The sequence below is a fragment of the Haloferax sulfurifontis ATCC BAA-897 genome, assembly GCF_000337835.1.
Taxonomy (GTDB): Archaea; Halobacteriota; Halobacteria; order Halobacteriales; family Haloferacaceae; genus Haloferax; species Haloferax denitrificans.
On record NZ_AOLM01000025.1, the window covers coordinates 56243 to 113913 of the forward strand.

At 65.7% G+C, this 57671-nt stretch carries 55 protein-coding genes and 1 pseudogene (2 of these 56 running past the window's edge); 23 read left to right on the plus strand and 33 right to left on the minus strand.

What is annotated here, in order from left to right:
- Window positions 1–1463, minus strand: the 5' portion of a protein-coding gene (locus C441_RS14950) for an ABC transporter substrate-binding protein (protein ID WP_007275834.1). Its footprint begins 364 nt before the window's first position; the window shows 1463 of its 1827 coding nt (coding positions 1–1463); its start codon is at window positions 1461–1463; the stop codon falls past the left edge of the window.
- A gap of 234 nt (window positions 1464–1697) precedes the next feature.
- Here C441_RS14950 and C441_RS20025 point away from each other — a divergent pair, with 234 nt between their 5' ends.
- The 4 genes from C441_RS20025 (at window position 1698) to C441_RS19580 (ending at window position 9519) form a co-directional block, all read left to right on the plus strand.
- Window positions 1698–1865 (plus strand): DUF7556 family protein, encoded by a 168-nt coding sequence (locus C441_RS20025; protein ID WP_004968802.1) that lies wholly within the window; start codon window positions 1698–1700, stop codon window positions 1863–1865.
- Window positions 1866–1939: 74 nt separating this feature from the next.
- Window positions 1940–2359 carry a PPC domain-containing DNA-binding protein gene (locus C441_RS14955; RefSeq protein ID WP_004968803.1) on the plus strand — a complete coding sequence of 140 codons (420 nt, stop codon included), beginning with the start codon at window positions 1940–1942 and terminating at the stop codon, window positions 2357–2359.
- 2 nt (window positions 2360–2361) lie between these two features.
- Window positions 2362–7458: a DNA polymerase II large subunit gene (locus C441_RS14960; protein ID WP_007275835.1), complete on the plus strand. Its 5097-nt coding sequence runs from the start codon at window positions 2362–2364 to the stop codon at window positions 7456–7458.
- A gap of 180 nt (window positions 7459–7638) precedes the next feature.
- Entirely contained in the window at window positions 7639–9519 is a 1881-nt protein-coding gene (locus tag C441_RS19580; protein ID WP_152420738.1) for a pentapeptide repeat-containing protein, read from the plus strand.
- Between the two features lie 413 nt (window positions 9520–9932).
- On the opposite strand, the gene C441_RS14965 is transcribed toward C441_RS19580, so the two are convergent.
- The 3 genes from C441_RS14965 to C441_RS14975 form a co-directional block, all read right to left on the minus strand.
- Window positions 9933–10400: a hypothetical protein gene (locus C441_RS14965; protein ID WP_007275836.1), complete on the minus strand. Its 468-nt coding sequence runs from the start codon at window positions 10398–10400 to the stop codon at window positions 9933–9935.
- A gap of 56 nt (window positions 10401–10456) precedes the next feature.
- Complete coding sequence (locus C441_RS19735; RefSeq protein ID WP_007275837.1) at window positions 10457–11125, minus strand: hypothetical protein; 669 nt, start codon at window positions 11123–11125, stop codon at window positions 10457–10459.
- Window positions 11126–11190: 65 nt separating this feature from the next.
- Entirely contained in the window at window positions 11191–11415 is a 225-nt protein-coding gene (locus C441_RS14975; RefSeq protein WP_007275838.1) for a MarR family transcriptional regulator, read from the minus strand.
- A gap of 124 nt (window positions 11416–11539) precedes the next feature.
- Between C441_RS14975 and C441_RS19140 the strand changes: the two genes are divergently transcribed.
- The 6 genes from C441_RS19140 (at window position 11540) to C441_RS15000 (ending at window position 18643) form a co-directional block, all read left to right on the plus strand.
- On the plus strand, window positions 11540–11992 hold the full coding sequence (locus C441_RS19140) for an HNH endonuclease (protein WP_204365682.1): 453 nt from the start codon (window positions 11540–11542) through the stop codon (window positions 11990–11992).
- A 516-nt stretch (window positions 11993–12508) separates the two neighbouring features.
- Window positions 12509–14437, plus strand: coding sequence for a hypothetical protein (locus tag C441_RS14980; protein WP_007275839.1), 1929 nt, complete (start codon window positions 12509–12511; stop codon window positions 14435–14437).
- A 319-nt stretch (window positions 14438–14756) separates the two neighbouring features.
- Window positions 14757–15044 carry a DUF7130 family rubredoxin-like protein gene (locus C441_RS14985; protein WP_007275840.1) on the plus strand — a complete coding sequence of 96 codons (288 nt, stop codon included), beginning with the start codon at window positions 14757–14759 and terminating at the stop codon, window positions 15042–15044.
- Window positions 15045–15180: 136 nt separating this feature from the next.
- Window positions 15181–16449 (plus strand): histidinol dehydrogenase, encoded by a 1269-nt coding sequence (gene hisD / locus C441_RS14990; protein ID WP_007275841.1) that lies wholly within the window; start codon window positions 15181–15183, stop codon window positions 16447–16449.
- An 81-nt stretch (window positions 16450–16530) separates the two neighbouring features.
- Window positions 16531–17310: an SDR family NAD(P)-dependent oxidoreductase gene (locus C441_RS14995; protein WP_007275842.1), complete on the plus strand. Its 780-nt coding sequence runs from the start codon at window positions 16531–16533 to the stop codon at window positions 17308–17310.
- Window positions 17311–17458: 148 nt separating this feature from the next.
- The gene (locus tag C441_RS15000; protein ID WP_007275843.1) at window positions 17459–18643 is read left to right on the plus strand and encodes a glycerol dehydrogenase; all 1185 of its coding nucleotides are present in this window, start codon (window positions 17459–17461) and stop codon (window positions 18641–18643) included.
- Here C441_RS15000 and C441_RS15005 read toward each other — a convergent pair.
- Window positions 18621–19817, minus strand: coding sequence for an extracellular solute-binding protein (locus C441_RS15005; protein ID WP_229722508.1), 1197 nt, complete (start codon window positions 19815–19817; stop codon window positions 18621–18623). The two genes, C441_RS15000 and C441_RS15005, sit on opposite strands and share 23 nt — an antisense overlap.
- 372 nt (window positions 19818–20189) lie before the next feature.
- Between C441_RS15005 and C441_RS15010 the strand changes: the two genes are divergently transcribed.
- Both C441_RS15010 and C441_RS15015 read left to right on the plus strand, forming a co-directional pair.
- Window positions 20190–20840: a helix-turn-helix domain-containing protein gene (locus C441_RS15010; protein WP_049920625.1), complete on the plus strand. Its 651-nt coding sequence runs from the start codon at window positions 20190–20192 to the stop codon at window positions 20838–20840.
- Between the two features lie 71 nt (window positions 20841–20911).
- Window positions 20912–22030 (plus strand): ABC transporter ATP-binding protein, encoded by a 1119-nt coding sequence (locus C441_RS15015; protein WP_239640836.1) that lies wholly within the window; start codon window positions 20912–20914, stop codon window positions 22028–22030.
- Window positions 22031–22102: 72 nt separating this feature from the next.
- Here the strand turns inward: C441_RS15015 and C441_RS15020 are convergent, their stop codons facing one another.
- From C441_RS15020 to C441_RS15035, 4 genes are all read right to left on the minus strand, one after another.
- Complete coding sequence (locus tag C441_RS15020) at window positions 22103–23086, minus strand: C-terminal binding protein (RefSeq protein ID WP_229722512.1); 984 nt, start codon at window positions 23084–23086, stop codon at window positions 22103–22105.
- Between the two features lie 67 nt (window positions 23087–23153).
- Window positions 23154–24305 (minus strand): pyridoxal phosphate-dependent aminotransferase, encoded by a 1152-nt coding sequence (locus C441_RS15025; RefSeq protein ID WP_007275848.1) that lies wholly within the window; start codon window positions 24303–24305, stop codon window positions 23154–23156.
- 54 nt (window positions 24306–24359) lie between these two features.
- Window positions 24360–24803: a RidA family protein gene (locus C441_RS15030; RefSeq protein WP_007275849.1), complete on the minus strand. Its 444-nt coding sequence runs from the start codon at window positions 24801–24803 to the stop codon at window positions 24360–24362.
- Window positions 24804–24864: 61 nt separating this feature from the next.
- On the minus strand, window positions 24865–26112 hold the full coding sequence (locus tag C441_RS15035; protein ID WP_007275850.1) for a Zn-dependent hydrolase: 1248 nt from the start codon (window positions 26110–26112) through the stop codon (window positions 24865–24867).
- A gap of 114 nt (window positions 26113–26226) precedes the next feature.
- On the opposite strand from C441_RS15035, the gene C441_RS15040 reads away from it, so the two are divergent.
- The 3 genes from C441_RS15040 to C441_RS15050 all read left to right on the plus strand — a co-directional run bounded on the left by C441_RS15040 (window position 26227) and on the right by C441_RS15050 (window position 29945).
- Window positions 26227–26733 carry an LUD domain-containing protein gene (locus C441_RS15040; protein ID WP_007275851.1) on the plus strand — a complete coding sequence of 169 codons (507 nt, stop codon included), beginning with the start codon at window positions 26227–26229 and terminating at the stop codon, window positions 26731–26733.
- On the plus strand, window positions 26730–28940 hold the full coding sequence (locus C441_RS15045; RefSeq protein ID WP_007275852.1) for an LUD domain-containing protein: 2211 nt from the start codon (window positions 26730–26732) through the stop codon (window positions 28938–28940). Before C441_RS15040 ends, C441_RS15045 begins: the two co-directional genes overlap by 4 nt.
- 102 nt (window positions 28941–29042) lie before the next feature.
- On the plus strand, window positions 29043–29945 hold the full coding sequence (locus C441_RS15050; RefSeq protein WP_007275853.1) for a carbohydrate kinase family protein: 903 nt from the start codon (window positions 29043–29045) through the stop codon (window positions 29943–29945).
- A 42-nt stretch (window positions 29946–29987) separates the two neighbouring features.
- Here C441_RS15050 and C441_RS15055 read toward each other — a convergent pair whose 3' ends face one another.
- Window positions 29988–30797, minus strand: coding sequence for an ABC transporter permease (locus tag C441_RS15055; protein WP_007275854.1), 810 nt, complete (start codon window positions 30795–30797; stop codon window positions 29988–29990).
- Complete coding sequence (locus C441_RS15060) at window positions 30794–31753, minus strand: ABC transporter permease (protein ID WP_239640837.1); 960 nt, start codon at window positions 31751–31753, stop codon at window positions 30794–30796. Before C441_RS15060 ends, C441_RS15055 begins: the two co-directional genes overlap by 4 nt.
- A 288-nt stretch (window positions 31754–32041) precedes the next feature.
- Between C441_RS15060 and C441_RS15065 the strand changes: the two genes are divergently transcribed.
- Window positions 32042–32938 (plus strand): ketopantoate reductase family protein, encoded by an 897-nt coding sequence (locus tag C441_RS15065; protein ID WP_007275856.1) that lies wholly within the window; start codon window positions 32042–32044, stop codon window positions 32936–32938.
- A 39-nt stretch (window positions 32939–32977) separates the two neighbouring features.
- Here C441_RS15065 and C441_RS15070 read toward each other — a convergent pair whose 3' ends face one another.
- The 4 genes from C441_RS15070 to C441_RS15085 form a co-directional block, all read right to left on the minus strand.
- The gene (locus C441_RS15070) at window positions 32978–34519 is read right to left on the minus strand and encodes a sulfatase (protein ID WP_007275857.1); all 1542 of its coding nucleotides are present in this window, start codon (window positions 34517–34519) and stop codon (window positions 32978–32980) included.
- A 77-nt stretch (window positions 34520–34596) separates the two neighbouring features.
- Window positions 34597–34974: a NifU family protein gene (locus C441_RS15075; protein WP_004045112.1), complete on the minus strand. Its 378-nt coding sequence runs from the start codon at window positions 34972–34974 to the stop codon at window positions 34597–34599.
- Window positions 34975–35018: 44 nt separating this feature from the next.
- Window positions 35019–35336: a DUF5783 family protein gene (locus tag C441_RS15080; RefSeq protein WP_004968824.1), complete on the minus strand. Its 318-nt coding sequence runs from the start codon at window positions 35334–35336 to the stop codon at window positions 35019–35021.
- Window positions 35337–35493: 157 nt separating this feature from the next.
- The gene (locus C441_RS15085) at window positions 35494–35715 is read right to left on the minus strand and encodes a DUF7557 family protein (protein WP_004065778.1); all 222 of its coding nucleotides are present in this window, start codon (window positions 35713–35715) and stop codon (window positions 35494–35496) included.
- A 463-nt stretch (window positions 35716–36178) separates the two neighbouring features.
- Between C441_RS15085 and C441_RS15090 the strand changes: the two are divergent.
- Together C441_RS15090 and ppk2 are read left to right on the plus strand one after the other, a co-directional pair.
- Window positions 36179–36877 (plus strand): annotated as a pseudogene (locus C441_RS15090) (potassium channel family protein).
- A 71-nt stretch (window positions 36878–36948) separates the two neighbouring features.
- Entirely contained in the window at window positions 36949–37779 is an 831-nt protein-coding gene (gene ppk2, locus C441_RS15095) for a polyphosphate kinase 2 (protein ID WP_007275859.1), read from the plus strand.
- Here the strand turns inward: ppk2 and C441_RS15100 are convergent.
- The 5 genes from C441_RS15100 to hemC form a co-directional block, all read right to left on the minus strand.
- Window positions 37776–39206 carry a DHH family phosphoesterase gene (locus C441_RS15100; RefSeq protein ID WP_007275860.1) on the minus strand — a complete coding sequence of 477 codons (1431 nt, stop codon included), beginning with the start codon at window positions 39204–39206 and terminating at the stop codon, window positions 37776–37778. The genes ppk2 and C441_RS15100 overlap by 4 nt on opposite strands.
- Before the next feature lie 162 nt (window positions 39207–39368).
- Window positions 39369–40562, minus strand: coding sequence for an MFS transporter (locus tag C441_RS15105; RefSeq protein WP_007275861.1), 1194 nt, complete (start codon window positions 40560–40562; stop codon window positions 39369–39371).
- Window position 40563: 1 nt separating this feature from the next.
- The gene (locus tag C441_RS15110; protein ID WP_007275862.1) at window positions 40564–41307 is read right to left on the minus strand and encodes a uroporphyrinogen-III synthase; all 744 of its coding nucleotides are present in this window, start codon (window positions 41305–41307) and stop codon (window positions 40564–40566) included.
- Complete coding sequence (cobA, locus tag C441_RS15115; protein WP_007275863.1) at window positions 41304–42158, minus strand: uroporphyrinogen-III C-methyltransferase; 855 nt, start codon at window positions 42156–42158, stop codon at window positions 41304–41306. Before cobA ends, C441_RS15110 begins: the two co-directional genes overlap by 4 nt.
- A 1-nt stretch (window position 42159) precedes the next feature.
- A complete protein-coding gene (hemC, locus tag C441_RS15120; protein WP_007275864.1) occupies window positions 42160–43233 on the minus strand; it encodes a hydroxymethylbilane synthase in 1074 nt (357 codons plus the stop codon).
- A gap of 124 nt (window positions 43234–43357) precedes the next feature.
- Between hemC and C441_RS15125 the strand changes: the two genes are divergently transcribed.
- Together C441_RS15125 and C441_RS15130 are read left to right on the plus strand one after the other, a co-directional pair.
- Window positions 43358–43747, plus strand: a complete 390-nt coding sequence (locus tag C441_RS15125) for a hypothetical protein (protein WP_007275865.1) — start codon at window positions 43358–43360, stop codon at window positions 43745–43747.
- Between the two features lie 135 nt (window positions 43748–43882).
- Complete coding sequence (locus tag C441_RS15130; RefSeq protein ID WP_188423386.1) at window positions 43883–44068, plus strand: hypothetical protein; 186 nt, start codon at window positions 43883–43885, stop codon at window positions 44066–44068.
- Between the two features lie 34 nt (window positions 44069–44102).
- Here the strand turns inward: C441_RS15130 and hemL are convergent, their stop codons facing one another.
- From hemL to hemB, 7 genes are all read right to left on the minus strand, one after another.
- Window positions 44103–45440 (minus strand): glutamate-1-semialdehyde 2,1-aminomutase, encoded by a 1338-nt coding sequence (gene hemL / locus C441_RS15135; protein ID WP_007275867.1) that lies wholly within the window; start codon window positions 45438–45440, stop codon window positions 44103–44105.
- Window positions 45441–45578: 138 nt separating this feature from the next.
- A complete protein-coding gene (locus C441_RS15140; protein ID WP_007275868.1) occupies window positions 45579–46286 on the minus strand; it encodes a CPBP family intramembrane glutamic endopeptidase in 708 nt (235 codons plus the stop codon).
- A gap of 154 nt (window positions 46287–46440) precedes the next feature.
- Window positions 46441–46812 (minus strand): P-II family nitrogen regulator, encoded by a 372-nt coding sequence (locus C441_RS20330; RefSeq protein ID WP_007275869.1) that lies wholly within the window; start codon window positions 46810–46812, stop codon window positions 46441–46443.
- A 3-nt stretch (window positions 46813–46815) separates the two neighbouring features.
- On the minus strand, window positions 46816–48186 hold the full coding sequence (locus tag C441_RS15150) for an ammonium transporter (RefSeq protein WP_007275870.1): 1371 nt from the start codon (window positions 48184–48186) through the stop codon (window positions 46816–46818).
- Window positions 48187–48565: 379 nt separating this feature from the next.
- Complete coding sequence (locus tag C441_RS15155) at window positions 48566–48931, minus strand: P-II family nitrogen regulator (RefSeq protein ID WP_004968839.1); 366 nt, start codon at window positions 48929–48931, stop codon at window positions 48566–48568.
- Window positions 48928–50346 carry an ammonium transporter gene (locus C441_RS15160; protein WP_007275871.1) on the minus strand — a complete coding sequence of 473 codons (1419 nt, stop codon included), beginning with the start codon at window positions 50344–50346 and terminating at the stop codon, window positions 48928–48930. Before C441_RS15160 ends, C441_RS15155 begins: the two co-directional genes overlap by 4 nt.
- A 366-nt stretch (window positions 50347–50712) precedes the next feature.
- Window positions 50713–51696: a porphobilinogen synthase gene (gene hemB / locus C441_RS15165; RefSeq protein WP_007275872.1), complete on the minus strand. Its 984-nt coding sequence runs from the start codon at window positions 51694–51696 to the stop codon at window positions 50713–50715.
- A 103-nt stretch (window positions 51697–51799) separates the two neighbouring features.
- On the opposite strand from hemB, the gene C441_RS15170 reads away from it, so the two are divergent.
- On the plus strand, window positions 51800–52312 hold the full coding sequence (locus tag C441_RS15170; protein WP_007275873.1) for a DedA family protein: 513 nt from the start codon (window positions 51800–51802) through the stop codon (window positions 52310–52312).
- Window positions 52313–52392: 80 nt separating this feature from the next.
- Here C441_RS15170 and C441_RS20030 read toward each other — a convergent pair whose 3' ends face one another.
- Together C441_RS20030 and C441_RS15175 are read right to left on the minus strand one after the other, a co-directional pair.
- Window positions 52393–52557, minus strand: coding sequence for a DUF6757 family protein (locus C441_RS20030; RefSeq protein ID WP_004045157.1), 165 nt, complete (start codon window positions 52555–52557; stop codon window positions 52393–52395).
- A 75-nt stretch (window positions 52558–52632) separates the two neighbouring features.
- Window positions 52633–53427: a PHP domain-containing protein gene (locus C441_RS15175; protein ID WP_007275874.1), complete on the minus strand. Its 795-nt coding sequence runs from the start codon at window positions 53425–53427 to the stop codon at window positions 52633–52635.
- Window positions 53428–53559: 132 nt separating this feature from the next.
- Here C441_RS15175 and C441_RS15180 point away from each other — a divergent pair, with 132 nt between their 5' ends.
- On the plus strand, window positions 53560–53844 hold the full coding sequence (locus C441_RS15180; RefSeq protein WP_004968845.1) for a DUF5789 family protein: 285 nt from the start codon (window positions 53560–53562) through the stop codon (window positions 53842–53844).
- 145 nt (window positions 53845–53989) lie between these two features.
- Here C441_RS15180 and C441_RS15185 read toward each other — a convergent pair whose 3' ends face one another.
- On the minus strand, window positions 53990–54997 hold the full coding sequence (locus C441_RS15185) for a DUF5784 family protein (protein ID WP_007275875.1): 1008 nt from the start codon (window positions 54995–54997) through the stop codon (window positions 53990–53992).
- Between the two features lie 167 nt (window positions 54998–55164).
- Between C441_RS15185 and C441_RS20035 the strand changes: the two genes are divergently transcribed.
- Window positions 55165–55341 (plus strand): DUF5786 family protein, encoded by a 177-nt coding sequence (locus C441_RS20035; protein WP_007275876.1) that lies wholly within the window; start codon window positions 55165–55167, stop codon window positions 55339–55341.
- Between the two features lie 30 nt (window positions 55342–55371).
- Here C441_RS20035 and C441_RS15190 read toward each other — a convergent pair whose 3' ends face one another.
- The 3 genes from C441_RS15190 to C441_RS15200 all read right to left on the minus strand — a co-directional run.
- A complete protein-coding gene (locus C441_RS15190; protein ID WP_004968848.1) occupies window positions 55372–56067 on the minus strand; it encodes a DUF7530 family protein in 696 nt (231 codons plus the stop codon).
- Between the two features lie 85 nt (window positions 56068–56152).
- Entirely contained in the window at window positions 56153–57091 is a 939-nt protein-coding gene (locus tag C441_RS15195; RefSeq protein ID WP_007275877.1) for an NAD(P)H-binding protein, read from the minus strand.
- A gap of 111 nt (window positions 57092–57202) precedes the next feature.
- Window positions 57203–57671, minus strand: partial view of a YkgJ family cysteine cluster protein gene (locus C441_RS15200; protein WP_007275878.1) — the 3' portion only. Its footprint extends 416 nt past the window's final position; the window shows 469 of its 885 coding nt (coding positions 417–885); its start codon lies beyond the right edge, outside the window — the gene reads right to left on this strand; it ends in the stop codon at window positions 57203–57205.

Genomic DNA, 57671 nt, shown 5'->3' on the forward strand with positions numbered 1-57671 from the left:
CCGAGGGTGTACGCTTCGAGCTGACCGTTGCGGCCGCGCTCGAGGAGCGTCGAGAAGTCGGCCTTCTGAATCTGCATGTTGATGTGGGCGGACGCGAGCTGGTCGCGGAGGATGCTCGCCATCTCCTCCCACGCGTTGTTGTTGTACTGAGTCCACTGGATCTCGTACTGGTTGTCCGGCCCGTAGCCGGCGTCCTCCATGACCTGACGGGCGGCCTCGATGTCCGTCTCGCCCGCGCTGTACGGGTAGTCGGAGCTGACGAGGTCGCTCGCGGCCTGCGCGCCGCCGGGGAAGATGGTCGGGGGCGTGAACAGTTCCGCCGGGGAGCCGCGGCCCTTGAACACCTCGGAGACCATCTGGTCTTGGTTCAGAACGTAGGCGAACGCCTGGCGGACCGCCTTCGGGACCTTCTCCATGTTGAAGCCGACGTAGTAGATAGACAGCGTCGGGACGCCGACGTAGTTGAGCGTCTTCCCGTTGCGGACGGGGCCGTACTGACCGACTTCACGACCGTACTCGTCGGTCGACTCCACCTGAACGAGACCGGGGTCGTACTGCGCGGTGGGCAGTCCGAAGTAGTCCGCGTTCTCGTTCATCGCGTAGTTGTAGCGGGCCGTGTCGTCCTCGATGACCTGCCAGCGGACGTTGTCGACCTGCGCGACCTGCCCGTAGTAGTCGTCGTACTTGGAGACGGCCGCGGCGGTGCCCTGCTCCCAGAAGGCGAACTCGAACGGACCCGCGCCGATGGGGTTGTTCGAGGCGAACTCGGTGTACTCCATCTCGCCGTCGTACTCCTCGATGTCGCCGAGAATGCCCTCGGGGAGGGCGGCGAAGGAGGTGTAGGCGAACATCTCGAGCGTGTCGTGGAACGGCTCTGCGAGGTTGACGACGAGTTCGCTCTCGCTCTCGCCGACCTCGAGGCCGAGCGTCCCGGGCACGTAGTTGCCCTCGTCGTCTTCCTCGTGTTCGACGCCGACGGAGTCGAGGATGAAGTAGGCGCGACGGCTGTTCTCGGAGGCCGCGAGGCGCTCCCACGCGTAAATGAAGTCGGAGGCGGTGACCTGGTCACCGTTGTGGTAGGTCGCGTCCGCGAGCTCGAACGTGTAGGTCGTGAAGTCGTCGGAGACCGTGTAGTCCGCGGCGAGTTCGTTTTCGACCGTCGGGAGGGCGTTCTGATAGGACATCAAGCAGTCGAAGACCTGCTGGATGAGGATGCCCGACGACGTGTCGGTCGCGGCGACGGGGTCCATCGTCGTGATGGTCCCGTCGAGGATGCGGTTGAACACCGAACCGGACAGCTCCGTGCCCGTGTCCTCTTGGGTGGTCTCGGTCTCCCCGCCACCGGACTCGGTCGTCGTCTCTTCACCGTCACCGCCGGTACAACCGGCGAGGGCGGCGGCCGTGGCGGCCCCCCCCGTTGCCTTCAGAAAACGGCGACGCGAGAGTTTGTTAGTGTCTGGCATTCAGAACAAAATTTTCGCGGCGCGTGGATAAACTTACCGTATTCGATTTGTTTGATATAGTGTAGCGTGGAAAGCACGTAGTTCCATACCCAAGCGGCGAAAACTGCCACGAGACTCCCTACAAAACTCGTTTCAGGTTTCACCCTCTGTTCTGAGGGACTGAACCGGCCGTCCCGGCTCGTCTCGCCCCGTCGTTTCGGTCCACTTATATAGGGGTGTCACTATGTATCATACATGACGCCGGATGCGACGGCTTCCGTCGACGACTCGGGCGCCGAGGTCATGGCCTCGGTGGATCGCTCTCAGACGGGCCAGCGTCTTATTATCGCGGATATCTCCCGCGACGACGCGTGGCTCGCTTCTGACGTAGCCGACGCGCTCGCGCTCGACGAGTGGCGGTAATCGCTCCGGCCCCGTTCGCCTCCCCGGCGAGCAGACCATTCACATTTTAGTCCGACTCGCTCGTGGTACGCTACATGAACGCTCGAGCGGTGACGGTGAGCGAGGAGTACCTCGCCCGTCTCGAACACGGCGCGGACTGGCGCGAGGAGATCGAGGAGTTCTGCGCGCGCAAGGGCATCGAGTCCGCGTGGTTCAACGCCATGGGTGCCGTCCAGGACGCCGAACTCTGGTTCTACGACCAGACGGACCAGGAGTACCAGTCCGTGACGTTCGACGAGCCGCTCGAAGTCGCCGCCTGCGTGGGTAACGTCGCGCTCCTCGACGGCGAGCCCTTCGCACACACGCACGCGATCCTCTCCCGACGGAGCGGCCAGGCGCTCGCGGGTCACCTCGACTCGGCGACCGTCTTCGCGGGCGAACTGAACCTCCGCGCCTTCGAGGAACCGCTCGAACGCGACCACGACGCGGTGACCGACCTCGACCTCTGGCTGTAACCGTGCGCGAGGAGGAAACCCGGTACTTCCGTCGCATCGAAGCCCGCCTCGACGAGGCGTTCGAGCTCGCGGAGGCCGCGAAGGCGACGGGGTACGACCCGAAGACCGAAGTCGAGATTCCGGTCGCCAAGGACATGGCCGACCGCGTCGAGAACATCCTCGGCATCGACGGCGTCGCAGAGCGCGTCCGCGAACTCGAAGGCGAGATGTCACGCGAGGAGGCCGCGCTCGAACTCGTGACCGACTTCGTCGACGGCAACGTCGGCGACTACGACTCCCGCGAGGGCAAAGTCGAGGGCGCGGTCCGAACCGCCGTCGCCCTGCTCACCGAGGGGGTCGTCGCCGCGCCCATCGAAGGCATCGACCGCGTCGAAATCCTCGAGAACGACGACGGCACCGAGTTCGTCAACGTCTACTACGCCGGCCCGATTCGCTCGGCGGGCGGCACCGCACAGGCGCTGTCCGTGCTCGTCGCCGACTACGCCCGCTCGCTCCTCGACATCGACGAGTACAAGGCCCGAAGCGACGAGGTCGAGCGCTACGTCGAGGAGGTCAACCTCTACGACAAGGAGACCGGTCTCCAGTACTCGCCGAAGGACAAGGAGTCGCGCTTCATCGCCGAGAACATGCCTATCATGCTCGACGGCGAGGCCACGGGCGACGAGGAGGTCTCGGGCTACCGCGACCTCGAACGCGTCGACACCAACTCCGCCCGCGGCGGCATGTGCCTCGTCATGGCCGAGGGAATCGCCCTCAAGGCCCCGAAGATTCAGCGCTACACCCGTCAGCTCGACGAGGTCGACTGGCCGTGGCTCCAGGACCTCATCGACGGCACCATCGGCAAGGACGACGGGAAGGCCGCGAAGGCCGACGACGCGGGAGACGACGCTGACGAGGCCGACGAGGCGGACGCCGACCCCGATGCCGACGCCGACGACGCCGAGAGCGACGCCCCCGACGGGCCGACCCGCGTCGAGCCCGCGACCAAGTTCCTCCGCGATCTCATCGCTGGCCGCCCGGTGTTCGGCCACCCCTCCGCGCCCGGCGGCTTCCGCCTCCGGTACGGCCGCGCCCGCAACCACGGCTTCGCGACCGCGGGCGTCCACCCCGCGACGATGCACATCGTTGACGACTTCATCGCCACGGGCACCCAAATCAAGACCGAGCGCCCCGGCAAGGCCGGCGGCGTCGTCCCCGTCGACTCCATCGAGGGGCCGACGGTCAGACTCGCCAACGGCGACGTGCGCCGCATCGACGACCCAGAGGAGGCCGAGGAGCTCCAGAACGGGGTCGAGAAGATTCTCGACCTCGGCGAGTACCTCGTCAACTTCGGCGAGTTCGTCGAGAACAACCACCCGCTCGCGCCCGCCTCGTACGTCTTCGAGTGGTGGATTCAGGACTTCGAGGCGACCGAGGCCAACGTGCAGGCGCTCCGCGACGACCCCGCCGTCGACCTCGAAGACCCCACCGTCGAGGACGCCCTCTCGTGGGCGGCCGAGTTCGACGCCCCGCTCCATCCCGTCTACACCTACCTCTGGCACGACATCTCGGTCGAGCGGTTCGACGCGCTCGCCGACGCCGTCGCGGCCGGCGAGGTCGTCGCCGCCGAGGCCGACGGCGGCACGACTGCCCCGCTCGAACACGACAACGAACCCGAGCGCGGACTGGAGGGCACGCTCGTCCTCGACAACACGCCCGAGATTCGGGAGGCGCTCGAACACCTGCTCGTCGCCCACCGCCAGACCGACGAGACGCTTCGCGTCCCCGTCTGGCGACCGCTCGCCCGGAGCCTCGGTCTCACCGACGACCGCGAGCGAACGTGGGAACTCGATGATCTCTCCGAGCACGCCCGCACGTGGGACGGCGGCGACAACGCCGTCGAGGCCGTCAACGAGGTCGCGCCCTTCACCGTCCGCGAGCGCGCGCCCACCCGCATCGGCAACCGCATGGGCCGCCCGGAGAAGTCCGAGCGCCGCGACCTCTCGCCCGCGGTCCACACGCTGTTTCCCATCGGCGAGGCCGGCGGGAGCCAGCGCGACGTGGGCGACGCCGCCAGACACCGCGGCGAGTCCGGCAAGCGCGGCCAGATTTCGGTCCGCCTCGGCCGGCGCAAGTGCCCCGACTGCGGCGCGTTCGGCTTCAAGTCGAAATGCCCCGACTGCGGCGGCCACACCGAACCCCACTACGAGTGCGACGACTGCGGGACCGTCCTCGAACCCGACGAGTCCGGCCGCGTCTACTGCGAGCGCTGTGACTGGGACGTCGAGAGCGCCGAGTGGCAGGACATCGACCTGAACACCGAGTACCGCGACGCCCTCGAACGCGTCGGCGAGCGGGAGTCGTCGTTCCAGATTCTCAAAGGTGTGAAGGGTCTCACCTCCGCGAACAAGACGCCCGAACCCATCGAGAAGGGCGTCCTGCGGGCGAAACACGACGTGTCGTCGTTCAAAGACGGTACCGTCCGCTACGACATGACCGACCTGCCCGTCACCGCGGTCCGCCCCGAGGAACTCGACGTGACGGCCGACCACTTCCGCGAACTCGGCTACGAGACCGACATCGACGGCGAACCCCTCCGGTTCGACGACCAGCTGGTCGAACTCAAAGTCCAGGACATCGTCCTCTCGAACGGCGCGGCCCAGCACATGATGCAGACCGCCGACTTCGTAGACGACCTCCTCGAACAGTTCTACGGCCTCGAGCGCTTCTACGAAATCGAAGAGCGCGACGACCTCATCGGCGAACTCGTCTTCGGGATGGCCCCCCACACCTCCGCCGCGGTCGTCGGCAGGGTTGTCGGTTTCACGACAGCGGCTGTCGGATACGCGCATCCGTACTTCCACGCCGCGAAGCGCCGGAACTGCTTCCACCCGGAGACGAAGGTCTGGTACCGAGACGAGACCGACCGGTGGCGATACGACGAGGTTCGAACGCTCGTCGAGGAACGACTCGATGAGCCGGAGACCGACGACTTCGGGACGCTCGTTCAGGAACTGGACGGAGACGTGTACGTTCCGTCTCTGACCAGAAGCGGCAGAGAGACCATCAAACCGGTCGAAGCCGTCTCTAAGCACGTCGCACAGAACCACCTCGTACGAATCGAGACTCGTGGTGGGAGAGAACTAACGGTCACTCCGGACCACACGGTGATTCGAGCCGACAAGGGCGGCTTCACCCGGATTCCCGCGCACGAACTCGACGAAGGCGACGCACTTCCGTCGCCTAAGCGCGTCGACATCGACGCGGACCCGGCGCAGTTCGACTTGCTCGCGGAGTTCCTGCACGGCGAGTCGATACCGGCCGAAGACCTGATGGTTCGGGGGCTCGGCGCGGACCGAATCCGTTCGCTCTTCGACGAGCATACCGAAGCAAACGGCTACCTGAAACCGGTCGCCGAGCGACTCGGACGGAGCGAGTCGACGGTTTACAACTGGGTCTCTCGCGACAGCGTTCCGGCATCGGTGTTCGTGGAGGTTCTCGGTGACGTCGAAACGGTCGTCGACGTGCTTCCGCGTGAGCTATCTCTCGGTGTCCGTCGCGATACCGCGACCGTTTCGAGAGTGCTCGATATCGACGAATCATTCGGAACTGTACTGGGGTACTACGCCGCAGAAGGATTCACGAGGGCATCGCACGGAAACCTCTACCAGACGACAATCTGTATCCCGGACGAACTCGCCCGTAAACGTATCCTCGATACCGTTAGCGAAGCACTCGGCGTCGACGCGTTCGAGGAGAACGAGTGGAAGGTCACGGTTTCGAGTCGGCTCGTCCAGTCGCTGTTTGCGGACGTCATCGGATGCGGGTCGCGTGCCGAGGACAAACGCGTCCCGGACTCGGTACTCACCGGCCCCGAGCCGGTGCTTCGGTCCTTCCTGTCGGCGTACTTCTCCGGCGACGGAAGCGCGTCTTCGGACCGCGTGGAGATTCGCGCGCACACCGTGAGCGACGACCTCAAACGCGACCTCGTTGCCGCACTCAAACGCTTCGGCATCGCCTCGAAGACCTACTCCGAGCGCCGAACGCCACAGACGGGTGCGGTGGCGGAGTTCTACGACGGAGACGAGGTCCCGACGTTCGACTCGTGGGTCCTCAAACTCACGTCGGAGAACGCGGTCCGATTCGCCGAGGAGGTCGGATTCCACCCCCCCCGAAAGAGCGAGGCGCTGGCGAGCGCGCTCGACGACACGGGCGTCCGAAGCCAGCGTCTCTTCTCGGACGGCGGGGACACGTGGCTCGACGAAGTCGTCTCGGTCGAATACCTCGAAAGCGACATCGACCACACCTACTCGTTGACCGTCGAAGACACCAACTCGCTCGTCGCCAACGACCTCCACGTCGCGCAGTGCGACGGTGACGAAGACTGCGTCATGCTCCTCATGGACGGTCTTCTCAACTTCTCGAAAGAATATCTCCCCGACAAGCGCGGCGGACAGATGGACGCGCCGCTCGTCATGTCCTCGCGCATCGACCCCTCGGAAATCGACGACGAGGCGCACAACATGGACATCGTGCGGCAGTACCCCCGCGAGTTCTACGAGGCGACCCTGCGGATGGAAGACCCCGACGACTGGGAAGACGAGGTCACCATCGCTGAGGAGTATCTCGGGACCGACCGCGAGTACACCGGCTTCGACCACACCCACGACACGACGGACATCGCCGCCGGCCCGGACCTCTCGGCGTACAAGACCCTCGGGTCGATGATGGACAAGATGGACGCCCAGCTGTTCCTCGCGCGGAAGCTCCGGGCGGTCGACGAGACGGACGTGGCCGAGCGCGTCATCGAGTACCACTTCCTACCGGACCTCATCGGCAACCTCCGCGCCTTCTCGCGGCAGGAGACGCGGTGTCTCGACTGCGGCGAGAAGTACCGGCGGATGCCGCTTTCGGGCGACTGCCGGGAGTGCGGCGGCCGGGTGAACCTGACGGTCCACCAGGGCTCCGTGAACAAGTACATGGACACCGCGATTCAGGTGGCAGAGGAGTTCGACTGCCGCGACTACACGAAACAGCGGCTCGAAGTGCTCGAAAAGAGCCTCGAATCGGTCTTCGAGAACGACAAAAACAAACAGTCGGGTATCGCGGACTTCATGTGAACTTCACTAACGAGTTAATTATAGTTGTTTGAAATTGAATGAATGAATTGAACGATGTGTGACTTCGCATTCTACCCCTCTCTGTATCACAAGGATTGCTCTGCTCTTCAGTCTTGGAAGTGTCCCTACCCATCGTTACCAAATCGCTCTTACTGTGTATTTCATACTCTCCCTCCGGTTTTGGATCAGATCTTCCCAGAGGAAAGTCAGAAAAGAATCGCATATCTGTCAACAATAAACCAAGCCGGTGTCGCAGAACTTGTCTGCACTCACGTTGAGATCAGCCTTCGACTGGATAGTATTCTACAGCTTATTGATGACGATTCACCGATCATTATCGCTGCGACGTATATCTCAGACTTGGATATCCGAAACACCAGTCTAGATCATGATCTTCAAATAATCGGGTGCCGGATCTCAAAAATCCAGGGTAGTAACGCAGATCTCCACCAGGGACTCACTATACTAGATTCGTCTATTCCCCACCTGACGCTAGAAGACTGCACTTTCAATGAGCAATGTAGGTTTACGGGTACTGAATTTGGTGTAGCTAATTTCACAGCGAGTACCTTCCGAAAGACTGCAAACTTCTCTGAACTCCCTCCAGAGGAAGTTAATATACGAGAAATACAACAAAATACTGCTGAAAACGCGGCAAGGTTCAAATCCTCTGCTATCTTCATGGGGACCTCTTTCGAAGAACTGGCTATCTTTACTGGAGTTGATTTTTTTGCGGGTGTCTCTTTCTTTGAGGCTGAATTCTTGAATGGGGGTTCGTTTGAACATGTATTTGCTAAAATTGGCATACAATTTGATTCAGTAACGTTTGATGGTGGAGTGAGATTCCAATCATCAAATATCGGTGTTGCTGGCTTTCGTAGTGCGGAATTCAACGACCGAACTGTTTTCAAATCGGTAACGTTTGGGCGGCGTGATTTTCTCACTCTCCGAGCTGACACCACTCATACTCATGCGGAGGGAATCAACTGTTCTGAGTTAGCAAAATACAATGAGTCACTTGAATTGGAACTGTTCAAAGAACTCCTTGATGCAGCAGAGGGCTTTGCTGCTGTCTTCACAGATTGCGAAGTTAACGGTCGGTTTGAAATCGTAGACTGTGTTGCGACTAACAATATTAATGCAATGGAGAGTCATTTCAACCACTTGGAATTAGAACTGGCCCCTTCATATAGAAATATCACTTGCGTACTTGATGACTCTGTCATAGAAAAGGGACAATTCAATATTCGACAAAAATGCTACATACAACTATCTGAGTCAGTCTTAGGAAGAGTTGACTTACAATCAGAGAATGTTGATCACCCCATTGATTACCTGTTCATAGATAACACCACATTTGACGGGTTTGATTTCTCTAAGCACAGACATCTGTTCCGAGCTAACGACTGGGTTATCGAAGGTGGAATTCTTGATGGCCAACATATTCATTCACCTCATCTAGAGTCCACTTATTCAAAAGCAAAGGAGGGTGCTAAGAAACAAGGGAGCGGCTTGGCGGCGACTGAGTTTTTCATCAAGGAATTACGATGTCGCCGAGATCAATACCTGAACGATATCCAATCACATAGCGATTGGCGTTCAAAACTCAAAGCCGGATATGGGATTGTTACAAATGACATCTTCTACATCACCAGTAGGTATGCTGAGAGTCCAAGTCTTGTTTTCATTTGGTCGGTACTGACCGTAATTGGATTCGCAGTTTGGTATGGCATGCATCCAGTGGACCTCTCATACCAGGAGACGCTGAATATCTCTTATCACCATATTGAGTTGGTGCTGTACCGGACTCAATTACCAAGAACTGATCTTGTTCCCGCTTCGCTATTTGTTCCCACTTACAAACTTACTGAGTCTGAAATCAGCATTGGAGGGATTGAATACCTCATTCTTAGCATCCAGTCTTTCACTGCCTTTCTGGTGACTGGAGGCATTGAAAAGTCTGATTCGACCGTTCGATTAGTTTCTTCCATTCAAAGCTTCTTGGGAACATTCTGGATCGGATTGTTTGTGTCTACTATGGTTCGGAGCTTCCAAAAATAGCCTCACAGATTCTATCTGTTGGCCTGGGGATGTGTTCCTCCACAAAATGTGTCAAAACCCTGTTTCGGCCCGCACAGCTGGGTGTGATGAGAATCACCGTTTGCTCTCGGAATCGTACACCACTAGCCGATTCTGTTCTGTAGCGACCATATATTGCTTCTCGTGCGCGCGAGGACAGGCAAAGCGCGCCGGCCGTTTCGCGCTCCAAGCAGTCGGCGGAATCGCCGGGTCCCGAACGCGGGCTGTGTCCATTCAATCGTATCGACTCGAGACGCGTTTGTCGCACTCTCCACCTATTCGAGATTGGGGGCTGATAACCGTTAGACCATCACGGTTCTACACGTCCGAATTTCGGACAATATTGTCAATCGCCTCTGCTAAGTAACGATGAACCCGGCTGAATTACCAGAATTCTAGAAGGAAGTGAGGTCTGTCTGGCCCTCGTCCACGCCAGTGACGCTTTGCCGTCGCACCCCGCCCGGCCGGACGATCTCCCCGGCCTCCAGGGAGTCCGTGAGCCACGCCGCCCGCTTCCCGACGTCTTCGAGGACGTCGTACGGGAAGCACACCTCGGGGTCAAACCGCTGGAAGACGACTCGGAGGGACCGCCGGAACGCGTTCCGAGTCTCGATGTCCAGCAGCGCGGGCTCTACGAGGATGTACATCTCGTCGTCCTCGTTCCAGTCGCGGCCGCGCGTGGACGTGTAGACGGCGTTCGCCAGTTCCGTCGGCGTCAGGTCGCCAATCTCCCCATCAGGCTCTTCATCGAGGCTGCCGGGCGTGAGGTAGAGCAGCTGGTCGCAGAGGTCAGCCGCGAAGCGGCGCTCACGGGAATGGAGTGTCGAACCGTCTGGCGGGCTGAGAACGGCGTACGTCGTCACAGGTCTGCATGAGCTACCCGTCTCGTCTTATTAGTCGCTTGGAAAACGGTCCGGCCCTACGAAGGGACGTTCCGTGCCGTCCAGGCCAGCACAGCTCCGACAGTAACTCCGACGAGAGAAACCCCGACCAGCGGGGCTATCGATTGGAGAACTACGAGACCGCCCAGAACGACCAGCAGCCCGATTAGAACGACCCCACCCAGCGACGTTACCGCGAACACGGGCAGACCCGCGGTGAACCGTTGAGTGACTGTACCGCCGATGTACGCGCCGCCTGCGAGAAGAACAGCGAGGACGATAATCAACGCTACACCTGGCTGTGCTTCAGAAATGACGAATGCCAAAAGCCCCGCCGCGAGGTATCCTGTGAGGAGCGCTCCACTGTTCTGAATGAGGTACTTGAACCGGGTCGTGTAGTTCATGGCCTCAACCATCATCACTCCCCCGAGCGCGGTCAACAGGATCGGGACGACCCGCAGACTTCGCAGTGTCGGAATCTGAGTGATCAGGTCTACCTGGGTGAACGCAGAACTGAGCCCGCCTAACTGGAGGCCAGAAATAGAAACGAAATGGGCACTGAGGAACACCCAGAGTGTCACCTTCCACCGTGGAAACTCTGTCAGGAGGTCAGAAGGCGTGAGAACGTACGTAATCAACCAACCGACTAAGAACGTAGCTAAACCGAAGACTGTTCCGTACAGGAGCTGTCGCTGGCGAACCCGCATTTGTATGTCGCAACGACAGACTACAGTATTATAACAGTTCCCGGTAAGGGTTCAGAAGAGATTAGCTACTGGTCTTTTGAATCCTGACCCAACCCGTTAGGCAGTTCTTCCAGCTCATAGAGACCGTGCCCGAGGTTGTTCACGTACTCGGCTGCAACGAGTAGCTGGAGGCGCTGGTGGACATACTGCCGGGAGTAATCCAGTTGTTCAGCCAGCCAACTCGGATTCCGGACACCGTTCTCAAGGGCGCGCAGGATACGCTTGTCCGCGCGGTTCAACTCGTGTGGCACTGTGATAGACACGTCTCTGTCCTCTATGTTGATGTTGTCCTTTACGCTTGTATTCTTAACGGTGTAATTGACATCGGACTTTACAACATATAGATTTATAGCGATGGGAACGATTGTGTGGATTATGGCGACGGCCTCAACTAAATCGATGATTGAACGCCCATTCCCGAAAGTGAAGGATCGCCCTACATCTGATGTCCCAGCAATCGCCAGAGACGGTGAATCTGGAATGTATGAGGTTATTGAGTGTCCTGAGTGCGGCTCAGAGGCCTTTGCCTATCTGCAGTTGCGGTATGCTTGCCGCGAGTGCAAAGTTGGCTCAAGAATCCTTCAAAAGGAGGTTAATTACGGTGGGCGATGGGAGCGCGTTCGAGAATGGATTCTGGAGCGAGATAACGACCAGTGCCAGAGATGTGGGGATTCCTCCGTTGGATTACAAGTACATCACAAAGAGAAACTTGTATGGTTTGAATCAATACAGGAAGCAAACACCCCTGAAAACCTCATCTCGCTGTGTGAAGATTGTCACGGGGAAGTTGAAGAACAGCCAGAGATGGCCTGTCTTCCGGTAATGTGAGTATAATGACGTCCGAACACACGCCGAGTTAGAAAGCTCAACCAATTTTAACAAACCATGGTGGATCGGAAAATACTCAAAAGAGCGTTAGAAGCAGAGGAAACGGAACAGACGGAGTGTCCTTTTTGTGGTGAGGTAATTCCAGCGTTTGAACTGAAGACTGACCATGCGCACCCAAGAGAGCAATCCGAATTAATCTTGACCCTTCTGAAGGAGACAGAGGAATGATATTCTGGGGCAGGAGACTTATATACTAACTTGAACTAAAGCCGGCCAGACGTGGTCCAACGAACGCTGTCCTCCTATCAATCGCCCTCCCAATCCTCTTCCTGCGGTCCATCCCCTCCCTCACCTCAGGGTCCGACTCACTATTTCTCACCGGGCCGTGAACTGACTGAGAAAGACGAATTCCGGCACTTAGTGTATCAGACGTACAAAGAGACCTATCAAGACGAAGGACATCATCCCCACCCAATTTTCACGAAGCTTCGGATCAACCGTCCGAAGCACGTGGCAATGCAGATCTACGCCGGGTTGATGAACGGTCACTCTCTCACCGAGTGCGTCGCCACTGCTGGTATCGATCTCGCCCGATTCGAAGACAGGAAATGGAGTGACCACCCCCGGATTCACAGCTTCGAGGCCCTCGTACGCTCGTATATCTGGGGGATGCTCCGCGGCATCGAGTACCGGAGTCACATTGTCTCCGAGCTCTCCGACCGGCCGAACACCCGTCGGGAACTCGGCTACGGAACCTTCAACGGGACGCGTCGGTGTCCACACCAGACGAACTTTAACGAGGCATGGAACGACCGCTTTGGTCCCGATCTCCGCGCATTCGTCACCGAAGTCGTGGCGTACGTACGCGAATGGGCCTACGACAACAACCGCCTCATCGAGACAACCGAGCTCCTGGTGCCCGACGAGCGCGACGAGACGCAGGAACTCACGAAGGACCAGATCCGGCGCATCGTCAACGAGATGGTCGGCTACATCACGCCGAACTACTCGTTCAACCGGGAAGGCGGCGTTTCGCACGACAAGAACGTCTTCTTCAAACTCCTCGCCCACTGCGCGCTCACCAGCTCCAGCGTCCACGGGGGAGGAGACACCTTCGAATGGCAGCAAATCGATGACGACGATCCGCCACACGGTCGGACTGTCCTCGACCTCGTGAAGAGCCTGTCCGCCGGTGAGATGCTCTCCATGTACGCCGACGCTATCGACGGTGTCGTGGAGGCCCTGGACAAGCAGGTCGGTCTCTACGACTCGCCTGTCCCGCTCGCTATCGACACGACGACCATCGAATCCGATGCGAAGTGGAAGCGCGTCACGATCCCTTCCATCGCTGATCCCGAGTACCACGGGTGGAGCGACCGAAAGAAGAAGGACACGTACGCGTACATCGAAGAAGAAGGAATCGAGTGTCTTGTCGGCGAAGACCCCGAGAAGATCCGAAAGGCCAGATTCCACGACGACGAGAAGCGGGAGGCGGCCGAACGAATCAACGACGTGGTTCGGTACGTCCACGGGACGAAGAGCGGTGACGAGTTCAAGTACGCGTGGGAGTTCGGTGCCGCCGCTATCGCGCACCCTTCGTGCCCGCTGATCTACGCGATGGAGCCGCTCGAACGAAAGGACGAGCTGGAGGATCACGTCGAACGCTTCATCGAGCGCGGGCAGGAACTCGTCACTGTCTCGGAAGTCTACATGGACTCGGCGTACTCGCAGGTCGCCGTCCAGCAACTCTTCCACTACGGGAACGCCTTCCGCACGGAAGACCAGTTCAACATCCCGTACGTGATGAACATCCGCGAAGAGGACAGCGTCAAGAAGGCGGTCCTCCAGGAGAAGCCCGGTCGCGGGGACATCACCACGCGGATGGACGAGAGTGAAGGCGACATCTCGGTGGTGAAGAACTACCGCCAGCACAGTCAGGAACACGGCTACGGCGCGACTACGCTGGTCGGCCTCCCGAAGCGGGACTACGAGAACGGCGGAGTCGTGGACGTCAAGGACCCGGTGACCGACCGAGTCGCCTTTTCGACGAGTCGGACGGACATCGATGCCGAGAACGCCATTGAGTTGCTCCGTGGACCCGATTCCGAGTCGTTTAGCGACCCGGTTCGGAGGCGGAAGGCGAAGCACGAGCGCGGCTACACGAATCGGTGGCTGATTGAGATCGGCTTCGAGAAGACGAAGGACTTCCTCGCGTTCACGAAGAGCGGTCACGGCGGTGTGCGGCTGTTCTACGTCCTCTACGCGTCCCTTCTGTTCGACGTGTGGATGACTGTGGACCGCGCCATCAAACACGAGGAGTACGAGCTGGGCTTCGATGTTGAGACCTACGACGAGGATGACTCGGTCGTGTACGCGACCTCGCCGAGAATCTCGGCTGATGTTCTCTCCACGATTGTGGCGAACTACCTGCGGCCGGTGACCTAAGCCGAAACGTAGCTCTCCCCCGTCCGCGACTACTGAGTGACATCTCTTTCTCTCGCTCGTTGTTTTCTTCGGAACGTCTAGTGCAACCATTGATTTCGTGAGAAGTCGATTTTCTGACCGAGTAGCATCGTTTATTTCACCACTTGATGCCGCTTTCTAACGGTTATATTTCGTCAATCTCGAATAGGTGACTCTCAATTCTATATCGCGCTATTTGATTTATTACTTATACCGCGTCCGGAGTGGCCGCGTTTCTTGCGGACGCTCGATATCGATTCGGCCGTTCCATTTTATTCGCTCGCGCGACGAATAGTTGCATATGGCTGACGAGACAGAGCCGACGGTGGGAATGACGGTGTACGCCGAAGACGGAAGCAAACTCGGTAGCATCCGCGGGTTCGACGAGGACGGGTTCTACGTCACGATTCGCGAGGGCCTCGCGGGGATGTCCATCGAACACGAGCGCGCCGGCCACGAGTTCGGCGAGGCCGAGTTGATGTGGCGGTGTAGCGACTGCGGCGAGATGGGCGACCTCGACGAACTGCCCGACACCTGTCCGAACTGCGGTGCCGAACGGGAGCAACTCTACTACTGGACCGAGGACTGAGCGGTCCGGTCGCCGTCTCCTTTTTTAGTGTCCGTGTTCGCCCATCGCCCCCGAGAGTGCCCGACACCGCCTCGAACGCGGATTCCCACATGGCGGGTGTCAATTAATGCGAAAACCGAAGCGAGAGACTACTATCATGGACATCCAGTCACTCGACGCCCTCGACGAGTCCGAGTTAGCGTCGGTTCTCGACAGAGACGCGGGAATCGACGAGATACGGGCGGACGTTCGCGGTATCGTCGAGGAAGTTCGGGACCGCGGGGACGACGCGCTTCGAGAGTTCAGCGAGAAGTTCGACGGCGTCGAGGTCGACACGCTCGACATCACGGCGCGGACGGAGCGGGCGGCGGAGGCGATAGAACCCGAGCTACGCGAGGCTATCGAGGCCGCAATCGACAACGTCCGCGCGTTTCACGAACGGCAGGTCCGGACCGACTGGACGGACTCTTTCGGCGGCGCGAGACTCGGTCGGCAGTTCCGCCCGCTCCGGCGAATCGGTGCGTACGTCCCCGGCGGGAGCGCCACCTATCCGTCGACCTCGATTATGACGGTCGTTCCGGCGAAGGTCGCGGGCGTCGAAGAGGTCGTCGTCGTGACGCCCCCCGCGGAGGAACTCAACCCGGTCACGCTCGCGGCCATCGGCCTCGCGGGTGCCGACGAGGTGTACAGCGTCGGCGGCGCACAGGCCATCGGCGCGCTCGCCTACGGCACCGAGACGATACCCCCGGTCGAGAAGGTCGTCGGCCCCGGGAACCGATGGGTCGCGGCCGCCAAAGCCGAAGTTCGCGGCGACGTCGCCATCGACATGATTGCCGGACCGACCGAGGTGCTGGTCGTCGCCGACGAGACCGCGTCTCCCCGGCTCGTCGCCGCCGAACTCGTCGGGCAGGCGGAACACGACCCGCACTCGTCGGTCGTCGCGGTCACCCCAGACGAATCGCTCGCGCGGGCGGTCGCCGACGAGGTCGAAGCCCAGGTTCCCGACCGCGCTCGCCCCGAGATAATCCGCGAGGCGCTGGCGAACGAGACCAGCGGCGTCTTCGTCGCGCCCTCGATGGACGAGGTGACGGCGTTCGCGGAGGCCTACGCGGTCGAACACCTCGTCGTGATGACCGCCGACGACGAGGCGACCGTCGACGCGATAGACAGCGCCGGAAGCGTCTTCGTCGGGGAGTACAGCCCCGTCGCCGCCGGTGACTACGCCAGCGGGACGAACCACGTCCTCCCAACCGGCGCGGGCGCGAAGACCACCGGTGGCCTCTCCGTGGACAGTTTCGTCCGGTCGCGGACCGTCCAGCACCTCGACCGCGACTCGCTCGACTCGCTGTCCGACACCATCGTCACGCTGGCCGAACTCGAAGGGCTCGAAGCCCACGCCGAGAGCGTTCGGAAGCGATTCGAGTAAGCAACGTCTCCCGACCCGACCCCCATTTGACCCGCCATTCGGCGGCTACCGATTAGTGGTCTCTACCGCGGTACCGTGTGTATGTCTGTCTTGGATGAGTTCACACTGCACGGCAAAACCGCAATCGTAACCGGGTCGAGCAAGGGCATCGGCCGGGCGCTCGCCGTGGCGCTCGCGGAGGCCGGCGCCGACATCTGTCTGGTCAACCGGAGCGAACGCGAGGGACGACTGGCCGCCGAGGAAATCGCCGCCGAGACGGGGGTCGAGACGCTCGCCGTGCCCGCGGACGTCACCGACGAAGACGACGTGGAAGCGATGGTCGAAGCGACGCTCGACGCGTTCGGCTCCATCGACATCCTCGTCAACAACGCGGGTATCGCCCGGACGGCCCCGGCCCACGAGATGTCGCTGGAGACGTGGAACGAGGTGCTCCAGACGAACCTGACCGGCGTGTTCCTCTGTACGAAGCACGCGGGAAAGGCGATGATAGACGGCGGGGGCGGGACCATCGTCAACATGGCCTCGATGTCCGCGTTCGTGGCGAACTACCCGCAGGAGGAGGTCGTCTATCACGCGTCGAAGGGAGGCGTCGTCTCGTTCACCCGCCAGTTGGCCTCCGAGTGGGCGAAGTACGACGTGCGGGCGAACGCGATGGCCCCGGGCTACATCCGCACCGAGATGGTCGACGAACTCCTCGCGGAGAACCCCGACATGGAGTCGGCGTGGCTCTCGGAGATGCTCATGGAGGAGATGGCTCCCCCCGAGGACCTCGGCGGCACCGTGGTCTACCTCGCGTCCGACGCCTCCTCGTATATGACCGGCGAGACGGTCGTCATCGACGGCGGGTACACCGTCAGATAGCGCCGCGCTCCCGGCGTTCGCGGCGGCATCGAACCGGGAGCGCCGCGACGTATATATCGCCCTCCGTATGGCTGTAGTGCGTTGATGCGTTTCTCGGTGCGTGTTCACGCATGAACAGCGACCCCACGACGGTAGTGAGGCACACCCCGTGATTCGAACGTTCAACGCCCCGAGCGCCTACGTTCAGGGGTGTGGCGTGCTCGACTCCATCGGCTCCTACGTCGACGCCGACGGCACCAGCGCGGTCGTCCTCGCCGACGAGACCGTCTTCGACCTCGTCGGCGAGTCGCTTTCGACCGGCCTCGAAGCCAGCGGGTTCACCGTCGACCGAATCGAGTTCGGCGGCGCGTGTACGCACGCGGAGGTCGCTCGAATCGCCGAGCGGGCGGGCGACGCGGACGTCGTCGTCGGTGTCGGCGGCGGGCGGGCGCTCGACACGGCGAAGGCGGTCCGAGCCGAGGCCGGCTCGCGGCTGGTGACCGTGCCGACGATTGCCTCGACCGACGCGCCGACGAGCAGTATCTCGGTCCTCTACACCGAGGCCGACGAGTTCGACGAGTTCCAGTTCCACGGCGCGAACCCCGACCTCGTGGTGGTCGATACCGCCGTCGTCGCGGGCGCGCCGACTCGGCACTTCCGGTCCGGCATGGCCGACGCGATGGCGACGTGGTTCGAAGCCGACACCGCCGTTCGGGCGCACGCGACGAACGTCTTCGAGGGCCACTCGACGCGCACCGCGCACGCGATTGCGCGGACGTGCTACGAGACCGTCCGCGAACACGGACGGAGCGCGGTCGCCGCCGTCGAGCGCGACGCGGTCACCGAGAGCGTCGAAGCCGTCGTCGAAGCCAACACGCTCATGAGCGGCATCGGCTTCGAAAGCGGGGGGCTGGCGGCCGCCCACTCGGTCCACGACGGACTCACGCAGGTGGCCGAGACCCATGGCGCGACCCACGGCGAGAAGGTCAATCTGGGGACGCTCACCCAGTTCGTCCTCGAAGGCCGCGAGACCGACGAACTCGTCGACCTGATAGACTTCTCGCTCGACGTCGGTCTCCCGGTGACGCTCGCGGACGTCCGCCTCGGCGACCGTCCGGAGGTGCGCCTCCGTCGGGTCGTCGAGGCCGACGTGCGAACCCTACGAGACGATTCACAACGAGCCGTTCGAGGTGACGCCGCGGGCGGTCAGAGACGCCCTCGTCACGGCGGACGAACTCGCACGCGAGCGAGTCGCCGAGCGTCGCTGACTTCGCGCTTCGGCTATCGGTTTTTCAAAAGAACTGCACCGGAGCGGGACCGTCGCCGTCTACTTACGCCTGCATCATCTCGTTGACTCTGCTCTCCCACGCGGCTTGGTGCTCTATCAGCAGGTCCAGCGGGACCGTAATCATCTGGTTGAACTGCTCTTCGCTCGTGGGGAACGCGACGGAGTCTCGCATCCAGTCCGGAATCGTCGCGTCGGCGTGGAGCGGCGCGACGCCGAGCTCCGTCGACCACGGGCCGAGGTTCTCCGCGTTCGCGGCGGTGTCGATGAACTTCTGTCCCCAGTAGACGTACCGTTCGTCCTGGTTCGTCGGCGTCCACATCGTGTCTCTCCCCGCGCGAGCGCCCTCCTCGGGAATCGTGTAGTCGACGGGCGCGCCGTCGTCCTGCGCGTTGATGATGTTCGCCGGGAGCATCACCGACATCGCGACTTCTCCCTGCCGAAGGTTCTGCGTGAGGTGCGAGTCGTCGCCGATCGTTCCGACGTTCGGCTTGAGCGCGGTGTACTCGTCCCAGACGGGCGTCATCTCTTCGACCGGCCCGAGTTCGGTCCCGGTCATCTTGGCGATGAGCGGCGTTATCCCGTGACCGCCGGGGTACAGCCCGATGGAGTTCTCCCACTCGTCGTCCCACCAGACGCTCCACGACGTCGGTTCGCTCGAGACGAGGTCGGTGTTGTACGTCAGGGCGTACGTGTACGAGTAGAGGTTGACGAACGGCCACTCCGCGTCCTCTACCTCCGGCTTGCTCGCGCCGAGCAGTCCTTCGAGGTTCGGAGCCACCTCGGTGTCGAGCGGTTCCATCAGGCCCATCTGGTAGGACCGGTAGCTCGTCTTCGACAGCGACCAGTTGACGTTGACCGGCGGGGTTCGGTCCTGCGTAATCGCGGTGCGAATCTTCCCCTGCATCTCCTCTTCGGTCGAGTTGTCGTACTCGACTTCGATGCCGGTCTCGTCGGTGAACGCCTGCGCGATGTGCTTGTCGAGGTTCTCCTGCCACGCGCCGCCCCACGCCCGCACCGTGATGCTGTCCGGCTTCGGCGGCGTCGTGTCCTCGGTTCCGGTCGTGGTCCCCGACGAGGCGTCCCCGCCCGAGTCGCCGTCGGAACCGCCTCCCCCGGTACAGCCCGCGAGTCCAGCGAGCGCCGTCGCGCCCGCGGCCGAGATGAACCGGCGACGAGACCGTCCCGTGGCTCGCGCCGACGGTTGTGAATTGGTGTGCTTTCTCATGCGTAGGTATTCCATGTGGGGTGACGGTCATACATGGCCACCCTCCATATGTGGAGAGCTTTAACAGGAAATCGACACGAACAGTTCGTGTAGTGAGTTGTACCCGAATTATGTGGCTGTTTGTAGTGTATTAGGCACTTCATAGTGTATGTCTACAACTATGTCGAATACGAGCACAACAACTCGGTCGGCTCTGGAATGAAACATGCGGTGAAATCGGTTTCTGTGAGCCTTCAGCTCTGGTTCTGTCGATTCGATGAGCGAGGATACGCGCGGCCGTTTATGTCTTTTCAATGAACATTTCCGAAATCGTGGTGGTGGACAAATGTGCAAATGGAGGTGCCTATAAATAGTATAACGGGTAACAAACTGCCGAATAGGTAGCTAATGTACGAAGCAACTCTCCGAATAGACCACCAAAGCCCGTACGCGGATGTGACGCTCGGAAAAGACGTGCACGTCGAGATGTGGTGCAACCAGTACTGCGACCTCGTCTACGTGAGCGGGTCCGACATCGAGACGCCGGTCGAGACGTTCGACGACACGGTCGGCATTCAGGAAATCGTCTACAAGGACGAAGAAGCGGTGCTCATCACGGACTCGTGTCTTCTCGACTACCGAGACAACCTGTTAGAGGGGTACTTACAGCCGCACCAGTGTCTCTCGTTGCCGCCGTTGACGTACAGCGACGTGGCGCTTTTCGCCCGCGTGCTCGCCCTCACCGAAGAACAGCTTTCGGGCGTTTACCACAGCATCAGCGACAGCCACCGGGTGACCGTCGAGGCCAAACGCGAGATTCGCTCGATCGCGCCCGACATCCCGATACTCATGCTCGACTCCGCGCTCCCGACGCTGTCCGACGGCCAACAGCGCGCGCTCTCGCTCGCGGTCGAGATGGGGTACTACGAGATTCCCCGCGGCTCGACGACGGGCGAAATCGCCGACGAGATGGGCGTCTCCCGGCGCACGTTCGAAGAACACCTCCGGCGCGCGGAGAACAAGATAATCAAGAACCTCCTGCGGTACTTCCTCACATGACTATAACGACACCACCGTGTGGAGGGTCGTCTTTTGTCCCGTCGGGAACGCAGAGGTACGGACAGTAGACGATGGCCACCCAGCAATTCGACTCCACAGTGACCGATTCGAGCGAGACTGTCGTTCGTATCGACGGCGTAACGAAAGAGTACGGCACGCTCCGCGCCGTCGACGACGTGACGATTCCCATCACCGACGGGGAGTTCATCACGATACTCGGCCCCAGCGGCGCGGGGAAGACGACGCTCCTGCACATGATTGCGGGATTCCAGAAGCCGACGTCCGGCGAGATTTACATCGACGGCCGACCGGTGTCGGACGAACCGCCGTACGAGCGGGACATCGGGCTCGTGTTCCAGAGCCACGCGCTGTTCCCGCACATGACGGTCAAGGAGAACATCGCGTTCCCCCTCAAGATGCGGCGCGAGCACACAGACGACATCGACCGGAAGGTCGAAGACGTGCTCGAGCTCGTCCGACTCCCGGTCGACTACGCGGACAAGCCGGTCGACGAGCTCTCGGGCGGCCAACAACAGCGCGTCGCGTTCGCCCGCGCCATCGTCTACGAACCGACGTTGCTCCTGTTGGACGAGCCGCTTTCCTCGCTCGACAAGAAACTCCGCGAGGAGATGCGCGCCGAACTGACGCGCATCCACGAGGAGACGGAGCTCACCATCGTCCACGTCACGCACAACCAGACCGAGGCGCTCTCGATGGCCGACCGCATCGCGGTCATCAACGGCGGCGGACTGGAGCAACTCGACTCCGCACAGGACATCTACGCCTCGCCGAACACGCCGTTCGTCGCCGACTTCATCGGCAACACGACGCTCCTGTCGGGGTCCGTGGCTGGGGTCGACGGCGACGTGGCGACGGTTTCCGTGGCCGACGGGACGGTTCGCGTTCCCGCGGCGACCGTCGACGGCCTCTCGGACGTCGTCGTCGCCATCCGCGCTGAACAGGTCGCGCTCGACGCCGACTGCGACAACACGTACCCGGCGACCGTCGAACAGGTGTCGTTCGAGGGCGACCGGACGCAGTACCACGTCTTCGTCCCCGCCTTCGGCGAGACGGTTCGCCTCATCGACCAGTCCGCGGACGCCCGCGTCGTCCACGACCGAGGCGACAGCGTCACCGTCGGCTGGAACGTCGGCGACGGATTCGTCTACCCCGACGAAGACGACGAATAAGCGCGGTTCCGACGCGAGACGGTCCCGCGACCCCGCCGCGTATCGCGTTTTTGAGACGTCTTCCGCCGACGTTTACCGGTCGAGCGCCTCGGGATTGACGAGTCCCTCGACGGCGTCTCCCCGGTAGGCCGCGACCGCGGTCTCCGTGCCGAGGCGTCGCAGTTTCTCCGCGGTTCGCGTCGAGTACCACGCCGCGTGGGGCGTCACGATGACGTCCTCGCGGTCGAGAAGCGGGTTCTCGGGGTTCGGTGGCTCCGCTCTGAGCACGTCGAGTCCCGCCCCGCGGAGCCTGTCGCCCCGGAGCGCATCGAGGAGCGCGCCCTCGTCGACGACGCGGCCGCGCCCGGTGTTCACGACAATCGCGTCGTCGTCGAGCGCGTCGATGGCGTCGGCGTCTATCATGTCCGCCGTCTCGTCCGTCAGCGGCGCGTGAATCGAGAGCACGTCCGCCTCCGCGAGGAGCGCCTCGAAGCCCACGGGCCGGACGCCCGCGGCCTCGATGTCGCCGTCGTCGACGTAGGGGTCGTACGCGCAGACGTCGAAGCCGAGCGCGAGCGCCTTCTCCCCGGCCGACCGGCCCTTGTTCCCGAACGCGAGGAGACCGAACGTGAGCTCGGAGACCGCCCGAATCGGCATCGCGTCCGCCCAGTGCCAGCGCCCGTCGGCGGCCGCGGCGTCGTACGTCGGAAGCCCTCGAACGAGCGCGAGCGCGAGCGAGACGGCGTGCATCCCGACCTCGTCGTTGCAGTAGGTCGGCACGCGGGTCACCCGGACGCCGCGGTCGGTCGCCGCCTCGACGTCGATGCCGTCGATACCGGTCGCGTACCGCGAGACGACCGAACAGCCCGTGGCGTCCATGCTCTCCGCCGACACGCCGGTGTCGTGTGAGAGCAGGAGGTCCGCCGCGCCGACCGCGTCGGGTATCTCCGCGTCGGTACAGTCGACCGCGTCCACGACGACGGACGACCCGAGCAACCGCTCGAAGTGGGCGCGCTCGGACTCGACGTCGCCGAACCAGTCGGGGTCGAGCATGACAGCGCGTACCGTCTCAGTCATGGTCGAGTGAACCCGAGACGGGCGAATATACCCACAACCTCCATATGTGGACCGCGGGCTCGCCCGCTCAGAGCGCGCGTTCCAGTCGGTCCATCGCGGTCGTCAGCGTCTCGACGTCCGCGGCGTACGAAAAGCGCACGTACCCCTCCCCGGCCGCGCCGAAGACCGCACCCGGGACGGAGGCGACGCCGGCCTCCGACATGAGGCGCTCGACGAACGCCCGGCTGTCCGTCGTGTGGGCCGAGACGTCGGCGAACACGTAGAACGCGCCGCGCGGCGTCCCCGGGTCGATGCCGTCGATGGCGGCCAGTCGGTCGAGCACGAGTCGCCGCCGCTCGGCGAACGCCTCGCGGAGTTCGCCGACGACGTACCGGTTCGCCAACGCCGCGCTCGCGGCGACCTGCGCCGGCTCGGGGACCGACGAGACGGTGTGTTCCTGCAGGACGCGCATCGCGTCGATGACGCGCTCGGGGGCGCTCGCGTATCCGATTCGCCACCCGGTCATCGCGTACGACTTCGAGAAGCTGTGAACCGTTACGATTCGGTCGAACCGATCGCCGTCGCTCGCCAGCGAGTGGTGCGTCGCGCCGTCGTACACGAGGTCTTCGTACGTCTCGTCCGCGATGACCCACAGGCCGTGTTCGGCCGCGACGTCGTCGAGCGCCCGGAGCCGGTCGGGCGGGATGACGGCCCCGGTCGGGTTCCCCGGCGAGTTCAGGAGTATCGCCGTCGTGTCGTCGCTCACCGCCGCCTCGACGGCGTCCGGCGTGGGGACGAACGCCTCGTCGGTCGAAACCGGGGCGAGCCGGGCGTTCGCGCTGGCGACGTGGCCGTGGTAGTTCGGCCAGTACGGCTCGGGGACGAGCACTTCGTCGCCGGGGTCACAGAGCACGTTGACCGCGGCGAACAGCGCGCCCATCGCGCCCGGCGTGACGATAATCTCCGACTCGGGGGCGGCGTCGATGCCGTTTTCGACGGCGAGCTTCTCCGCGAGCGCGGCGCGTAACTCCGGCCGCCCCACCGTTTCGGTGTAACTGCTCGCGCCGGTGCCGACCGCCTCGGAGACGGCGGCGGCTATCGGCTCGGGCGTCGCGAAATCGGGCTCGCCGATACTCAGGTCGGCGAGGTCGTCGTACGACTGCGCCGCGTCGAACACCTCGCGGATTCCCGACTGCGGCATTCTCGTCGAGAGCCCCGAGAGTCCGGGTCGCTTCATCATACACTCGGGTGCGCGTCCGGGACAGTAAACCGACTCACCTCCGTATGGCGGCGCTCAGAGCTCGCGGACCACGTCGCCGTCGGGCTCGATGGCGTCGACGTCGGCCTCCGTGAGCGGGAGTTCGACCTCGACTTCGACGAGGTAGTCCTCGTTGGCCAACTGGTCGTGTCCGAGGACGGTGTGGCACGGATACGGCTCTTCGAACGTCTCCAGGTACACCTCTTTGTAGCCGTCGTAGTAGTGTTCCTTCGCGTCGACGATGTGGGTCGTGACCTTGGCGACGTCGGCGTACGTCATGCCGATGGCGTCGAGCAGAATCCCGACGTTCTCGTACGCCTTCCGCGCCTGCGTCTCGATGTCGTCGCCGACGACGTTCGAGTCGGCGTCCATCGCGACCTGCCCGGCCATGTAGAACTGCTGGCTGTCGATTATGGCGTGATTGTAGCCGATACTGCGCGCGTCCTTGAGCTCCGGCGGGTTGATAGCGTAACGTGTCACGGTCGAACTTCCGAGAACGAGTTAAAAAAACGCCACCCTCCGGATGGTGGTGTCGCCGGGCTCAGTCCGACGCCAGCGAGCGGACCGTCTCGGCGAGGACGCCCGTCGCAGTCGCGCAGTCGTCCCAGTCGGTCCACTCCCGCGGGGAGTGGGAGACGCCGTCCCGCGAGGGGGCAAACAGGAGCCCCGCGTCCGTGACCGCCGCGAGGTTCGCCGTGTCGTGCATCGCCGCCGAGTGCAGGCGGAGCGCGTCGACCGACCTCGTCGCCGCCGCGGCGTCCGCCGCCGCGAGACACCGGTCCGCCATCCGACTCGGCGGGCTGTCCCGGTACCGCGACATCGACGTCTCGACGCCCCTGTTGCGTTCGAGTCGCGCGAGGCTGGTCCGACAGCGCTCGACGAGGCGGTCCATCGTCTCGTGTTCCACGTCTCGGATGTCGAGTTGGAGTCGGACCTCGGCCGGGACGATGTTCCGGGCGTTCGGTTCGATGGTTCCCTTTCCGGCCGTCCCGACGGCGGCCTCGCTCGTCGTCGCCAGCTCCTCCGCCGCGCGTTCGAGGTCGAGGACGAACTCGGACGCGGCCGCGAGCGCGTCGGACCGCTCGTACATCGGCGTCGACCCGGCGTGGTCGGCCTCGCCGGTCACCGCCACCTCGCAGTTGGTGATGCCCGTGATGGAGTCGACGACGCCGACGCCGGCGTTCGCCCCGGTCAGGCGCGTCCCCTGCTCGATGTGGAGTTCCATCCACGCGTCCCACTCGGCGGGGTCGACCGCGTCGCTCCCGGCGAAGCCGACTCGGTCGAGGTGGTCGCGTAGCGTGACGCCGTCGTCGTCTTCGAGCGCGAGCGCCTCGTCGACGCCCATTTTCCCCGTCGCCACCGACGACCCGAGCGTCCCGACGCCGAACCGACCGCCCTCCTCCTCGGTGAACGAGACGACTTCGACCGGGCGGGCGGGGGCGACGTCCGCTTCCTGCATCGCCCGGACGCCTTCGAGCGCGCCGTACGTTCCGAGCGGGCCGTCGAAGATACCGCCGCGAGGGACGGAGTCGAGGTGGCTCCCGAACGCGACGGGGGCCGCCGACGGGTCGCACGAAGGCGGCGTCCAGCGACCGAAGATGTTCCCGACGGCGTCGACCCGAACGTCGAGGCCGGCCGCTTCGAGGCGCTCGACGAAGCGCTCTCGCACGCCCCGGTCCGCCTCGCTCCCGGTGAGGACGGTTCGCCCGACGCCCCCGTCGGCGTCGACGTCCCCGAACGCGGCGTTCTCCTGTAGGTCGCGTCGGAGTCTGTCCGTGTCGATGTTCATACCCGGGACCTGAACGGCCGTGCGGATAAACCCGAATCCCCCATGTGGCGGCGAGGCCGGCGACCGCCATACGGAGCGGGTAGCTCTTAGTGTGTCTCCGAGAACTGGTGGTCAATGAGTGATACTGACACACAACTGTTCGCGTCCTCGCTCGCGGCCATCGACGTTCCGCTGACGCGGACCGACACGGCGGGGTTCGCCTCGACTATCGACTCGCTCGTGACGGAGCCCGCGGTCGGCGTCCCCCTCCACCTCGAGGGCGTCTCGCTCGACGACACCGTCGTCCAGACGCCGCCCACGCCTCGCCTGCTTCGGGAAGCCGAGACGGGCGTGACGGGCGTCGGCCACGCCATCGCCGAACACGGGACGCTCGTCATCGACAGCGACGACGCGGGCACCGAACCCGTCAGCCTCTATCCGCCGACGCACCTCGCCGTCGTCCGCGAGAGCGACATCCTCCCCGACGTCGCGTCCGCGACCGCCTCCGTCGGCGAGCGCTTCGCCGCCGGCGGCTCCGCGGTGTTCGCCACGGGCGTGAGTTCGACCGGCGACATGGGCGCGCTCGTCGAGGGCGTCCACGGCCCCAAACACGTCGAAGTCGTCGTTCTCACAGACCAATGAGCGCGCAATCCGAGCGCCGACGGAAGGCGCGAAAACTCCGCGAACTCCTCGACGCCGAGGGCGACGCCGTCTACGAGAACGTCACGCACCTGAATCAGGGCCGATACGACGCCATCGAGCGGTTCGACGAGTTCGAGACGCTCCGAACCGAGGCCCGGAGCATCAAGGAGGCCGCCATCGAGAACCTCCCGTCGCTCATCGAGACGCTCCGCGAGAGCGTCGAGGCCAACGGCGGGTCGGTGTACGTCGCTGACGACGCCGCCGACGCGAACCGCTACATTCGCGACGTGGCCGAGGCGAACGAGGCGGAGACGCTCGTGAAGTCGAAATCCATGACGACCGAGGAAATCGAGCTCAACGAGTCGCTCGAAGCCGCCGGCGTGGACGTCTGGGAGACCGACCTCGGCGAGTTCGTCCTCCAGGTCGCCGACGAGAGCCCGTCTCACATCGTCGGTCCCTCGCTTCACAAGTCCCGCGAGGAGGTCGCGGCCCTGTTCAACGACGTGTTCGACCCCGAGGTCCCCTTCGAGACGGCGGAAGAACTCACCGAGTTCGCGCGGGACTACCTCGGCGACCGGATACGAGAGGCGGACGTCGGGATGACGGGCGCGAACTTCGTCCTCGCGGACTCGGGGACCATCACCATCGTGACGAACGAGGGCAACGCCCGGAAGTCGGCGGTGACGCCCGACACCCACGTCGCGGTCACGGGCGTCGAGAAAATCCTCCCGAGCGCCGCCGAACTCGAACCGTTCGTCAACCTCATCTCGCGCGCCGCGACGGGACAGGACATCTCGCAGTACGTCTCGATGCTCACGCCGCCGGTCGAGACCCCGACGATAGACTTCGAGAACCCCGACGAACCGCTCGGGAGCGGCGACGCAGAGCGGGAGTTCCACCTCGTGCTCATCGACAACGGCCGGCTCGCCATGCGCGACGACGACCACCTGCGCGAGACGCTCTACTGCATTCGGTGCGGTGCGTGTGCGAACTCCTGCGGCAACTTCCAGCACGTCGGCGGCCACGCCTTCGGCGGCGAGACGTACACGGGGGGAATCGCCACCGGCTGGGAGGCCGGCGTCGAGGGCCTCGACAGCGCCGCGGAGTTCAACGACCTCTGTACCGGCTGTTCGCGGTGCGTGAACGCCTGTCCCGTCAAAATCGACATCCCGTGGATAAACACGGTCGTCCGCGACCGACTCAACGGAGAGGCGACGCCGTCCGACCTCGAATTCCTCGTCGAGGGGCTGACGCCGGACGCCGAGGGGACCGTCACGCCGCAAAAGCGCCTCTTCGGTAACTTCGGGACGCTCGCGCGACTCGGGAGCGCCACCGCACCGCTGTCGAACTGGGTGGCGGACCTCGGTCCCGTCCGGTCGCTGATGGACCGGTATCTCGGCGTCGCGCCGGACCGGGAGCTCCCGACGTTCCAGCGCGAGACGCTGGTCGACTGGTTCCAGTCCCGGCGACCGCGCGCGCCGAACGCGACCGCGACCCGCAAGGTGGTGCTCTATCCCGACGCCTACACGAACTACGTCCTCGTCGACCGCGGGAAAGCGGCCGTCAGAACGCTCGAAGCACTCGGCGCGCACGTGGAACTCGCAACCCCGATAGAGAGTGGCCGCGCGCCGCTCTCGCAGGGGATGGTCGCCACGGCGACCCGGCAGGCCGAGGCCGTCGCGAGCGACCTCGCGCCGTATCTCGACTCGTCGTTCGACGTCGTCGTCGTCGAACCGTCCGACCTCGCGATGATGCGCCGGGAGTACGGCAAGCTCCTCGACGACGAGACCCACGCCCGGCTCTCGGAACACAGCTACGACGTCATGGAGTACGTGTTCGGCCTGCTGTCGAACGGCGCGGACCCGGCGGCCCTCGCGGCCCCCGACGCGCCGGTCGCCTACCACAGTCACTGCCAACAGCGGACGCTCGGCGTCGAGACGTACACCGAGGCGGTGCTCGACGACCTCGGATTCGACGTCGTCACCTCGGACGTGGAGTGCTGTGGGATGGCCGGGAGCTTCGGCTACAAGTCGGAGTACTACGAGCTTTCGATGGACGTGGGCGCGGAGCTCGCCGACCAGTTCGCCGACGCGGGCGACCGCGTGGTCGTCGCCAGCGGCACCTCGTGTACCGAGCAACTGACCGACCTCCTCGCCCGCGACGTGACCCACCCGGTCGAACTCGTCGCGCCCGACGAGGCCCCCTGAACGGCGACCGGCCGTCGTCGCCCGGCGTTCACAGACGGCAGGACTCTCATTCATGTGTGACCCCTCACCGACTCGCTCGCGCCCGCCGGCGGTGTCCCGACGATGGCCGACGTGCTCGTCTTGGGCGACGCCATCGTCGACGCCGTCTTCGCCGGTCTCGACCGCTACCCCGACCGCGGGGAGGAACTCGTCGCGCCGTCGTTCGAACTGCGGCCGGGCGGCTCCGCGGGCTACGCGTCGCTCGGCCTCGCGGCGCTGGGGAGTCGCCCGGCGGCGGTCACCTACGTCGGCGACGACGTGCTCTCTACGCACTGGCGCACGTTTCTCGACGCCCGCGGCGTCGACACGAGCCGCGTGGTCGAACAGCCGGACGCGACGGTGAGCGTCGCCGCCGGCTTCCTGTTCGAGTCCGACCGCTCGTTCGTCACCCACCGGGGTGCGATGACCGACGGCGCGATTCCCGCCGTCACACCCGACGGGTTCGACGCGCTGTTCGTCGCCGGGCTATCACAGGCCCCGTACCTCTGGGGCGACGACGCCGTCGCCATCGCCCGCGAGTTCTCCGCCCGCGGTCGCCCGGTGTTTCTCGACACGAACTGGTCGCCCGGCGACTGGCTCTCGACGGCCGAAGCGCTCCTCCCGCACGTCGACACCCTGTTCGCGAACGACGCGGAAGCGCGTCGCCTCTCCGGGTGTGACGACCTCGTCGCCGCCGCGGAGACGCTCGTCGCCGACGGAGCCGACGCCTGCGTCGTGAAAGCCGGCGACCGCGGCTGTCTCGTCGCCGACGGGCAGTCGGAGGCGACGTGGGTCGAGACGGAACCGGCCGCGTCGGTCGACGCCTGCGGGGCGGGCGACTTCTTCGACGCCGGCTTCATTCACGCGCGGTTCGCTGGAGCCGACAGACCGGCGGCCGCGGCCGTTGCCAACCGCTGTGCGCGGGCGGCAATCACGAACTTCGAACTTCGGGCGAAACTCGACGCGATAGCTGACCTGTCCGAGTAACTGCCCGCGATCGGCGTCCCCCGGGAAAAAAGCGTTCCGCCGTTAGCTGTGGAGGAACCGCTCGAGGCCGACGACGCGGTCCGCGACGACGATGGCGACGATGGCGATGATGACGTAGATGCTCGCCACGGCCGCGATTTGGGGGCTGATGTTCCCCCGAATCGCGCCGTAAATCGCGACGGGAAGCGTTTCGGTCGCCGTCGTCGTGATGATGAGGCTCACGATGAACTCGTTCAACGCGAGCATGAACATCAGGAACGACCCCGAGATGACGCCGGGCATCAGCGCCGGGAGCGTCACGTATCTGAACGTCTGTATCTCCTCCGCGCCGAGGCTCTGTGCGGCGTCTTCGAGCGTGGAGTCGAACGCGTTGACGCTCGACGAGACGCTCCATATCATGAAGGGGATGTTGATGATGGTCAGCGCCAGCCCGACGGCCCATAGCTCGGCGATCCACCCCAACCGGCCGAAGATGATGAGCAGGATGAACCCCGACACGACCAGCGGGACGGTAAACGGCAACAGGAGGTAAATCTGGATTCCGTGTTCGAATCTGACGTCGTATCGGTTCAGGCCGAGCGCCGTCATCACGCCGATGGGAATCGCGAGGGCCGTACAGAAGACGGCGACCATGACGCTGTTGAAGAACGGTTCGAGATACCCCGGTTCCTGAATCAGCGACGCGTACCACCTGAGGCTCAGTTCGGTCGGCGGGAACGAGATAATCTGGTTCGCTCCCAGCGAGACGACGAGGATGATGACCGACGGGAGAATCAGGAAGACGAACTCGAAGAGCGTGAACGCCGCCAGGTACGGGTGGTCGGTGCCGAACCGACGGAGGAGTCCGCTCATTGTTCGCCCGCCTCCACGCCGAGGGTCCCGGTTCCGTACAGTTTGAACACGGCGAACACGAACACCGACGCCACGAGGACGAGGATGATACACAGCACCGCCGCGAACGGGTAGTTCATCATGTCGAACACCTTGCTGTAGATGAAGTTCGCGACGAAGCTGTTCGTCCCGCCACCGAGCAGATTGGGGATGGCGTAGTTCGCCATCGACAGCGTGAACACGACGATCGTCGCCGCGGTGATTCCGGGCCGCGAGAGGGGTAACACGACGTGTCTGAACGTCTCCCAGTTGTTCGCCCCGCAGTTCTGCGCCGCGCGTTCGAGGTCGCTGTCGATGCTTGCTATCGCGGGCGTCAACATCAGCACCGCGAACGGCATCAGATACTGCAGGAGCCCCACGACGATGGCGGCGGGGGTTCCGATGATGCTCACCGTCTCGATTCCGAGCGCGTTCAGTCCCCAGTTCAGCAGGCCGTTTTTCCCGAGGACGATGAGCCAGCCGTACGCTCGGATGATGACTCCCGTGAAGAACGGCACGAACAGGCCGAACAGCAGGACGTACCGGAACACCGGCCGCCTCGTGCGAACGACGAGATACGCGTACGGAACCGCGAGCCCGACGCTTCCGACCGTGACGAGCGCCGAGTACAGCAGGGTCCTGAAGAACACGGTGTGGAACGCCCCCGTCTCGACGAGGCGCATCCAGTTGTCCAGCGTGAGTTCGTAGACGAATATCTCGATGGTGTCGTACGTGAGCACACTGTACCACGCGAGCATGACCATCCCGACGGCGAGGAAACTAACCAACAGGATGCTCGGCGCGATGAGCACGTATCCGAACCGGTCCGCGACCGACGACGTATCGAGGGGCAGGCGGTTCTTTGCCGCGATAAGCCCGTCCATCACTTTCCACTTCGCGCGCAGTCGCTGATGTTGGAACTCGTCTCGAATGCTCACGGCGCTCTCCCCCTCGGGCCGGCCGCCGGGAATCGGCGCGTCGCCACCGCGCCGACGAGCGATACGCAGTTACTCGATGCGTTCATGTTACTCGGGCTATGGACAGAGACGTTCTTACGTAGGTGTCCACCATATGGCGTGTGATTTTTAACACGCGGGCGTTCGACTGGCAAATATAGCACGAAACTGGAGCCAATCAGGAAAATAAGCCTCGTTTGTTCTCTCGGCCAGTTCGTCTCTCACACCGCGAAACTCGCCATTTTTGTCGTCCGCCGAGAACGGGTAGCCATGCGTATCCTCGTCTTCGGCGCGGGCAGTCTGGGCACGCTCGTCGGCGGCCTCCTCGCGCCGGTCCACGACGTAACGCTCGTCGCGCGCGACCCGCACGCCGCGCGGGTGTCGTCGGCCGGTCTCGATATCGTCGGTGCCGAGTCGGCGCACGTCTCGCCGGCCGCGACGACGACCGAGACGGGCCACGACGCGGACCTCGCGCTCGTCACGGTCAAGTCGTTCGACACCGCGGCGGCCGCCGACGCGCTCGCCGACTGCGACGTGGGCGCGGTGCTGTCGCTCCAGAACGGACTCACCGAGGAGACGCTCGCCTCTCGCCTCGACGCGCCCGTCCTCGCGGGCACGGCGACCTACGGAGCGCGGCTCGTCGAACCGGGTCGCATCGAATGCACCGGCGTCGGCCGAATCGTCTTGGGCGCGCTCGACGGCGGCCCCGACCCCCTCGCCGAGCGCGTCGGCAAGGCGTTCCGCGACGCGGGGCTCAACGCACTTGTCGCGACCGACATGCCGCGGCGGCGCTGGGAGAAACTCGCCGTCAACGCCGGCATCAACGCCGTCACCGCGCTCTCGCGGGTCGAAAACGGCGCGCTCGCGGGCGACGACGCCAGCGAACTCGCACACCGAGCCGCCCGCGAGACGGCCCGAGTCGCCCGATTAGAGCGCGTGTCGCTCCCGAACCGCGTCGCCCGCGAGGCGCTTGACCGCGTGGTCGAGAAAACCGCCGCGAACCGCTCGTCGATGCTACAGGACGTGGCGGCGGAAAAGCGGACCGAGGTGGACGCCATCAACGGCGCGGTGGTCGATATCGCCGCCGAACACGGCTTCGAGGTGCCGACGAACCGGACGCTCGCGGCGCTTCTCCGGGCGTGGGAGCGGGGAGCAGGGCTCCGGTAGTCGGTAGTCGGGTCGGACCCGAGACGCGCCGCGGGCGGGCTATTCGAGGTAGCCGAGGTCGCGCAGTCGGTCCTGTGCCTCGTCGTCCATCTGGTCAACGGAGTCGTCCGAGACGTCGGTGTCGAGCGCGTCGGTCCACGCCCCGCCGATGGCGGCTTCGAACTCGGTGAGGGCGGCTTCCGTCTCCGCGATGGCCTCGTCGTCCGAATCGACGACGTTCTCGGACTCCTCGGGGTCGGCGTCGATGCGGTAGGCCTCGTCGGGGATGCGGTCGATTCGGACGTACTTGGCGTCGGTCCGGCGTGCCGCCCGCATCCGGGAGTAGAACCGCGAGTCCTCGGGGAGCGTGATGCCGGCGCTCGACGCCTTCTCCTCTAACTGCTTGAGTTCGACCACGGGGCGGGAGTACTCGACGAAGGCGTACTCGCCGTCTCGGCGCTGGCCGGGGTCGTCGTTCGATGCTTGCGCGAACTCCCGGTAGTCGGCCGACAGGAGCGAGCGGGTGCGGTCGAGACCGACCGCGTCGTCGCCGGGGTTCGCGGGCTCGCCGCCCTCGACGTCGAGCGAGTCGAGCACCGTGTGGTAGAGGTCGACCAGTTCGACCTGGTCGTCGCGGCGGTCCGCGTCGAGGCCGGGGTGTTTGACCATGAGCGGGACGTTGATGAGCGGGTCGTACAGGCAGAACTCGTGGCCGTAGAGGCCGTGTTCGCCGTGGAGTTCGCCGTGGTCGGCGCAGACGACGACCATCGTGTCGTCCCAGCGGTCGGTCTCTTTCAGGTGGTCGAAAAGCCGGGTGAGCTGGTCGTCGATGTGGGCGATTTCGGCGTCGTAGAGGCCGCGGATGTCCTCCCACTCGTCGTCGCCAATCTCGTGGGCACCGGCGTTGTACTCCTTTGAGTTCTGGCAGACCTCGGTCGAATCGACGCCGGGCGCGAAGCGCTCTTTGTACTCCTCGGGCGGGTGGTACGGCAGGTGCGCGTCCATGAGGTTGACGAACGCGAAGAACTCCTCGGAGCCGTCGACGAAGTCGATGGTCTGGTCGATGACGGCGGGCGTCTTCGAGTCCGCGCCCTCGCCGCCGGCGAGGTACTCGTGGGCGGTGTTGCCGAGGCTGACGAGCTTGTCGGCGAGCGTCCGAAGCGCGTCGCTGTCGTTCATCGTCTTCCACGCCTTCGCCAGCGGCCCCGACAGGAACTCGCCGGGCATGACCTCGAAGAAGTTGTCCTGCTCGGCGAAGCCGTCGGTCAGGTGCGTGTACGGCGTTATCCACGCGTTCGAGGAGTAACAGGCGGTGTCGTAGCCGGCCGCCGAGAGCGTCTCGGCGAGGGTCGTCGCGCCTTCGAGGTAGGGGTTCTCCTGGTCGGCCCCGTGCTGGCTGGGGTACATGCCGGTGAAAAGCGAGGCGTGGACCGGGAGCGTCCACGGCGCGGGCGCGACGGCCTGCTCGAAGACGGTCGCCTCGTCGGCGAAGCGGTCGAGGCCCGGCGTCGTCGGGCGGTCGTGGCCGTACGGCGTGAGGTGGTCCTTTCGGACCGTGTCCATGACGACGAAGAGGACGTTCTCGGGCGACTCGGCAGTCATACCCGAGGGTGGGGAGTAGTCGCCGATAAAACTCCTGTTCTCGGCCGCCGCCGGACGAAAACGTCCGAACCGTCGAGTTAGAACGGAGCCTGCGGGCCCTGGTCGTCCTCGATATCAGTCGTGTCGTCGCTGGTGTCGCCGGGGAACGACGGACTGCCGCCGCGGCTGTCGCCGCCCATGCCGCCGTCGCCGCCCATGCCGGTGTCGGCGTGGACTTCGTTGATCTCGGGAATCTCCTTGACCATGCGGGTCTTGATAGCCTGGATGGTCATCGGGGAGATACCGCACCCAGAGCAAGCGCCGCCGAGGAGAACGGTGACCTCACCGGTCTCGCGGTCGAGGTCGCGGATGGCCGCGCTACCGCCGTGCATCTGGATCTGCGGGAAGTTCCGACGGAGGAAGTTCACGACACGCTCTTTGAGGTCGTCCTCGCCGTCCTGCGTCTCCGTGCTCATGCACGCGGCTTCGAGGTGAACGTGCTTAGGCCTTTGGTTCGGGGTTACGCCTCGACGCCGAAGACCCGCCGGAGCTCGCCTTCTATCTCGTCGACGTAGCGGTCGAGGACGGCTTCCAGCTCGTCGTCGTCGATTTCGACCGCCGTCAGTCGCTCGGCGGGGTTCTCGGGGAGCCGTACGGAGAAGTCGCCGTCCTCGTAGAACGGCTCCGACTCGTTGAGAATCTGCTGGTCGACCCCGTGGATGAGCGACGAGTCGAACTCGTCGTTCATCGTCTCGAAGGCGTTCTTGTACGCGCGCTGGAGTTCGGGGAAGTAGTTGGCGTACTTGTCCTCGAACTTCTCGGGGTCGAAGTCGGTCATACCCGGAGCTTTCGCGCTCCCGGCAAAAAATCGGACGGTTGGTTCGTCGGGATTGGAGATTCTGTATAGCAACGTAGCATTTATCGACTGCTCGCCCCCGAACGGCGATTCAACTCTCAGGGCGCCTCAAATACGGAAAATCGAGCGACGCGGGGCGTCACTCGATGAGCGGGCTGTCCACGCGCGCGGCGGAGAGTTCGCTCGCCGCGAAGATGGACGCGAGCTCGGTTATCAGTTCGTCGTACGACTCGTCGTCCTCGCGCAGCGCGTCGAGTCGCTCGACGGTTCGACGGTCCAGTTCGACCGTCTCTGTTTGTACCTCCGGTTCGTAGCCGACCGGGTAGTCGTATTCGGCCTCGTTCGAGTTGGCAGTCGCCATCGTTCACCCCACTCCGGCATGCGTGCCGGTGCCATGACATACACAACCATCCGATATGAGGATTTCGCGGATTTCGAGCCGCAGACGGAACGCGAGCGCAGTCGACACTCGGTCGGGCCCTCTCCCATTACCGGCCATGATAAATCACATTCCGCTATATCGAATTGTACCCGACCCCGAATCGGGGAGTCATAGCCAGAATATTGGGTTGTTTAAGGGTGAACGATTTTATGCTTGGTGGGTTTTCGAATACTGACTACATGATCGAATATGCACTCGAACACGAGTCAAATTCATATAGTACTGGAAATATCCGTATTCCTTTGCCGTCAAACACCCCGGTTTCCCGCGATTGCGGGCCGCACGAACCCGACCGGTCGCGCTCTCCCGAGGTGTCCGCACCCCCGTGAACGACCGCCGCATCCTCATCGACGCGCTGGCGCACCGGCCGTTGCTCCGGCGAATGGTCTGACCGCTCGTCGCCGTCGCGGCGTTCGTCGTCGCCGGCGTCGGCGGATTCAGCGTCCTCGGTGGCGCGGGCCTCGTCGACGCGGCGTTCTGGCTACTCGACCCGACCAGCATCGAACTCCACTACCAGACCCACGAGGGGCCGGCGACGCTCGTCAAGGCGTACGCTATCGTGATTCTCACCGGCCTCATCGGAACCGGGCCGTGGGCCTGCGAGACGTTCGTCTCCGCGGCCTTCGGCGGGCAGATACGCGAGGAACTCGACCAGATGAAACTCCACCGAGAGATAGCGGAACTCGAATCGCACGTAGTCGTCTGCGGCTACGGGACCTTCGGCAAGACGGTGGCGGCGCGGCTCCGCGAGATGGGTCGCGACGTGGTCGTCGTCGAGAGCAAGGAGGCGGGGTACCAGCGCGCGCTCGACGCGGACCTGCTCGCGGTCGAAGGCGACGCCCGACGCGAGGACCGACTCGCCGACGCGGGCGTCGAGCGCGCCGCGACGGTCGTCGGCGCGATAGACGACTCCAAGGTGAACATCCAAATCGCCATCGCGGCGAGTCGGCTGTCCCCCGACGCCAAACTCGTCGTCCGCGCCGGCGACCAGATGGACGAGGCGCTCGCGCGTCGCGCCGGAGCCGACGAGGTCGTCGTCCCGGAAATCGTGAGCGGCGAGCAGGTCTGTTCGGGCCTCTGAGTCGCCGCGCCGCCCCCGCTCTCGTCCCTGTCCCCCGTCTGTTATTTGTTCACAGCGCACTCAGTTCGCCTATGTCCACTGACAACCCTCGCTACAACGACGAGGGCGTCCTGAAGAAGAAACAGTACAAACGCGAGTTGAACCGCCTCCAAGAGGAACTGGTGAAACTCCAGTACTGGATAAAGGAACACGACCTGCGGGTTTGTGTCGTCTTCGAGGGGCGCGACGCCGCGGGGAAAGGCGGCGTCATCAAGCGCATCACCCGCCGGCTCAACCCGCGGGTGGCGCGGGTCGTCGCGCTCGGCAAGCCCACGGAGCGCGAACGGGGGCAGTGGTACTTCCAGCGGTACGTCGAACAGCTTCCGACCGAGGGCGAGATGGTGCTTTTCGACCGGAGTTGGTACAACCGCGCGGGCGTCGAGCGGGTGATGGGATTCTGCACCGACGAGGAGTACGAGGAGTTCTTACGGACCTGCCCCGAGTTCGAGCGGATGCTCGTCCGCTCGGGCATCGTCCTCGTCAAGTACTGGTTCTCCATCAGCGACGAGGAGCAGGAACGGCGCTTCCAGAAGCGAAACGAGGACCCCAAGCGCCGCTGGAAGCTCAGCCCGATGGACCTCGAAGCGCGCTCGCGGTGGGCCGACTACTCGGAGGCCAAAGACGCGATGTTCGAACACACCGACATCGACGAGGCCCCGTGGCACGTCGTCAACGCCGACGTGAAGCGCCACGCGCGACTCAACTGCATCTCGCACCTGCTGGACCAAATCGACTACGAGGACCTCACGCCGGACCCGATCGAACTGCCGTCCCGACAGGACGACTCCGGGTACGAGCGCCCGCCAATCGACAGCCAAAACTGGGTTCCCGCGCGGTTCGGGTCGAACCCGGTCGACGATTAATCCGGGTTCTTCGCTAACTGCTCGCCGACGATGCGGTCCGCCTCGGCGATGAACGCCTCGACCTCGCCCTTCGGAATCGTCGCGCCCGCGGCGACGTCGTGGCCGCCGCCGTCGCCGCCGACCGCCCGCGACGCCTCGCGCATGACCGCCGAGAGGTCCAACCCGTCTCGGACCATCACGTACGACCCGCGCGAGGAGACTTTCACCTCGCCCCCTTCCGTGTCGGCGAACGCGAGGACCGGAATCCCGCTTCGGGTCGCGTCGGTGCCGACGGCCATCCCGGCGACGATGCCGACGATGGTCTCGCGTATCTCGTCGCCTGCGTCGAACCACTGGAGGTTGTCCTCGACGCGGACGCCGTGTTCTTTCACCCACTGAAGGCCGTTCGAGAGGTTCTTGCGGTGGTTCCGCAGGAGCCGGCGCGCCCGGTCGAGCGCCGCGTCGCGCTCGCCGAGACAGACCGCCAGCCCCACGTCGGCGCGGTCGTAGCGGGCGGTCGCGTTCAGGAGCGTCGAGAACTCGCTCACGTCGCGGAGTTCGGTCCCCTCTCGCTCCCGAGAGAGCACGTAGGTCGTCCCCACGAGGTCGTCGATGCGGGAGGCGGGCACGCCGCTGGCGATGGCGCGGCGCATCAGGGCGCTGGCGAGCGTCTGGCGCTCGTCGCCGGTGAGGTCGACCCACCGCTTCCACTCGCCGTCGTCGTCGCGGCAGGGCACGTCGAGTTCGGTGAGGAATTCGATGGCCCCGGCCTCGTTGTTCGAGATGCCGGGGATGCGAACGTCGGTCGCGTACTGGAGGAGCTTCGGGAGCGCGCGGGTCTGGCGGCCGTAGATGCGGAGGTCGGTTCCCTCCTCGACGACGCCGGCTTCGACGCCCTCGTCGACGATGCCCGCGTTGGCCCCGCGGAGTTCGCCGTTCGTGTCCTGCATGTCGCCGACCGCGCCGACGACGGCGAGGGCGGCGAGGTCGCGGTTATCTCTCCCCTCGGGTTCGAGCGCCCGCGCGAGGACGTAGCTCGCGCCCGCGCCGGAGAGTTCGCTCGCGCCGTTGAGGCCGAACCGAAGCGGGTTGAGGTGGTGGTCGGTCTCGACGCCCTCGGCGGGCTGGTGGTGGTCGGCGATGACGGGGTGGAAGTCGCCCGCCGCCTCGTGGTCGGCGATGATGTCGAGTTGGCCGCTCCCGAAGTCCGTGAACAGCACGGTGTCGTAGTCGGTCGCCGCGATGTCGGCCACGGCGGCCGCGTCGAGTTGGCGGCAGAACACCGTCTCGAAGGGGATTTCGGCGCGTTCGAGCGCGGTCGAGGCGATGCCGGCGCTCGTCAACCCGTCGGCGTCGATGTGCGAGGCGAGGAGCACCCGGTCGGCGTCGCGGAGGCGGGCCGCGCAGGCCGCCGCGTGCTCTGTGAGTTCGGGGACGGGTCCGTCCATTGGTGTGGTACTCACGCCCTCTCCGGCATAAACGCTGGCAGTTCGGGCACGGAACCCCTTCGTTTCCACTCCAGTTCGACGGCGGACATGTGTCGTCGTTGCCGCGGTTCGGTATAAGAAGGCTCGCCCGCGGCCGCGGACCTGACCGAGCGCGACCGCCGGTCAGATTCGCCGCCTGACGACGAACAGGAGAACGGTCGCGAGCACCGTCGAGCCGGCGACGAGCGCCCAGCCGGCCCCGTAGCCCGTCGACTCCACGACGAAGCCGAAAAGCGGTGGGGCGACGAGGCCGCCGACGTTGAGCGCGGTCTGGCCGCCGGCGGTCGCCGCGCCGATGTCGCCGTCGTCGACGACGCCGCTCAGACAGGAGTAGAAGACGCCGGTCGAGCCGTGGATGGTGAGCCCGAGCGCGACGAAGACGGCGATGGTGAGCGCGAACGAGCCGCCGGCTCCGACGAGGAGGGAAAAGAGCGCGACCGACCCCGCCAGTTGGACGAGCGCGACGGTGGCCGCGCCGCGGGGGCCGCCGAGGCGGTCGGCGAGGCTCCCCGCGCCGATGCGGCCGACGCTTCCGGTCACCTGCGTCGCCGCGAGGACGCCGCCGGCGAGGGCGGGGCCGGTCCCGACCACGTCCTGCACGTAGAGGACGGTGTAGCCGAGCATCGAGAAGATGGACGCGCCGATGAACAGCGCGGCGGCGACGAGCGCGACGTAGGCGCGGTTGCCGCCGAGGCCGGCGAGCCGGGGGCGTTCGAGCCGGCCGGTCCCCGGGTTCCCGCGGTAGCGCGTCGCGAAGAGGAGCGCGTAGCCGGCGGCGAAGACGGCGATGGCCCAGAAGCCGACCTGCCACGCCGCGACGACGGCGACGCCGGTGACGACGAGCGACGACGCCCCGCTCCCGACGGTGACGCCGACCTGCTTCAGCCCCATGGCGAGGTTTTTGCTCCCGGCGGGCGCGGCCGCGACGATGCCGCGGTTCGACGCCGGCATCGCGGTCGAGTAGGCCGCCCCGAGGAGCGCCACCGTCACGAGCAACAGCGCGTACGACGGCGGCGCGAACGTGACGCCGACGAGCGCGACCGACAGCGCCAGCAGGCCGACGACCATCACGGGCTTTTCGCCGTAGCCGTCGACGGCCGCGCCGCTCGGGAACAGAAACACCGTGTAGCCGAGCAGACCGGCGGTCAGGAACAGCCCGACCAGCGACTCGGAGACCGAAAACGCGTCGCGGACGAAGCCGGTCGCCGCGAAGATGGCGTAGTAACAGAGGCTCGCGGCGGTCTGCCAGCCGGCGACCGAACCGACCGCGCGCCACGAGCCGTCTCTCGTCCCGTCTTCCGCCTCGCTTCCCGTCACGTCACTCGTGATACGTCGGCGCGGCGGTCTCGACCGCGGCGACCGCGAGCGCTTCGAACGTCGCCTCGTCGGGGACGACGGTCACGTCGATGCCGTGGGATTCCGCGGTGTCGCGGGTCGGCGGCCCGATTGCGCCGACGACCGCGTCGTTCAGGCCGGCGATTGCCTCCTCGCGGACGCCCCGCTCCGCGGCGGCGTCGAGGAAGTGCTCGACCGTGAGCGACGAGGTGAAGAGGGCGGCTTCGAGGTCGCCGGCGGCGGCCAGCTCGGCCGACTTCCCGGCTCCCTCGGGGCGGACGAGTCGGTACAGCACGGTCTCGTGAACGTCCGCGCCCGCGTCGCGTAGGCCATCTGTGAGGACGGCACTGCCGTGGTCGCTCCGGGCGACTTCGACCGTCGCGCCGTCGACGTCGGACGCGAGGTGGTCGACCAGTCCCGCCGAGGTGTACTCGTCGGGGACGCGGTCGACCGTCCAGCCGGCCTCGCGGGCGGCGTCGGCGGTCGCGGGGCCGATACAGCACAGCACCGCGTCGCCCGGTTCCCAGCCGGCCTCGTCGAGGAGTTCGACGCCGGTCTTGCTCGTCAGGACGACGAACTCGCCGGCTTCGGGCGTCGCGCCCGTCGGCTCGATTGCGAGCATCGGGTCGGGGACCGGGGTCGCGCCGAGCGAGTCGAGGAGTTCGACGGCGCGCTCGATGCGGTCGTCGTCGGGGCGGAAGACGGCCGCGCGGACCTGCTGGCTCATTCGTCGCCTCCCGAACCTCCGGCGGTCGCGTCGGCCTCGGCGACGGCGTCCGCGCCGCCGCCCTGTAGGAACTGCTTCACGCGGTCGCGGGTTGCGGCGACCTCACCGATGACGGTGATTGCGGGCGGCTCGATGTCGGCCTCGTCGCGCACGTCGACGATGGTGTCGAGCGTGCCGGTGGCGACGCGCATGTCGGGCCACGTCGCCCGCTCGATGAGGGCGACGGGCGTGTCGCCGTCCACGCCCGCCTCGCGGAGTTCGGCGGTGTACAGCGGAAGCTTGCCGACGCCCATGAGGACGACGAGCGTCCCGCCGGTCGCGGCGAGCGCGTCCCAGTCCACCGCGGACTCGTCTTTCGTCGGGTCCTCGTGGCCGGTGACGAACGACACCGACGAGACGTGGTCGCGGTGGGTGACGGGGATGCCCGCCGAACCGGGGCCGGCGACCGCCGAGGTGATACCCGGCACGACCTCGAAGGGAATCCCGTTGTCGGCGAGGTGTTCCATCTCCTCGCCGCCGCGGCCGAAGACGAACGGGTCGCCGCCCTTCAGGCGCACCACGTCCTTGCCCTCGCGGGCGAGTTCGACCAGTCGGTTGTTCGTGTACTCCTGTGGGGTCCACTCGCCGCCGGCGCGCTTGCCCACGTCCTCGCGCTTTTCGGCCGGAATCATCCCGAGAATCTCCGGGCCGGGGAGCTTGTCGTGGAGCACCACGTCCGCCTCGTCGATGAGGCGGGCGGCCTTCATCGTCAGCAGTTCCGGGTCGCCCGGGCCGCTCCCGACGAGGTGGACCGTGCCGACGCCCTCCGCGGACTCCCCCGAGTCCCCGTTCGAGCGGTCGTCTCCCGTCATCTCACTCCTCGGCCTCCTCGCGGGCGGCCTCGACTAACTGACCCGCACCGCGGTCGCGGAGCGCCGCCGCGAACTCGCGGGCGGCGTGGGCGTGGTTGCCGACGGGGAGGTCCCGCGAGGTCTTGATGGACTCCGAGCCGTCGGTCGAAAGCACCTGCACGTCGACGTGGACGTGTTCGCCCTGCAGGAGGGCGTGGACGCCGACCGGGGCGATACAGCCGCCGCCGAGTTCGGCGAGGATGGTCCGCTCGACGGTCGTCTCGACGCGGGTCCGCGGGTGGTCGAGTTTGTCGCGGATGAGGTCGATGACCTCGGCGTCCGCGGCGGTCACGGCGATGGCTCCCTGTCCGGGCGCGGGGACGAACGTCGTCCGCGGCAGGCGCTCGTAGTTCACTTTCTCGGTGAGCCCGCTTCGCTTGAGCCCCGCCTCGGCGAGGACGATGGCGTCGTACTCGGTTTCGACCTTCCGGCCGAGCGCCTGCCGTTCGAGCTCGGTGAGGCCCTCGAACCACTCGTCGGCGGTCTCGTCGAACGCCTCGTCGTGGTCGGTCTTGCCCTTCTTTTCCTGCCGCTCTTTGTCGTTTTCGACGCGGGCCTCGTGTTCGCGCTGGAGGTGCGTCGCCAGGAGTTTCTCGATGCGGGTGTCGACGTTGCCGCGGAGCGGTTCGACTTCGAGGTCCTCGCGGTAGTTCAGCAGTTGGGCCTGTCGGCGGAGCGACGACGTGCCGACGACGGCCCCCTCCGGGAGGTCGTCGATGTCGTGGCCCTCGGCCGTCACGAGCACGTCGCCGGCCGGCGCGCGCTCGGGCACGCCGGCGACGACGAGGTCGGCGGGCTTCTCGGTCGGCATGTCCTTCATCGAGTGGACCGCGGCGTCGACCTCGCCGTCGAGGACGCGCTCGTCGAGCGCGCGGACGAACGCGCCGGTCTTGCCCAGTCGGTGGATGAGCTCGTCCTGAATCCGGTCGCCCGTGGTCTCGACTTCGACGAGTTCGACGTCGAGTCGGCGGCTCGCGAGCGCCCCCTGCACGCTCGCGGCCTGTGCGCGAGCGAGCGCCGACCCTCGCGTCGCCAAGCGAAGTGTTGTAGTCATACGGGTCAGTCCGGCCCCCGCGTTGAAAAGCCCACCAGTTCGCTCCCGCGCGCCGGGTCGAACCCGAACGGAAGACCGATACGGTCCCCGCGCGACGACCCGGACGATGCCCGCCTTCGATTCGGCCGTCCGGCAGGTCGGCGACCTCGTCGTCGTCGCGCTCCTCCTGTTCGGCCTGACCTCGGTCGTCGCGCCCCTCGACGTGTTCCTCTCGTCGGTCGGCGTCGAACCACCGTGGTTCGCCGGCCTCGCCGCGGCGGCACTCGTCGGTCTCGTTCTCCTCCTCGCGCGCCCGCTTCGCCTCCGCCTCGTCGCCCGCGTCTGGGGCGTCGGCCTCGTCGTGACCGCCCTCTGGATTCCGCTGTTGATTCTCCTCGAACTCCGCGGGAACCCGGTCGGCGTCCTCGTCTCGTGGGCGGTCTGTCTCGGCGTCGGCGTCGCCCTGACCTACCCGCCGCTGTGGCGGGCGGCCGAGGCGCGACTCCGGGTCGAGTGAGCCGGGTCCGCGTCGGGGTCGCGTCGGGGTCGCATCGGCTTGCATTTGCGCGAGCGAACGCCGGTCGCGCGGGCCGGCTCGCCCCGTCGCTCGGCGTGCCGAACGGTTTTCGGTCTCCGCGGCGACGACTCGAACGTGAACAGGTCCCTCCACCCCGCGCTCGTCTTCGGCGTCGCGTTCGTCGTCGCGCTCCCGCTCGGATTCATCTTCGCGCCGGACCCGACCGGCGTCGCCCCGCTTTTCCTCACCGCCGGACTGACCGTCGTCATCGGACTCCCGGCGTACCTCGGACTCTCTCGGGCGACCGGACCGGAGTCGTGAAAAAAGCGCGCGGCCGGTGAATCGTCGATTCGGGTTATAGCGCCGCTTTGTACGCTTCCAGCGTCTCCTCGATGTCCTCGTCGGTGTGGGCGTAGGAGACGAACTGCGACTCGAACTGGTTCGCCGTGAGGAACACGCCGTGGTCTTTCATCTCCTGCCAGAAGACGCGCTCCCAGCGGTCGGTCTCGGCGTTCGACACGTCCGCGCCGGTCTTCGGACAGGCGTCGTAATTGGGACACGACTCGACCTGCGCACAGCCGTCGGCGCAGGCGTCGGCGCGCTCGGCCGCGCCGTGGCGCGTGAACACCGTCTTGAACATCGAGTCCGTGCCGACGACGGTGTACTCGGGGGCCTGGTCTTCGAGGATGTCGGTGATGCCCGCCCGAAGCTTCTCGCCGAGGCGGTTGACGTGCCCGTACACGTCGTTTTCGGCGGCGTACTTCAGGTACTCGTGGCCCGCGGCCATCGTGACCGGGTGGCCCGAGAAGGTGCCCGACTGGAACACGTCGCCGCCGGGGGTGAACTGCTCGACGAGCTCGGCCTTCCCGCCGACCGCGCCGACGGGGAAGCCGCCGCCGATAATCTTCCCGAACGTCGTGAGGTCGGGCGTGACGCCGAACTTGCCCTGCGCGCACTGGAGGCCGCCGACGCGGAAGCCGGTGATGACCTCGTCGAAGATGAGGAGCGCGCCGTGGTCCTCGGTCACGTCGCGGAGGGCTTCGAGGTAGCCGTCGACCGGGTGGACGATGCCCGTGTTCGCCAGAATCGGCTCGGTCAGCACCGCCGCGATGTCCTCGCCGTGTTCCTCGAACACCTCGCGGACCGTCTCCTCGTCGTTGAAGGGGACGGGGATGGTGTGGTCGGCGAACGACGAGGGGATGCCGGGCGTCGAGGGCTTCGCGCCGCCGGGGCCGCCCTCGACGAGCGTGGACTCCTGTGCGCCGTGGTAGCCGCCCTGCATGACGACGATTTTGTCGCGGCCGGTGACGCCGCGGGCGAGGCGGACCGCCGAGACGGTCGCCTCCGTGCCGGAGTTGACGAACCGGAGCATCTCGACGGAGGGGACGTGCCGCTCGACGAACTCGGCGTGTTCGACCTCGATTTCGGTCGGCGCGCCGTACATCGGCCCGGCGGCGGCGTGCTTCTGGACAGCCGACTGGACGGGCTCTGGCGCGTCGTGGCCGTAGAGGAGCGGCCCGTAGCCCATCACGTAGTCGACGTAGCGGTTCCCGTCGGCGTCGATGACGTGCGCGCCGTCGCCGCGCTCGACGAAGAACGGGTACGGTTGCGTCGCCCGGACCGAGGAGTTCACGCCGCCCGCGAGCACGGACAGCGCGCGGTCGTACAGCGCCCTTGACTCGTCGTGGTTCATGCGCGGCGGTTCGGCCGCTCGCGGGAAAGACCTTACTGGGCCGGCCGCACCTGCCACCGGCGAACCACCGGACGGGGAGACGCCCGCTCGACTGGAACTCGGGACCGTGGCGACCTCTCGGCTCGCTCCGGCGGCGACCTATCGGGCCGTCCCGTCGGCGGCGGCGTCAGCGCCCTCGGCGTCGCCGGCGTCCTCGACCGACCCGGCCAACAGCAGACCGACCGCGTCGTTGAGCGCGTGGATGCAGACGAGCGCCACCACGTCGCGCACGAGGAGGTACATGACCGTCGTCAGGAGCGCGGGGACGGCGATTCTGGCGACCGCGCCGCGCTCCCAGCCGACGGCGTGGCTCGCGGTGAACGCGGCGAACGAGACGCCGCCCGCGAGGAGCGGGCTACCGGTGAGTTCGAGCAGGCGCTCGATAGCGTAGCCGTGGAACAGCACCTCCTCCGTAATCCCGGCGGTCCCGGCCACGAACAGCCGGTGTCTGACCGACAGCGAGGCCAGTCCGGCCATCCCCTCGTCGAGACCGCCCACGCCGAGTCGGTCGAAGACGGGCGTCGTCACCGCGTTCGCGACGAAGAGGACGAAGACGCCGCCGCCGACCACCGCCACGAACGCGAGGGGGGCAAGCGAGCGGCCGGTCATCGACGACAGCGGCCGCCCCTCGACGACGAGGACGTAACCGCACAGGAGGGCGAAGACGGCCCACTTGTTCGCGTCGCTGACGAGGAGGTCGGCGCGGAGGCCGTCGGGTTCGGCGAGGTACCGGTCGGCGAGCAGGCCGACGGCGGCCATCCCGAACAGCGCGACGGCGAGTCCGCCGAGGACCGCGACAGTCACCACGTGGAGCCACCGCTCATCGTCACGACGCTCGGTGCGGAGCGGAAAAACGGTTTCGCGTGGGGTCGGCGCTCGGCCCGCGAGGGGCCGCGGGTATCTTCGACCGAGGGAGGACGCCCGTCGACCGCGACCGACGACGAGAGAACGGCCGCGAGATTCAGACGGCGTCGCGTCCGGTCTTGCCGGTGCGGACCTGAACCGCGCTCTCGACGGGGAGGGTGAACACCTTCCCGTCGCCTTTCTCGCCCGTCTGGGCGGCGTCGGCGATGGCCTCGACCACGTCGTCGGCGGGGATGTCGGCGACGACGCACTCGATTTTGACCTTCTGGTGGAGGTCGACGGTGTACTCCTCGCCGCGCCACTGGCTCTTTTTCGCGGGCTGGGAGCCGCGGCCGGAGACGTTGGTAACGGTGAGCGACGGCGCGCCGATTTCGGCGAGCGAGGTCTTCACGTCGGAGAGCTTGTCGGGGCGGATGACGGCCATCACCATCTTGATGTCACCGTCGTTCGGCAGGTCGGAATCACTCATGGGTTAGTCCTCCCGGCCCGTCGTCATGAATCCATCCCCGCTCGGGACGCCGGAGCCGTCGGTGCGGATGCCGGTGTCGGCGTCGGGCGAACCGAACTCGGGGTAGGTGTCGACGCCGTGTTCGGCGGTGTCGAGGCCCTCGCGCTCGTGGTCGGAGGAGACGCGGACCTGTCCGACGGCGCGGAAGCCGCCGAAGACGACCGCGGTCGCGACGAACGTCCAGATGGCGATGACGCCGACGCCGATGACCTGCGGGACGGCGAGCGAGACGAACGACGCGCCGTCGTGCCACAGCGGGACGGCGAACACCGGGTAGAGGAGCGTGCCGAGGACGCCCGCGGAGCCGTGGACGGGGAAGACCGCACAGACGTCGTCGATTTGGAGGCGCTTTTCGACGAACTCGAAGACGACCGGGAGCTGTGCGCCGGCGAGGAGGCCGACGACCAGCGCGCCCGGCCAGACGATGTCGTTCGCGATGGCGGTAATGCCGACGAGGCCGGCGAGGACGCCGTTGGCGACGTAGAGCGTGTCGACCTTGCCGGTCTTGTACATGGCGACGCCGCCCGCGCCGATTGCGCCGGCGGCCATGCCGAGGGTCGTCACGAGGGCGACGCGGCCGACGTAGGCGAAGGAGCCGAGCGAGACCCCGCCGTCGGCGTACGCCAGCGGCGCGGCGGCGGTGCCGACGTTGAAGCCGTACCAGCCGAACGCGAGGATGAGCGTGCCGAGGACAGCGAACGTGATGGAGTGGCCGGGGATGACGTTCGCGGTGCCGTCGGGCTTGAAGCGGTCCATGCGCGGGCCGATAATCCACGCCGCGGTGAGGCCGGCGATGCCGCCCATGCCGTGGACGATCATGCCGCCGGCGAAGTCGTGGAAGCCGAGGGCGGAGAGGAAGCCGCCGCCCCACGTGAAGCCGACGACGACGGGGTAGATGACGCCCGCGATGAGGATGGTGTACGTGAGGTACGCGCGGAGTCGGGCGCGGCCCGCCACGGCACCGGAGACGATGGTGGCGGCGGTCATGGCGAAGACGGCTCCGAACAGCCAGTCGACCCACGCCGTCGTCGCCGACGCCTCGGGCGCGTAGAGGCTCATGAACGCCCCGGAAATCGTCGTCGCGGGGCCGCCGGTGAAGGCGGCGACGATGGACGACACGGCCGCGCCGAGCAGGAAGAACACGATGACGCCGATACTCCACGTCAGCAGGTTCTTGGTCAGTTGGTTGGCGACGTTCTTCGCGCGGACCTGCCCGGCTTCGAGCATGGCGAAGCCGGCGTGCATGAAGAAGATGAGGAACGTGACCGTGAGGACCCACACGAGGTTTACGCCCTCGACGACCGAGGCGAGGTCGGTCTGCAGGGGTGTCAACATACGATGCCTCCGGCGAGCGGTTCGAGCTGGGAAGTTGGACAGTCGTTCATATTGGTGCTCGATTCGCGACCGAATGTCTCGCGAACCATGAGAGATGCTATCTACATACGTTCATATAACGGTTCGCGTTGACAAACGTCTACAAAAAGGCCCTCTGAGAGACGTATGTCCGATATAAGATGGAGTATGTCTTGTATAAGGACGTAAGGTTGGCACTCTGTGGACAAATGTTGCCACGCAATCCTACGAACGTAGTGTCGGAAAAGTAATTAAAACGACGCGGGGCGTTCGTCGAACCCCGGTCGAGTGCGCACTCGCGCGGACCGCGGCGAGAGCGGCGAAAGGAGACTTCGAGTCGGTTTCGGCCGAGGGTGCGCGCTCAGACCGCCGGCTTGCCCTCCTTGCCGGTGCGGACTTGGACCGCGCTCTCGACGGGGAGGACGAATATCTTCCCGTCGCCTTTCTCGCCCGTGTGGGCGGCGTCGGCGATGGCCTCGACCACGTCGTCGGCGGGGATGTCGGCGACGACGCACTCGACTTTGACCTTCTGGTGGAGGTCGACGGTGTACTCCTCGCCGCGCCACTGGCCCTTCTTGGCGGGCTGGGAGCCGCGGCCGGAGACGTTAGTGACGGTGAGCGACGGCGCGCCCGCCTCGGCGAGCGAGGTCTTCACGTCCGAGAGCTTGTCGGGGCGGATGATGGCCATCACCATCTTGATGCCCTGTTCGTCGGCCTCGTCGCTCATTGGCTGTCACCTCCGTTGGCTTCGACGGTCTCGTCTTTCACGACGCCACCGTCGGTGCGCACGTCGCTCCCGCCGTCGGTCGCCGTGGGCGAGCCGAGCGCGCCGTCGGGACCGGCGTCGCCGACGAATTCGGGGTAGACCGAGACGCCGTGTTCGCCGGCGTCGAGGCCCTCTTCTTCCTCTTCTTCCGAGACGCGGAGGCCGAAGACGGCGTCCGCGATGGCGAAGACGATGGCCGAGGCGATGATGGTCCACGCGGCGATGACGACCACGCCGACGACCTGCATCACGAGCTGGGTGCCGGAGAAGCCGCTAACCGCGAAGACCGGGATGAGCGCCGTGCCGACCGCGCCCGCGACGCCGTGGACGGCGAAGACGCCACACACGTCGTCGATCTTGAGCGAGTCGACGGTCCAGCGGTACGCCGGCAGGACGATTGCGCCGCCGAGCGCGCCGAGGATGAGGCCGCCCCACCACGTGACGTGGGGGACCGCGCCGGTGACTGCGACGAGGCCGGCGAGCAGGCCGTTCGCCATCCAGAGGGGGTCGGGCTTGCCCTGGTAGCTCGTCGAGACGATCATCGCGGCGACCGCGCCGGCGCCCATGCCGAGGGTCGTCACGAGGGCGACGCGACCGAGCGCGGCACCCATGAACTCCAGACCGCCGCTTTCGGTGGTCGCGAGGACGGTCGCCTGCGTGCCGACGTTGAAGCCGTACCAGCCGAACGCGAGGATGAGCGTGCCGAGGACGGCGAGCAACATCGAGTGGCCCGGGATGGGCTGGCTGTTGCCGTTCGCGTCGAAGCGGCCCTTACGCGGGCCGACCATCTTCGCGCCGACGAGACCGGCGACGCCGCCGCACATGTGGACGACGGTCGCACCGGCGAAGTCAAGGTAGCCGACGCCGAGGGCGGCACCGATGTAGCCGCCACTCGAGAGGAGGCCGCCGGACCACGTTATGCCCTGCACGACGGGGTAGATGAACCCCGTGATGGTCGCCGCGAAGACGATGTACGCGCGGAAGTCCATGCGCTCTGCGACCGCGCCCGAGACGATGGTGGCGGCGGTCATGGCGAAGACGGCCCCGAAGAGCCAGTCAATCCACGCGCCGGAGTCGCCGATGTACGAGAACGCGGCGGCGACGTCGAAGCCGCCGGACGACGTGAGGCCGCCGACGATTGTCGCGACCCCCGCGCCGACGAGGAAGTAGACGAGCACGCCGAGCGCCCAGTCGGTCATGTTCTTCATCAGCACGTTGCCCACGTTCTTCGCGCGTACCTGCCCTGCCTCTAAGAGCGCGAAGCCCGGTTGCATGAAGAAGATGAGGAACGAGACGACGAGGATCCAGACGTAGTTGACCCCCTGCGCAATAACGCCCGGGTCGACCTGGAGCGGTATCACGACTGACCACCCCATGCGGTCTCCGGTGACCGTTCAGTTACTTTTTCTCCGTATCCGTGTGGATTCTGGTGCTTCATCACGGTTCGGCTTCATGGTGAGTCAGTACATAAAGTGTGGGGTTGGTTTTGTCAAATTTAGCAAGGCGTAATACCACAACTGCACAAAATAGGCTAGAATATTACGCATATAAGGTTGTATATCGTCCAAGGATTTTGAGATTCTCCGGAGTTCGGTGGACGAACGTTCAGGAAAATGTTGCCTAACAAGTGTGTTTTGGCCGTGCGCGCCCTGGTATCGTTTCCCGTGGTTCGGCCCTCGAACCGCGTCGTTCCGCGGGTCGAGCGGCCGTCCGAGAGCCGGCCGGCTCACCCGCCCGCCGTCTCAGTCGAGTTGCCGCGCGACGCGCTCTGCGAAGTACGTGATGATGAGGTCTGCGCCCGCTCGCTTCATCGACAGAAGCGACTCGCGGGCGACCGCGTCGAGGTCCAGCCAGCCCTTCTCGGCGGCGGCGTGGAGCATCGCGTACTCGCCGGAGACGTTGTAGGCGGCGACCGGGTGGTCGTAGCCCTCGCGGATGGCGCGGACGATATCGAGATACGGCAGGCCCGGCTTGACCATCAGCACGTCCGCGCCCTGTTCCACGTCGAGTGCGACTTCGCGAAGCGCCTCGCGGGCGTTCGCCGGGTCCATCTGGTAGTGTCGTCGGTCGCCGAACGCCGGCGCGCCGTCGGCCGCGTCGCGGAAGGGACCGTAGAAGGCGCTCTCGTACTTCGCGGCGTAGGACATGATTGGTATCTCGTCGTGGCCGGCGTCGTCGAGCGCGGCGCGAATCGCGCCGACCATCCCGTCCATCGAGGCCGAGGGTGCGACCATGTCCGCGCCCGCCTCGGCGTGGGAGACGGCCGTCTCCGCGAGCAGGTCGAGCGTCGGCCCGTTTTCGACCGTCAGCGTCGGGTCGTCCTCGGCGTGGTCCTCCAGCACGCCGCAGTGGCCGTGGTCGGTGTACTCGCAGAGACACACGTCGGTGATGACGTAGGCGTCCGTCTCGGCGGTGATGGCGCGGACGGCCTCCTGTACGACCCCGTTTCGCGCGTACGCGCGAGACCCCTCGGGGTCCTTCGACTCGGGGATGCCGAAGACGATGACGGCCTCGACGCCGGCCTCGCGCACCTCGGCGACGCGGTCGGCCGCCTCGGCGACGGGCACGCGCTCGTGGCCCGGCATGGACTCGATGGGGACGCGCTCGTCGGTCGTCGCGTCGACGAAGACGGGCGCGACGAGGTCGGTCGCGTCGAGCGTCGTCTCCGAGACGAGCGGGCGAATCCCGTCGGTTCGAAGCCTGCGGGGGCGGTCGGTGAACTCCATACGCGGGGTTCGGTCGGCGGCGGCAAAATGCCGTCGCTCCCGTCGGTTCGCGCCGCGTTATCCAAACCATAATGAACACGATGCCGCTCGAAACACACAGGACATGAGTGCCTTCACCGCCCAACTCCCCCACTTCCTCCGGGACCTCCTCGCGTCGGACCTCGCCCTCGTCGCCCTCTTTTTCGTGTTCGTACTGGAGGGCGCGATGCTCCTCTACGTCGCGCCGAGCGAACTCCTCGTACCCGGGGCGCTGGCGCTGGTCGGCGACCGACTGTTGCTCCCGATTCTCGGCGTCGCCGTGCTCGGCGCGACCGTCGGTCAGGTCGGGCTGTTCCTCGTCGCCAAGCGGGGCGGCCGCGAGTACCTCCTGTCGCGGTCGTGGTTCCGCGTGAGCGAAGACTCACTCGACCGGTTCGACGGCTGGTTCGACCGCTGGGGACCCGTCGTCGTTCCGCTGAGCAACGCGATGCTGTTCACGCGCGGGATGCTCACCGTGCCGGCCGGGCTGTCCGGGATGTCGGCGAAGCGGTTCCTCGCGCTCTCGGCGCTCGGGACCGTCGCGTTCGAGAGCGCGCTCGCGGCGCTGTACGTGTTCGGTGGTCAGGTACTCGCGTGAGCGGACGCGGGGCCGCGCGAGGCGACCCGGCGCGGCGACGGTAGGCAGGCGCTAGTGGAGGGACTGCCGTGGAGCGGCCGTCACTTTGTTCGGTTAATATCGAGTTTTTCCTTCAGGGCGGCGAGTTCCTCGGATTCGGCGAGTTCCTCGACCCGCTTGCGGAAGTGTCGCTCGCAGAGGCCGACCTTAATGTGGTCTTTCTCGGCGGCGTATGCGGCCTCACGGTCGCAGTAGTGACACTGCATACCGCCCCTTCAGTTCCGATAGGATTTAACTCTACGCCCCACGGCACGTTCCGAGTTATTCACGGACTAACACGGTTAGAGACCGTCTACCGCCGCGGCGAACCGGGCGAAGTCGGTCTCCGGCGGCCCGGCGCGACCGAGCGTCTCGTCGTGGGCGTCGCTCCCGCCCGTGGCGAGCAGGCCGTAGCGCTCGATGGCCTCCTCGACGAGGTCGCAGTCGACGTCGAACCCGTAGGGGTAGTAGCGCTCGACGGCGTCGAGGTCGGCACAGAGTTCGAGCGCGCCGGCGGGGTCGCGGTAGCGAAACGGGTGTGCGAGGCCGACCACGTCGCAGGCGTCTCGGAGGGCCGAAACGCCGTCGTCGAACGTCGGGAGTTCGCGCGCGACGTAGCAGGGGCCGTCCGCGCCGATGAGTTCGTCGAACGCGCCCTGGTAGTCGTACGGAGCCTCGCTGGCGTCGACGGCGCGGGCGACGTGGGGTCGGCCGACCCCGTCGTGGATGTCGATGTCGAGGTCGACCCCGGTTTCCGCTTCGACCGCCGCGACGATTTCGCGCGCCCGCTCGACGCGGTTGCGCTGGAGTCGTTCGACCACCTCGACGAGGGCGGGTCGCTCCCTGAGGCCGTAGCCGAGGAGGTCGACCCGGCGGTCGCCGGCGTCGACGCGCAGTTCGATGCCGCGGACGACTGTCACGCCGTCGCGTTCGACCACCGGCGCGTCGAGGTCCGGGTGATAGCGGTCGTGGTCCGTCACGGCCACCACGTCCACCCCGCCCGCGCGGGCCGCGTCGGGGAGCGCGTCGATGGTGAGCCGGCCGTCCGAGGCGGTCGTGTGGAGATGGAGGTCCGCGACCGGCGGGCTGTCGTCCATGCATCGTGGTCGGAGCGAGGGGGAGACAAACGTTGCGCCCCGAACGTCATTAAGGACAATTAAGGACTCCAATGCCACTAATCAAATACATGGAAAATCATTAAGGATGGTGAGAGTTCATGTGTGGGTGTAATGCGCCTGAACGGACTCGGCGACGCCATCGATCGCCACGAATACCCGATTAGCTCGACCGACTTCGCCCAGCGGTACGGCGACAAAGTAATCGAGCTACAGAACGGCCAGGAGACCGTCGCACAGATTCTGGCCCGTCTCGGCGACGAGACGTACACGTGCCCGCAGGACGTGCGGGACGCCCTCTTCACCGGCGTCGGCCACGAGGCAATCGGTCGTCGGTACTACAGCGACCGCGACCCCTCCCCGCTCGGTGAGAACGGACCAGAGATGGTCTCGTTCTGAGGTCGGCCCCGTCTCACTCCGATTTTTCTTTCTGACCGTGACTCCCGAGCCGTCGGCTCGCCGTTTCGCTCGTTAGTTCGTTGATTCGACCGCACTCCCGTCGCTCGTTGGCGGAGGCGGACGACAGCCGAATAGAGCGACCCCGTCAGTCAGAGAGCCACGGCAGGTCCACCGGAACGGACCCCTTCGAGTAGCCTTCGACCTCGCCCGACGGCCGGAGGCGGAAGACGACGGCCGGTCGGTGCCGAACGTCGGGCCGTTCGCCCATGATGGCGGCCCAGTCGTCGTCGGGGAACGACGAGCAGTCGACGAACAGCGTCACGCCGCCGCCGTGTTCGGCGAGTTGGCCCTCGCCGTTGGTCTTGGTCTGCGCCGTGTCGCGGATGGCGGCGATGGGGTTGCTCACGGAGCGTCGGTTCGGCGGGAGCGGGCGCGTCACCTCGATGAGCGCGCCGCCCGCGGGGGTGTTCTCCGCGCGGAAGTCGATGGAGTGGCCGGTCGTCACGGCGATTTCGGGCGTGATGTCGTACCCCGCCTCGTCGAGGAGGTACGCCACGTCGAACTCGCCCATCGCCGCGGCCATCCGTATCGGGTCGAAGTACTCCGAGGTGCCGAGCTTTCCGGCCATGACCTCGCGGTACTCGTCGAGGACGCCCGTGGCGAAGAACGACTCGTAGAACGCAAGCGCCTCCTCGCGGGTCGCGTCGGGGAAGCCCGCGGCGTGGTCGCGGAAGAACTCGCGGGTCGTCTCGCGGCCGTCCTTCGAGAGGAACACGGGGAGGAAGAACCACGAGAGATGCGGATAGGGCTTCAGCCACGGCGACTGGTCGAACAGCTCGGCGATGAGTTCGCGCTGGGCCCACCGGGAGACCTCGAAGGGAGCCTCGGCGAAGCCCTCCTTGTCGGTCCGCCACAGCGAACTCGGCGTCTCCGTGTTGCCTATCCAGTAGGCGTGGTCGTCGGACCACGCGAACAGCGCGGTGTCGCCGTTGTCCATGTCGAACCGTCGGGCCTCGTAGCCGTCGGGCGGTGCGTACCACGGCGCACCCATCTCGGCACCGAGGTTGGCGTCGAGCGGCTGGAAGACGTCGCGGGTGATGCGCGACTCGTCCCAACGTCCGGGGGCGTAACGAAAGCGAAGCGGGCGTGCCACACACGGTGTAGTTCGGCGATTGCTTTTACCCTTTCCCGCCGCGGCTCCAGATTTCGGTCCCATCCCCCCCGTCTCCGGGTTCGGGTCGCCCGGACCGCCACGAACATCACGGTTGTGAATGTCTCCGATAGCTATATGTGCTACAGCCACACATGGTAAGTCGAACCATGTCAATGGGGGCATACGACGAAGCCGAACACGAACGCCGCGAGCGGATGACGAGTCAGGTCGAACCCGGGACCGACGACGACCGGAAGACCTACCGCGGCAGTGTCGAGTACGACTCCGGCGACTCGACCGACGCGCTACTCGAACAGTTCAAGCGGATGAAGTCCCACGACTGACCCGTTCCTCACGTCCTGTTCCTGCGTCCCTCACGTCCTCGTCAGCGCCGCCGCCGTCACCGAGACGACGGTCACGGCGACGACGTGTCCGCCGACCGCGAGCAACAGCACCGGCTGGTCCGCGACGAACGGGAGCAACAGCACCTGCGCGACCGCGAACCCGACGTTTAGCAGGTTCACTCGCCTGACCGTCTTCGCGGTCGGACCGTCGAACCGATAGCGGACGGCTCCCCAGAGGCCGACGACCGCCGCCCACCACGACGTGCCGATTCGGTAACAGAGGTCCCAGAGGACGAGCAGTGTCAGGTAGACCACCACGACCGGCGGCTCGGGGCCGAACAGCGTCGTCATGAGCGGCGTTCCCGGTTGCCGGGGGTCGAAGACGAACAGGTGCGTCACGAGCGCGACGAACGCGAGCACGCCGAGCACGACTTCGATGCTCGACCCGAAAAGCAGGCGTCGATAGGGCGCGGGCACTCTCGCGGCGCGGGTCCACTCGCCCATGCGGAGCATCACGACGCTCCCCGCGGCCGCGACGACGATGGCCGCGGTGCCCGCGACCGCCGCGGCCCACAGGTCGTACACCCACGCGAACACGAGCACCGCGACCTCGAAGACGGCGATTTGGAGGGCGATAGCGCCCGCCTCGCCGATGTTCACGCCCGGGAGCGCGCCGACGATGCTCTCGTACACCCACGTCTCGCCGTACTCCGGGGCGTCGTTCATATCCCGCTCCTACGGCCCCGCGGTATATCAATCGCCGCCGCGCTGGAGGCGTTCGGGACGCGCGGGCGGGCGGTTCGCGTCCCGCTCACGTCGGGGTCGTCGGTTCCGGCTCCGGTTCCGCGGCGTTCTCTCGGGTTCCGCGCTCCTCGCGGAGCGCCCGCTCGACGGCGGCGTCGAACGGCGTCTCCTCTACCTCGACGATGTCGCGGATGCGGTCGTCGCCGACGACGACGGGGTTTTTCAGCCCCTCGATGAGCGGCCGGGCCACGCCCGTGTCCACGTCGGTCACGAGCCCAATCCAGTACGACGAGAGCCGCGGCGTCAACACGGGCACGGGGACGATTCGGGGCGCGTGACCCAACTGCGCGCCGACGCGCTGGAGCATCTCCCGGTAGGTGAACACGTCCGGGCCGCCGATTTCGTAGGTCTCGCCCGCCGTCTCGGGGTGGTCGAGGACGCCCGCGAGGTAGGCGACCACGTCCGCGATGGCGATGGGCTGACACCGCGTCTCGACCCACTGCGGCGTCACCATGACCGGGAGGCGCGTGGCGAGCTGGCGGACCATCTCGAAGCTCGCGCTCCCCGCGCCGACGATGATGGCCGCCCGGAGCGTCGTGAGCGCGGGCGCGCCCGACGCGAGGATGTGTTCGACCTCGCGGCGCGACCGCAGGTGCGCCGAGAGCCGATCGCGGTCCTCGCCGAGGCCGCCGAGGTAGACGATTCGCCCGACGCCGGCGGACTCGGCCGCGTCGACGAAGTTGCGGGCGGCGAGTCGGTCGCGCGCCTCGAAGTCGCCGCCGGCGTGCATCGAGTGGATGAGGTAGTACGCCGCGTCGACGCCCGCCATCGCGGGGTCGAGCGTCGCCGGCTCGAAGATGTCGCCTTCGACCACGTCCGCGCCGGGCGGACCGTCGTAGCGCGCCGCGTCGCGGACGAAGACGACCACGTCGTGGCCGGCGTCGAGGAGGAGGGGAACGAGGTGCCGGCCGACGAACCCGGTCGCCCCGGTCACGAGAACTCTCATGATACACGGTAGCGTCGCTCACGATGTTAACGTATCGCCCGTCAGACCCGCCGGCAACTGCCCGGTCCCTGCCGGTCACCCGCCGCCTCCTCTCCCCCCGTCACCCGCGGCTTAGTCGCCGCCGCGAACCGCGTCCCACCCGGGCGTCTCCGGCGCGCCGCGAGCGACTTCGACCTCGTCGGGGTCGGGCGCGTCGGCGGCCGCGCTCCCGAGGCGACCGGCGACCGCGTTCCACGCGGCGACGGTCTCGCCCGCCCACGACTCGCTTTCGAGCGTCTTCGCACGCGCCCGCGAGGCGCGTTCCTCGTCCACCTCGGTCGAACCGGGGTGCGACCCGACCGCGACGCCGACGAACTCCGCGCGGTCCTCCGGAGTCAGGTCGCGGGTTTCGAGGTGTTCGATAGTTCCCGCCAACCGCTCGGGCTCGGGGTGGACGAACAGTTTCGCGCCGAGGGCGTGGGGACCGAGGAGCAGGCCGTGGAGGTCGTCCGGGGCCGCGTCGTCCAGCAGGCGCTCGCCGCCGTGGTGTCGCTCGACGCGCTCGCACTCGGTCTCCTGTTCGAGGACGAGGTTGTGACCG

Coding starts and splice junctions, on each gene's coding strand:
- C441_RS20025 (WP_004968802.1), top strand. CDS start 1,698: ATGACGCCGGATGCGACGGCTTCCGTCGACGACTCGGGCGCCGAGGTC.
- C441_RS14955 (WP_004968803.1), top strand. CDS start 1,940: ATGAACGCTCGAGCGGTGACGGTGAGCGAGGAGTACCTCGCCCGTCTC.
- C441_RS19735 (WP_007275837.1), bottom strand. CDS start 11,125: ATGCGGGTTCGCCAGCGACAGCTCCTGTACGGAACAGTCTTCGGTTTA.
- C441_RS19140 (WP_204365682.1), top strand. CDS start 11,540: ATGGCGACGGCCTCAACTAAATCGATGATTGAACGCCCATTCCCGAAA.
- C441_RS14980 (WP_007275839.1), top strand. CDS start 12,509: ATGCAGATCTACGCCGGGTTGATGAACGGTCACTCTCTCACCGAGTGC.
- C441_RS14985 (WP_007275840.1), top strand. CDS start 14,757: ATGGCTGACGAGACAGAGCCGACGGTGGGAATGACGGTGTACGCCGAA.
- hisD (WP_007275841.1), top strand. CDS start 15,181: ATGGACATCCAGTCACTCGACGCCCTCGACGAGTCCGAGTTAGCGTCG.
- C441_RS14995 (WP_007275842.1), top strand. CDS start 16,531: ATGTCTGTCTTGGATGAGTTCACACTGCACGGCAAAACCGCAATCGTA.
- C441_RS15005 (WP_229722508.1), bottom strand. CDS start 19,817: ATGGAATACCTACGCATGAGAAAGCACACCAATTCACAACCGTCGGCG.
- C441_RS15010 (WP_049920625.1), top strand. CDS start 20,190: ATGTACGAAGCAACTCTCCGAATAGACCACCAAAGCCCGTACGCGGAT.
- C441_RS15015 (WP_239640836.1), top strand. CDS start 20,912: ATGGCCACCCAGCAATTCGACTCCACAGTGACCGATTCGAGCGAGACT.
- C441_RS15020 (WP_229722512.1), bottom strand. CDS start 23,086: ATGACTGAGACGGTACGCGCTGTCATGCTCGACCCCGACTGGTTCGGC.
- C441_RS15025 (WP_007275848.1), bottom strand. CDS start 24,305: ATGATGAAGCGACCCGGACTCTCGGGGCTCTCGACGAGAATGCCGCAG.
- C441_RS15035 (WP_007275850.1), bottom strand. CDS start 26,112: ATGAACATCGACACGGACAGACTCCGACGCGACCTACAGGAGAACGCC.
- C441_RS15040 (WP_007275851.1), top strand. CDS start 26,227: ATGAGTGATACTGACACACAACTGTTCGCGTCCTCGCTCGCGGCCATC.
- C441_RS15045 (WP_007275852.1), top strand. CDS start 26,730: ATGAGCGCGCAATCCGAGCGCCGACGGAAGGCGCGAAAACTCCGCGAA.
- C441_RS15050 (WP_007275853.1), top strand. CDS start 29,043: ATGGCCGACGTGCTCGTCTTGGGCGACGCCATCGTCGACGCCGTCTTC.
- C441_RS15055 (WP_007275854.1), bottom strand. CDS start 30,797: ATGAGCGGACTCCTCCGTCGGTTCGGCACCGACCACCCGTACCTGGCG.
- C441_RS15065 (WP_007275856.1), top strand. CDS start 32,042: ATGCGTATCCTCGTCTTCGGCGCGGGCAGTCTGGGCACGCTCGTCGGC.
- C441_RS15070 (WP_007275857.1), bottom strand. CDS start 34,519: ATGACTGCCGAGTCGCCCGAGAACGTCCTCTTCGTCGTCATGGACACG.
- C441_RS15075 (WP_004045112.1), bottom strand. CDS start 34,974: ATGAGCACGGAGACGCAGGACGGCGAGGACGACCTCAAAGAGCGTGTC.
- C441_RS15080 (WP_004968824.1), bottom strand. CDS start 35,336: ATGACCGACTTCGACCCCGAGAAGTTCGAGGACAAGTACGCCAACTAC.
- C441_RS15085 (WP_004065778.1), bottom strand. CDS start 35,715: ATGGCGACTGCCAACTCGAACGAGGCCGAATACGACTACCCGGTCGGC.
- ppk2 (WP_007275859.1), top strand. CDS start 36,949: ATGTCCACTGACAACCCTCGCTACAACGACGAGGGCGTCCTGAAGAAG.
- C441_RS15100 (WP_007275860.1), bottom strand. CDS start 39,206: ATGGACGGACCCGTCCCCGAACTCACAGAGCACGCGGCGGCCTGCGCG.
- C441_RS15110 (WP_007275862.1), bottom strand. CDS start 41,307: ATGAGCCAGCAGGTCCGCGCGGCCGTCTTCCGCCCCGACGACGACCGC.
- cobA (WP_007275863.1), bottom strand. CDS start 42,158: ATGACGGGAGACGACCGCTCGAACGGGGACTCGGGGGAGTCCGCGGAG.
- C441_RS15125 (WP_007275865.1), top strand. CDS start 43,358: ATGCCCGCCTTCGATTCGGCCGTCCGGCAGGTCGGCGACCTCGTCGTC.
- hemL (WP_007275867.1), bottom strand. CDS start 45,440: ATGAACCACGACGAGTCAAGGGCGCTGTACGACCGCGCGCTGTCCGTG.
- C441_RS20330 (WP_007275869.1), bottom strand. CDS start 46,812: ATGAGTGATTCCGACCTGCCGAACGACGGTGACATCAAGATGGTGATG.
- C441_RS15150 (WP_007275870.1), bottom strand. CDS start 48,186: ATGTTGACACCCCTGCAGACCGACCTCGCCTCGGTCGTCGAGGGCGTA.
- C441_RS15155 (WP_004968839.1), bottom strand. CDS start 48,931: ATGAGCGACGAGGCCGACGAACAGGGCATCAAGATGGTGATGGCCATC.
- C441_RS15160 (WP_007275871.1), bottom strand. CDS start 50,346: ATGGGGTGGTCAGTCGTGATACCGCTCCAGGTCGACCCGGGCGTTATT.
- hemB (WP_007275872.1), bottom strand. CDS start 51,696: ATGGAGTTCACCGACCGCCCCCGCAGGCTTCGAACCGACGGGATTCGC.
- C441_RS15170 (WP_007275873.1), top strand. CDS start 51,800: ATGAGTGCCTTCACCGCCCAACTCCCCCACTTCCTCCGGGACCTCCTC.
- C441_RS20030 (WP_004045157.1), bottom strand. CDS start 52,557: ATGCAGTGTCACTACTGCGACCGTGAGGCCGCATACGCCGCCGAGAAA.
- C441_RS15175 (WP_007275874.1), bottom strand. CDS start 53,427: ATGGACGACAGCCCGCCGGTCGCGGACCTCCATCTCCACACGACCGCC.
- C441_RS15180 (WP_004968845.1), top strand. CDS start 53,560: ATGCGCCTGAACGGACTCGGCGACGCCATCGATCGCCACGAATACCCG.
- C441_RS20035 (WP_007275876.1), top strand. CDS start 55,165: ATGTCAATGGGGGCATACGACGAAGCCGAACACGAACGCCGCGAGCGG.
- C441_RS15190 (WP_004968848.1), bottom strand. CDS start 56,067: ATGAACGACGCCCCGGAGTACGGCGAGACGTGGGTGTACGAGAGCATC.
- C441_RS15195 (WP_007275877.1), bottom strand. CDS start 57,091: ATGAGAGTTCTCGTGACCGGGGCGACCGGGTTCGTCGGCCGGCACCTC.